At 67.9% G+C, this 55147-nt stretch carries 56 protein-coding genes, 1 other RNA gene and 2 pseudogenes (2 of these 59 only partly in view); 44 read left to right on the forward strand and 15 right to left on the reverse strand.

What is annotated here, in order from left to right; translation table 11 throughout:
• The 12 genes from AC1RNC_RS17860 to AC1RNC_RS17915 all read left to right on the forward strand — a co-directional run.
• Window positions 1-4, forward strand: the 3' end of a protein-coding gene (locus AC1RNC_RS17860) for an FMN-binding negative transcriptional regulator (protein ID WP_492887681.1). It extends 596 nt beyond the left edge of the window; 4 of the gene's 600 nt are visible here — the last part of the coding sequence; its start codon lies off the left edge, out of view; it ends in the stop codon at window positions 2-4.
• A gap of 49 nt (window positions 5-53) precedes the next feature.
• Window positions 54-436, forward strand: an RNA gene (gene rnpB, locus AC1RNC_RS17865) — RNase P RNA component class A.
• Window positions 437-766: 330 nt separating this feature from the next.
• Complete coding sequence (locus AC1RNC_RS17870) at window positions 767-1234, forward strand: division/cell wall cluster transcriptional repressor MraZ (protein WP_492887682.1); 468 nt, start codon at window positions 767-769, stop codon at window positions 1232-1234.
• Window positions 1231-2166: a 16S rRNA (cytosine(1402)-N(4))-methyltransferase RsmH gene (gene rsmH / locus AC1RNC_RS17875; RefSeq protein WP_492887683.1), complete on the forward strand. Its 936-nt coding sequence runs from the start codon at window positions 1231-1233 to the stop codon at window positions 2164-2166. The genes AC1RNC_RS17870 and rsmH overlap by 4 nt, the downstream gene beginning before the upstream one ends.
• Window positions 2163-2603, forward strand: coding sequence for a cell division protein FtsL (gene ftsL / locus AC1RNC_RS17880; RefSeq protein ID WP_492887684.1), 441 nt, complete (start codon window positions 2163-2165; stop codon window positions 2601-2603). Before rsmH ends, ftsL begins: the two co-directional genes overlap by 4 nt.
• Window positions 2600-4369: a peptidoglycan D,D-transpeptidase FtsI family protein gene (locus AC1RNC_RS17885; RefSeq protein WP_492887686.1), complete on the forward strand. Its 1770-nt coding sequence runs from the start codon at window positions 2600-2602 to the stop codon at window positions 4367-4369. Before ftsL ends, AC1RNC_RS17885 begins: the two co-directional genes overlap by 4 nt.
• Window positions 4366-5826, forward strand: a complete 1461-nt coding sequence (locus tag AC1RNC_RS17890; protein WP_492887688.1) for a UDP-N-acetylmuramoyl-L-alanyl-D-glutamate--2,6-diaminopimelate ligase — start codon at window positions 4366-4368, stop codon at window positions 5824-5826. The genes AC1RNC_RS17885 and AC1RNC_RS17890 overlap by 4 nt, the downstream gene beginning before the upstream one ends.
• Window positions 5819-7279: a UDP-N-acetylmuramoyl-tripeptide--D-alanyl-D-alanine ligase gene (locus AC1RNC_RS17895; RefSeq protein WP_492887689.1), complete on the forward strand. Its 1461-nt coding sequence runs from the start codon at window positions 5819-5821 to the stop codon at window positions 7277-7279. Before AC1RNC_RS17890 ends, AC1RNC_RS17895 begins: the two co-directional genes overlap by 8 nt.
• Complete coding sequence (gene mraY / locus AC1RNC_RS17900; protein ID WP_492887690.1) at window positions 7279-8391, forward strand: phospho-N-acetylmuramoyl-pentapeptide-transferase; 1113 nt, start codon at window positions 7279-7281, stop codon at window positions 8389-8391. The genes AC1RNC_RS17895 and mraY overlap by 1 nt, the downstream gene beginning before the upstream one ends.
• An 11-nt stretch (window positions 8392-8402) precedes the next feature.
• Entirely contained in the window at window positions 8403-9818 is a 1416-nt protein-coding gene (gene murD / locus AC1RNC_RS17905) for a UDP-N-acetylmuramoyl-L-alanine--D-glutamate ligase (protein ID WP_492887691.1), read from the forward strand.
• 196 nt (window positions 9819-10014) lie between these two features.
• Window positions 10015-11526 carry an ATPase domain-containing protein gene (locus tag AC1RNC_RS17910; RefSeq protein WP_492887692.1) on the forward strand — a complete coding sequence of 504 codons (1512 nt, stop codon included), beginning with the start codon at window positions 10015-10017 and terminating at the stop codon, window positions 11524-11526.
• Window positions 11519-13558 (forward strand): hybrid sensor histidine kinase/response regulator, encoded by a 2040-nt coding sequence (locus AC1RNC_RS17915; RefSeq protein ID WP_492887693.1) that lies wholly within the window; start codon window positions 11519-11521, stop codon window positions 13556-13558. Before AC1RNC_RS17910 ends, AC1RNC_RS17915 begins: the two co-directional genes overlap by 8 nt.
• A 13-nt stretch (window positions 13559-13571) precedes the next feature.
• On the opposite strand, the gene AC1RNC_RS17920 is transcribed toward AC1RNC_RS17915, so the two are convergent.
• Entirely contained in the window at window positions 13572-14588 is a 1017-nt protein-coding gene (locus tag AC1RNC_RS17920) for a sensor histidine kinase (protein ID WP_492887694.1), read from the reverse strand.
• A gap of 192 nt (window positions 14589-14780) precedes the next feature.
• Between AC1RNC_RS17920 and AC1RNC_RS17925 the strand changes: the two genes are divergently transcribed.
• Complete coding sequence (locus AC1RNC_RS17925; RefSeq protein ID WP_492887695.1) at window positions 14781-15212, forward strand: thioredoxin domain-containing protein; 432 nt, start codon at window positions 14781-14783, stop codon at window positions 15210-15212.
• On the opposite strand, the gene AC1RNC_RS17930 is transcribed toward AC1RNC_RS17925, so the two are convergent.
• From AC1RNC_RS17930 to AC1RNC_RS17940, 3 genes are all read right to left on the reverse strand, one after another.
• On the reverse strand, window positions 15209-15337 hold the full coding sequence (locus AC1RNC_RS17930; protein WP_492837889.1) for a hypothetical protein: 129 nt from the start codon (window positions 15335-15337) through the stop codon (window positions 15209-15211). The two genes, AC1RNC_RS17925 and AC1RNC_RS17930, sit on opposite strands and share 4 nt — an antisense overlap.
• Window positions 15338-15342: 5 nt before the next feature.
• A complete protein-coding gene (locus AC1RNC_RS17935; RefSeq protein ID WP_492837890.1) occupies window positions 15343-15699 on the reverse strand; it encodes a DUF6481 family protein in 357 nt (118 codons plus the stop codon).
• A 92-nt stretch (window positions 15700-15791) separates the two neighbouring features.
• Window positions 15792-16001: a cold-shock protein gene (locus AC1RNC_RS17940; RefSeq protein ID WP_125159448.1), complete on the reverse strand. Its 210-nt coding sequence runs from the start codon at window positions 15999-16001 to the stop codon at window positions 15792-15794.
• Window positions 16002-16304: 303 nt separating this feature from the next.
• Here AC1RNC_RS17940 and AC1RNC_RS17945 point away from each other — a divergent pair, with 303 nt between their 5' ends.
• From AC1RNC_RS17945 to AC1RNC_RS17960, 4 genes are all read left to right on the forward strand, one after another.
• On the forward strand, window positions 16305-16535 hold the full coding sequence (locus tag AC1RNC_RS17945) for a hypothetical protein (protein ID WP_492837891.1): 231 nt from the start codon (window positions 16305-16307) through the stop codon (window positions 16533-16535).
• Between the two features lie 97 nt (window positions 16536-16632).
• On the forward strand, window positions 16633-17805 hold the full coding sequence (ftsW, locus tag AC1RNC_RS17950) for a putative lipid II flippase FtsW (protein WP_492837892.1): 1173 nt from the start codon (window positions 16633-16635) through the stop codon (window positions 17803-17805).
• A 1-nt stretch (window position 17806) separates the two neighbouring features.
• Entirely contained in the window at window positions 17807-18895 is a 1089-nt protein-coding gene (gene murG / locus AC1RNC_RS17955; RefSeq protein ID WP_492887697.1) for an undecaprenyldiphospho-muramoylpentapeptide beta-N-acetylglucosaminyltransferase, read from the forward strand.
• Between the two features lie 87 nt (window positions 18896-18982).
• Complete coding sequence (locus AC1RNC_RS17960) at window positions 18983-19426, forward strand: pseudoazurin (protein ID WP_492837894.1); 444 nt, start codon at window positions 18983-18985, stop codon at window positions 19424-19426.
• 13 nt (window positions 19427-19439) lie between these two features.
• Here the strand turns inward: AC1RNC_RS17960 and AC1RNC_RS17965 are convergent, their stop codons facing one another.
• The gene (locus AC1RNC_RS17965) at window positions 19440-19949 is read right to left on the reverse strand and encodes a hypothetical protein (RefSeq protein ID WP_492887698.1); all 510 of its coding nucleotides are present in this window, start codon (window positions 19947-19949) and stop codon (window positions 19440-19442) included.
• Between AC1RNC_RS17965 and murC the strand changes: the two genes are divergently transcribed.
• The 18 genes and pseudogenes from murC (at window position 19948) to AC1RNC_RS18055 (ending at window position 36166) form a co-directional block, all read left to right on the forward strand.
• Complete coding sequence (murC, locus tag AC1RNC_RS17970; RefSeq protein ID WP_492887700.1) at window positions 19948-21366, forward strand: UDP-N-acetylmuramate--L-alanine ligase; 1419 nt, start codon at window positions 19948-19950, stop codon at window positions 21364-21366. The genes AC1RNC_RS17965 and murC overlap by 2 nt on opposite strands.
• Window positions 21363-21638, forward strand: a complete 276-nt coding sequence (locus AC1RNC_RS17975; protein ID WP_492887701.1) for a hypothetical protein — start codon at window positions 21363-21365, stop codon at window positions 21636-21638. Before murC ends, AC1RNC_RS17975 begins: the two co-directional genes overlap by 4 nt.
• 9 nt (window positions 21639-21647) lie before the next feature.
• Complete coding sequence (gene murB / locus AC1RNC_RS17980) at window positions 21648-22553, forward strand: UDP-N-acetylmuramate dehydrogenase (RefSeq protein WP_492887703.1); 906 nt, start codon at window positions 21648-21650, stop codon at window positions 22551-22553.
• 92 nt (window positions 22554-22645) lie between these two features.
• Window positions 22646-24094, forward strand: a complete 1449-nt coding sequence (locus AC1RNC_RS17985; protein ID WP_492887704.1) for a M28 family peptidase — start codon at window positions 22646-22648, stop codon at window positions 24092-24094.
• 204 nt (window positions 24095-24298) lie between these two features.
• Window positions 24299-25255 (forward strand): D-alanine--D-alanine ligase, encoded by a 957-nt coding sequence (locus AC1RNC_RS17990; RefSeq protein WP_492887705.1) that lies wholly within the window; start codon window positions 24299-24301, stop codon window positions 25253-25255.
• Window positions 25224-26132 carry a cell division protein FtsQ gene (gene ftsQ / locus AC1RNC_RS17995; protein ID WP_492837901.1) on the forward strand — a complete coding sequence of 303 codons (909 nt, stop codon included), beginning with the start codon at window positions 25224-25226 and terminating at the stop codon, window positions 26130-26132. The genes AC1RNC_RS17990 and ftsQ overlap by 32 nt, the downstream gene beginning before the upstream one ends.
• Before the next feature lie 27 nt (window positions 26133-26159).
• On the forward strand, window positions 26160-27485 hold the full coding sequence (ftsA, locus tag AC1RNC_RS18000; RefSeq protein ID WP_492837903.1) for a cell division protein FtsA: 1326 nt from the start codon (window positions 26160-26162) through the stop codon (window positions 27483-27485).
• Between the two features lie 275 nt (window positions 27486-27760).
• Window positions 27761-27827: pseudogene (locus tag AC1RNC_RS18005) on the forward strand (hypothetical protein).
• A 35-nt stretch (window positions 27828-27862) separates the two neighbouring features.
• Entirely contained in the window at window positions 27863-29401 is a 1539-nt protein-coding gene (gene ftsZ, locus AC1RNC_RS18010) for a cell division protein FtsZ (protein ID WP_492887706.1), read from the forward strand.
• 120 nt (window positions 29402-29521) lie between these two features.
• The gene (locus AC1RNC_RS18015) at window positions 29522-30118 is read left to right on the forward strand and encodes a hypothetical protein (protein WP_492887707.1); all 597 of its coding nucleotides are present in this window, start codon (window positions 29522-29524) and stop codon (window positions 30116-30118) included.
• A gap of 76 nt (window positions 30119-30194) precedes the next feature.
• Window positions 30195-30662, forward strand: coding sequence for an Lrp/AsnC family transcriptional regulator (locus AC1RNC_RS18020; RefSeq protein WP_492837907.1), 468 nt, complete (start codon window positions 30195-30197; stop codon window positions 30660-30662).
• 130 nt (window positions 30663-30792) lie between these two features.
• Complete coding sequence (locus AC1RNC_RS18025; RefSeq protein WP_492887708.1) at window positions 30793-31980, forward strand: amino acid aminotransferase; 1188 nt, start codon at window positions 30793-30795, stop codon at window positions 31978-31980.
• On the forward strand, window positions 31977-33041 hold the full coding sequence (gene hppD, locus AC1RNC_RS18030) for a 4-hydroxyphenylpyruvate dioxygenase (protein WP_492887709.1): 1065 nt from the start codon (window positions 31977-31979) through the stop codon (window positions 33039-33041). Before AC1RNC_RS18025 ends, hppD begins: the two co-directional genes overlap by 4 nt.
• Window positions 33038-33169, forward strand: a pseudogene (locus AC1RNC_RS18035) (hypothetical protein); the annotation flags it as partial. The gene hppD and the pseudogene AC1RNC_RS18035, both read left to right, overlap by 4 nt.
• A 24-nt stretch (window positions 33170-33193) precedes the next feature.
• Entirely contained in the window at window positions 33194-34471 is a 1278-nt protein-coding gene (hmgA, locus tag AC1RNC_RS18040; RefSeq protein ID WP_492887949.1) for a homogentisate 1,2-dioxygenase, read from the forward strand.
• A 41-nt stretch (window positions 34472-34512) separates the two neighbouring features.
• Window positions 34513-35520, forward strand: coding sequence for a fumarylacetoacetate hydrolase family protein (locus AC1RNC_RS18045; RefSeq protein ID WP_492887710.1), 1008 nt, complete (start codon window positions 34513-34515; stop codon window positions 35518-35520).
• Window positions 35517-35897 (forward strand): Rieske (2Fe-2S) protein, encoded by a 381-nt coding sequence (locus AC1RNC_RS18050; RefSeq protein ID WP_492887711.1) that lies wholly within the window; start codon window positions 35517-35519, stop codon window positions 35895-35897. Before AC1RNC_RS18045 ends, AC1RNC_RS18050 begins: the two co-directional genes overlap by 4 nt.
• Window positions 35898-35971: 74 nt before the next feature.
• Window positions 35972-36166 carry a hypothetical protein gene (locus tag AC1RNC_RS18055; RefSeq protein WP_492887712.1) on the forward strand — a complete coding sequence of 65 codons (195 nt, stop codon included), beginning with the start codon at window positions 35972-35974 and terminating at the stop codon, window positions 36164-36166.
• A 171-nt stretch (window positions 36167-36337) separates the two neighbouring features.
• On the opposite strand, the gene AC1RNC_RS18060 is transcribed toward AC1RNC_RS18055, so the two are convergent.
• The 3 genes from AC1RNC_RS18060 to AC1RNC_RS18070 form a co-directional block, all read right to left on the reverse strand.
• Window positions 36338-36820, reverse strand: a complete 483-nt coding sequence (locus AC1RNC_RS18060) for a RidA family protein (protein ID WP_492887713.1) — start codon at window positions 36818-36820, stop codon at window positions 36338-36340.
• 81 nt (window positions 36821-36901) lie between these two features.
• Complete coding sequence (locus AC1RNC_RS18065) at window positions 36902-37297, reverse strand: c-type cytochrome (protein WP_492887714.1); 396 nt, start codon at window positions 37295-37297, stop codon at window positions 36902-36904.
• Window positions 37298-37311: 14 nt separating this feature from the next.
• Entirely contained in the window at window positions 37312-38913 is a 1602-nt protein-coding gene (locus AC1RNC_RS18070) for a flavin monoamine oxidase family protein (protein WP_492887715.1), read from the reverse strand.
• Window positions 38914-39185: 272 nt separating this feature from the next.
• On the opposite strand from AC1RNC_RS18070, the gene AC1RNC_RS18075 reads away from it, so the two are divergent.
• Window positions 39186-39731 (forward strand): GNAT family N-acetyltransferase, encoded by a 546-nt coding sequence (locus AC1RNC_RS18075; protein ID WP_492887716.1) that lies wholly within the window; start codon window positions 39186-39188, stop codon window positions 39729-39731.
• A 78-nt stretch (window positions 39732-39809) separates the two neighbouring features.
• On the opposite strand, the gene AC1RNC_RS18080 is transcribed toward AC1RNC_RS18075, so the two are convergent.
• Together AC1RNC_RS18080 and AC1RNC_RS18085 are read right to left on the reverse strand one after the other, a co-directional pair.
• On the reverse strand, window positions 39810-42278 hold the full coding sequence (locus AC1RNC_RS18080) for a TonB-dependent receptor plug domain-containing protein (RefSeq protein ID WP_492887717.1): 2469 nt from the start codon (window positions 42276-42278) through the stop codon (window positions 39810-39812).
• A 353-nt stretch (window positions 42279-42631) separates the two neighbouring features.
• The gene (locus tag AC1RNC_RS18085; protein WP_492837922.1) at window positions 42632-42982 is read right to left on the reverse strand and encodes a hypothetical protein; all 351 of its coding nucleotides are present in this window, start codon (window positions 42980-42982) and stop codon (window positions 42632-42634) included.
• An 84-nt stretch (window positions 42983-43066) separates the two neighbouring features.
• Between AC1RNC_RS18085 and AC1RNC_RS18090 the strand changes: the two genes are divergently transcribed.
• From AC1RNC_RS18090 to phaH, 4 genes are all read left to right on the forward strand, one after another.
• Window positions 43067-44050, forward strand: a complete 984-nt coding sequence (locus AC1RNC_RS18090; protein WP_492837923.1) for a helix-turn-helix transcriptional regulator — start codon at window positions 43067-43069, stop codon at window positions 44048-44050.
• Between the two features lie 10 nt (window positions 44051-44060).
• On the forward strand, window positions 44061-44882 hold the full coding sequence (gene rlmJ, locus AC1RNC_RS18095; RefSeq protein ID WP_492887718.1) for a 23S rRNA (adenine(2030)-N(6))-methyltransferase RlmJ: 822 nt from the start codon (window positions 44061-44063) through the stop codon (window positions 44880-44882).
• Window positions 44879-46162: a chromate efflux transporter gene (gene chrA / locus AC1RNC_RS18100; protein WP_492887719.1), complete on the forward strand. Its 1284-nt coding sequence runs from the start codon at window positions 44879-44881 to the stop codon at window positions 46160-46162. Before rlmJ ends, chrA begins: the two co-directional genes overlap by 4 nt.
• Before the next feature lie 91 nt (window positions 46163-46253).
• On the forward strand, window positions 46254-46961 hold the full coding sequence (gene phaH, locus AC1RNC_RS18105) for a phasin PhaH (protein ID WP_492887720.1): 708 nt from the start codon (window positions 46254-46256) through the stop codon (window positions 46959-46961).
• Here the strand turns inward: phaH and meaB are convergent.
• Complete coding sequence (gene meaB, locus AC1RNC_RS18110; RefSeq protein WP_492887721.1) at window positions 46958-47938, reverse strand: methylmalonyl Co-A mutase-associated GTPase MeaB; 981 nt, start codon at window positions 47936-47938, stop codon at window positions 46958-46960. The genes phaH and meaB overlap by 4 nt on opposite strands.
• 9 nt (window positions 47939-47947) lie before the next feature.
• On the reverse strand, window positions 47948-48265 hold the full coding sequence (locus AC1RNC_RS18115; protein WP_492103672.1) for a heavy metal-binding domain-containing protein: 318 nt from the start codon (window positions 48263-48265) through the stop codon (window positions 47948-47950).
• A 182-nt stretch (window positions 48266-48447) separates the two neighbouring features.
• Here AC1RNC_RS18115 and AC1RNC_RS18120 point away from each other — a divergent pair, with 182 nt between their 5' ends.
• Both AC1RNC_RS18120 and AC1RNC_RS18125 read left to right on the forward strand, forming a co-directional pair.
• Complete coding sequence (locus AC1RNC_RS18120; RefSeq protein ID WP_492838075.1) at window positions 48448-48912, forward strand: DUF4112 domain-containing protein; 465 nt, start codon at window positions 48448-48450, stop codon at window positions 48910-48912.
• A 43-nt stretch (window positions 48913-48955) separates the two neighbouring features.
• Window positions 48956-49417: a DUF4112 domain-containing protein gene (locus AC1RNC_RS18125; RefSeq protein ID WP_492887722.1), complete on the forward strand. Its 462-nt coding sequence runs from the start codon at window positions 48956-48958 to the stop codon at window positions 49415-49417.
• On the opposite strand, the gene AC1RNC_RS18130 is transcribed toward AC1RNC_RS18125, so the two are convergent.
• From AC1RNC_RS18130 to AC1RNC_RS18140, 3 genes are read right to left on the reverse strand one after another with little or no spacing between them, the layout of a single operon-like run.
• The gene (locus AC1RNC_RS18130) at window positions 49414-49989 is read right to left on the reverse strand and encodes a Uma2 family endonuclease (protein ID WP_492887723.1); all 576 of its coding nucleotides are present in this window, start codon (window positions 49987-49989) and stop codon (window positions 49414-49416) included. The two genes, AC1RNC_RS18125 and AC1RNC_RS18130, sit on opposite strands and share 4 nt — an antisense overlap.
• A gap of 44 nt (window positions 49990-50033) precedes the next feature.
• Window positions 50034-52184: a methylmalonyl-CoA mutase gene (gene scpA / locus AC1RNC_RS18135; RefSeq protein WP_492887724.1), complete on the reverse strand. Its 2151-nt coding sequence runs from the start codon at window positions 52182-52184 to the stop codon at window positions 50034-50036.
• Window positions 52185-52187: 3 nt separating this feature from the next.
• The gene (locus AC1RNC_RS18140) at window positions 52188-53579 is read right to left on the reverse strand and encodes a methylmalonyl-CoA mutase family protein (protein WP_492887950.1); all 1392 of its coding nucleotides are present in this window, start codon (window positions 53577-53579) and stop codon (window positions 52188-52190) included.
• A gap of 255 nt (window positions 53580-53834) precedes the next feature.
• On the opposite strand from AC1RNC_RS18140, the gene AC1RNC_RS18145 reads away from it, so the two are divergent.
• Entirely contained in the window at window positions 53835-54842 is a 1008-nt protein-coding gene (locus AC1RNC_RS18145; RefSeq protein WP_492837931.1) for an NAD(P)H-dependent flavin oxidoreductase, read from the forward strand.
• A 94-nt stretch (window positions 54843-54936) separates the two neighbouring features.
• Window positions 54937-55147: the 5' end (the start) of a DUF2793 domain-containing protein gene (locus tag AC1RNC_RS18150; protein WP_492887725.1), read on the forward strand. 542 nt of this gene lie beyond the right edge of the window; 211 of the gene's 753 nt are visible here — the first part of the coding sequence; it begins with the start codon at window positions 54937-54939; the stop codon falls past the right edge of the window.

Here is a 55147-nt window from a genome sequence, read left to right on the forward strand (position 1 = left end):
TTGACGCTGGAGCGTTGACGTTTGGGCTCCGCCCCGTCAAACACCGTCCCGGACCAGATGATCGGGCGGTCGCGTCGTCTTCGGACGCCGAGGAAAGTCCGGGCTCCACGGTGACAAGGCGGTGGGTAACGCCCACCGGGAGCGATCCCAGGGATAGCGCCACAGAAAGCAAACCTCCTCCCTACGGGGCGGGAAGGGTGAAAGGGTGGGGTAAGAGCCCACCGCGGACCTGGCGACAGGGACGGCATGGCAAGCCCCGCCTGGAGCAAGACCGAATAGGGACCCCGCGCCGGCCTCGCGTCGGATAGGCCGTCACTGGCCGAGAGGGTCCGGGTAGGTCGCGAGAGCCGTCCAGCAATGGCCGGCCTAGAGGAATGATCGTCGCCGTCGCTTTCGAGCGGCGGAACAGAACCCGGCTTACAGATCATCTGGTCCCCATCCTCCCCGTCTGGCGGGGAGGCGACAGAGCGCGTTCACGCGCGGCGCATCCGAGTCTTCCTACGCGCGGGGAAAGGCCACGGCGCCTGAAGTTCACATCCAATGGGACGAACTGCGACGGCCCAAGGCGTTCGCGCGGTGAGTTCTGTGTATGTTCTGTGGATTAACTTCCGTGCACCGTGAAGAAGGCGTGCGACATCTTTGAATTGTCGATGAAATGGCAGTTGGTGTCATTGTCTCCCAGTTCATCCCATGTTAACCCAATTCGCGTCGGGGCGAGGTGGTGGCAGCTCGCCGACCGGCTTGGGCTTGGGCGGGGTTGGCTTCAGTGTTTCTCTCGACGTTCGAGAAACAGCTCGACAGCAAGCGGCGCATCGTTGTGCCGCAGGAATTCCGCGCGGCCGTCTCCGGCCCGTTCGACGGCATCTTCTGCTTCCCCTCGATCGAGGCCGATTGCCTGGAAGCTGGCGGAAAAGCCTTGTTCGATCGTTACTTGGCGGTGATCGAGGAGATGCCGTTCGGAGATCCGACCCGCACGGCGCTGGAGACCAGCGTCCTGGGCGGCATGGCCAAACTGTCTTTTGATACAGCTGGTCGCATTACGCTTCCCGACCAGCTGTGCGAAATGTGCGGCCTCACGGATTGGGTAGCCGTCGTCGGTATGGGTGAGCGTTTTCAGATCTGGTCGCGCGAGGCCTTCCAGGCCCATCGCGCGACGCAGCGTGACCTGGCCAAGGAAGGTCTGGCGGCCCTGCGCGCCCAGCAGCGCGTCGCCAAGTTCGGGGCTGCGTCGTGAGCGAAGCGCCGCACATTTCGGTCCTGCTGAACGAAGTGGTCGAGGCCCTGGGCGCTGGGCCGGGCGAGACCATCATCGACGGCACCTTCGGGGCCGGCGGCTATACCCGCGCGATCCTGGCCACGGGCGCGACCGTCGTCGGCTTTGACCGCGACCCGACCGTGCGGAAGTTCGCCGAAGGCCTGCCGGCGGACCGCTTCCGCCTGATCCAGGACCGCTTTTCCCAGATGGGCGAGCATTTCGAGCCCCAGTCGGTCGACGGCGTGGTGCTGGATATCGGCGTGTCGTCCATGCAGCTGGACGAGGCCGAGCGCGGCTTTTCGTTCATGCGCGACGGCCCGCTGGACATGCGGATGAGCGATACGGGTCCGACGGCCGCGGACCTCGTCAACGAGCTCGACCACACCGAGCTGGCCCGCATCCTCTACGTCTATGGCGAGGAGCACGCCTCGCGCCGCATCGCCAGCTTCATCGTCAAGCGCCGCGAGGAGCGTCCGTTCGAGCGCACCCTGGACCTGGCGCACGTCATCGAACGCGCCCTGGGCGGCCGCAAGGGCGCCAAGGTCCACCCGGCCACGCGCTCGTTCCAGGGGCTGCGCATCGCGGTCAACGAGGAGCTGGCCGAGCTGGAGGCGGGGCTCGCCGCCGCCGAGCGGATTCTGAAGCCGGGCGGCCGGCTGGCGGTGGTGACCTTCCACTCGCTGGAAGACCGCATCGTCAAGAATTACCTGGCCGAGCGGGCCGGGCGCACGCCGGGCGGCTCGCGCCACCTGCCGCAGGCGCCGACCGGCGCGCCGGCCAGCTTCCAGCTGATCGCCAACAAGGCCATCGCGCCTGGCGAGGCCGAGCTGGCCGTCAATCCGCGCGCGCGCTCGTCGAAGCTGCGCGCCGCCGTGCGCACGGCGGCTCCCGTCTGGGAGGCCACCGCGTGACTAGCGTCGGCCTGTTCGATCGCCGCATCCGGGGCTTCCGCATCGTCGAGGTCGCGGGCATGGGCGTCCTGCTGACCCTGGTGACCAGCGTCTATCTGGCCAAGACCTTCGCGGGTCGCGAGCGCCAGGAGATCAGCCGCATCGAGCAGGAGATCGTCGACGAGGGCGTCCGCAAGCGTCTGCTGGAGGCCGAGGTCGCCCATCTGGAGCAGCCCCGTCGCATCGAGCAACTGGCGCAGATGATGCAGTTGAAGCCGATCGCGCCGGACCACGAGATCACCGAGGACGCCCTGATCGACGTCGCGCGCCGCCGCGAGCTGCCGCGCGCGCCGATTTCGGCCGCGCCGGTCGCACCCGAGGCCCTGGCCGCCGACGCGCCGGAAGCCGTGCCCGACGACGTCCCGCCGCCCCCTCAAGTTGAAGGGGGCCAGCGATGAGCCTCTCCAATCTTGGCCCCGGCGGCTTCCAGTCGCCGCTGTGGCGGTGGCTGATCGAGCGCGTCTGGCGGCTGGAGCACGCCTTCGAGCGCTCGCGCGCCGCGGCCAAGCCCGAAGACGATACGCGCATCCGCATCTTCCTGGTCATGGGCTTCTTCAGCCTGTGCTTCGTCGGCGTCGGCCTGGGCGCCGGCTGGGCGGCGCTGTTCTCGCGCGCGGGGCAGGGTAACGGTTACGCCCAGGGCGCCGACGGTGCGCGCGGCGATGTGGTCGACCGCAACGGCAAGCTGCTGGCCGTCGACCTGGCCCACTACGCGCTTTATGTCGATCCGCGCGAGGTCTGGGACGCCAAGGAAGTGCGGCGCGCCCTGGGCAAGGCCCTGCCGCAGGTTCCGGCCAAGCGCCTGGACAAGGCCGTGTTCGGCGACCACCGCGCTTTCGTGCTGGGCGGCCTGACGCCCGACGAAAAGGACGCCATCTTCAATCTGGGCCTGCCCGGAATCTCGTTCGAGGAGCAGGAGCGGCGGATGTATCCTCTGGGTCCGACGGCCGCGCACCTGGTCGGCTTCGTCGACAGCGGGGGCAAGGGTCTGGCCGGGGCCGAGCGCGCCCTGGACGATCCGATCCGCAAGGCCGCGGGCGGGCAGGGCGGCCCGACCCAGCTGTCGATCGACGTGCGCGTGCAGGCGGCCCTGGAGGACGAGCTGCGCAAGGGCGTCGCCGAGTTCACGCCGAAAGGCGCGGTGGGCCTGGTCACCAACGTCCACACCGGTGAGATCCTGGGCCTGGCCAGCTGGCCAGACTATGACGCCAACAAGGCCGGCGACGCCGCCGACGAGCAGAAGCTGAACCGCGCCGCCGCCTCGGTTTACGAGATGGGATCGACCTTCAAGGCGTTCACGGTGGCCATCGGTCTCGACACTGGCGTGGCGACGCCGCAGTCGACTTTCGACGCGCGCGAGCCCTTCAAGCTGGGCTATCGCACGATCCACGACTATCACGCGGCCAAGGCCATCCTGAACCTCGTTGAGGTGTTCCAGCACTCATCGAACATCGGCACGGCCATGCTGGCCGAAAAGATCGGCGGCGAACGGCTGTCGCGCTACTTCTCGGCCCTGGGCCTGACCAAGCCGGCCAAGGTCGAGTTAATGGAGTCGGCGCGGCCGCTGACCCCGCGCAAGTGGGACATGGATGCGGTGGCCTCCACCTCGTTCGGCCACGGCATCAACGTGAGTCCCCTGGCCTTGGCCCAGGCGATGGGCGCCTTGCTGAACGGCGGCAAGATGCTGCCCCTGACAATCAAGAAGATACCCGACGGCGTGCGCCCGGAAGGAACCCGGGTGATCTCCGAGGCGACCTCGGCCGAGATGCTGAAGATCATGCGGGCCAACGTCATCCCCGGCGAGGGCGGCAGCGGCGGCAAGGCCGACGTGCCGGGCCTGTCCGTCGGCGGCAAGACCGGCACCGGCGAGAAATACGACCCCTCGATCCGCGGCTACAACCACCAGCGCCAGGTCTCGTCGTTCGCGGCTGTGTTCCCGACCGACGGCCCGCTGGAAGCCGACCGCTACTTCGTGCTGATCCTGATGGACGAGCCGCACGGCACCGCCAAGTCGTTCGGTTTCTCGACCGGCGGCTGGGTCGGGGCGCCGCCCGCCGGCAAGGTGATCGAACGCATCGCGCCGTTCCTGGGCGTGCAACGCAAGACCGAGCTGGTGACCATCGCCAGCCCCCAGAAGAGCGCCACACCGGAGGCGGGGCTATGACCAGACATCTGTCGGAACTGTTCAACCGTCCGTTCGCCAGTGACCCGGTGATCGCCGGCGTCACCGCCGACAGCCGCAAGGTCACGGCCGGCTGGCTGTTCGCCGCCCTGCCGGGGACCAAGGTCGATGGCCGCGACTTCGCGCCGGGCGCGGTGTCCAAGGGCGCCGCCGCCATCCTGGCGCCCGAAGACGGGCTGGAAGGCCTGGGCGTGCCGGTGGTCCGTTCGGAGGACGCCCGCCGCGCCTACGCCCTGGCCTCGTCGGCCTTCTGGGGCAAGCAGCCGGCCATGTGCGTGGCCGTCACCGGCACCAACGGCAAGACTTCGGTCGCCGGCTTCTGTCGCCAGATCTTCGCCAAGCTGGGCCACAAGGCCGCCAGCATGGGCACCCTGGGCGTCGTGGTAAGCGAAGCAGGCCAACCGGATCAGCAACTGACCCCGCCGGGCCTGACCACGCCGGACGCCGGCGACGTCGCCGAGATGGTCGCGCGTCTGGCCGAGATGGGCGTCACCCACCTGGCCCTGGAGGCCAGCTCGCACGGCGTCGACCAGCGCCGCGTCGACGGCGTCAAGCTGAAGGCCGCCGGCTTCACCAACTTCACCCAGGACCACCTCGACTATCACGGCTCGATGGAAGCCTATCGCGCCGCCAAGCTGCGCCTGTTCGACACGCTTACCCCCGGCGGGGCCATGGCGGTGCTGAACGCCGACAGCGAGGCCTTCCCGAACTTCGCCGCCGCCGCCGTCACCTCGGGCCAGAGCATTTTCTCGGTGGGTGAGGACGGCCAGGGTCTGCGCCTGATCTCGCGCACTCCGACCCCTGCCGGCCAGGACCTGGTGATCGAGGCAGACGACGTCGTCCACCACATCAAGCTGCCGCTGGCCGGCGCCTTCCAGGCCTCGAACGTGCTGGTCGCCGCCGGCCTGTGCGTCGCCGCGGGCGAGGACGTCGCCAAGGTGCTGAAGGCCCTGGAGAGCCTGGAAGGCGCGGCCGGGCGCCTGCAGCGTGTCGGGCGTGGTCCCAAGGGCGGCGAGGCCTATGTCGACTACGCTCACACGCCGGACGGTCTGCGGACCGTGCTGGAAGCCCTGCGCCCGCACACGCGCGGCAAGCTGATCGCCGTGTTCGGCGCGGGCGGCGACCGTGATCGCGGCAAGCGTCCGCTGATGGGCGCGATCGGCGCCAGACTGGCCGACATCGCCATCGTCACCGATGACAATCCGCGCTCGGAAGACCCGGCCTCGATCCGCGCCGCTATCCTGGAAGCCGCGCCGGGCGCCCGCGAGATCGGCGACCGTCGCGCCGCCATCCGCGCCGCCGTGGACCTGATGGGCGAGGGTGACGTGCTGGTCATCGCCGGCAAGGGGCACGAGCAGGGCCAGATCGTCGCTGGCGTCGTCCACCCGTTCGACGACGTGGCCGAGGCCCTGGAAGCGCTGGAGGGCGTCGATGCCTGAAGCGCTCTGGACGGCTGAGGAAATCGCGAAAGCGGTCGGCGGTACGGTCGCCGGCGACTTCGCCGTGACCGGCGTCTCGATCGACACCCGCACCGTCGAGGCGGGCGACCTGTTCGTGCCGCTGGTCGGCGCGCGCGACGGCCACGACTTCGTCGCGCAGGCGGTCGCCAACGGCGCGACCGGCGTCCTGGCCGCCAAGGCCGTCGACGCGCCGGCCGTAATGGTCGAAGACACTTTCAAGGCGCTGGAGCGGCTGGGCGTCGCCGCCCGCGAGCGCGCGCCCCAGTGCAAGCGTGGGGCGGTGACCGGCTCGGTCGGCAAGACCAGCGTCACCCGCGCGGTCGAGGCCGGTCTTCGCCTGGCGGGCAAGGCCCACGCGTCGGTGAAGAGCTACAACAACCACATCGGCGTGCCGCTGACCCTGGCCCGGATGCCGCGCGACAGCGAGCGCGCCGTGTTCGAGATCGGCATGAACCACGCCGACGAGATCACGCCCCTGTCGGGCTTCGTCCAGCCGCACGCGGTGGCGATCACCACGGTCGGCCCGGTCCATCTGGAGAACTTCCCCGACGGCGAGCAGGGCGTGGCCCGCGCCAAGGCCGAGATCTTCGCCGGCCTGCGGCCGGGCGGGATCGCGGTTCTGAACGCCGACAACCGCTGGTTCGACTTCCTGAAGGCCGAGGCCGAGAAGGCCGGCGCGACCGTCTGGAGCTTCGGGTCTTCACCGGACTGCACAGCTCAGCTCGTCTCTTTCTCGTCCGATCTGCCCGGCCAAAGCCGGGGCCCAGATGACAAGGCGACGGGCGCTCCGGATGAATCTGGGTCCCGGCTTTCGCCGGGAAGATCGGTGGTTAAGGCGGTCTTGCGTGGCGAACCCATCGAGATTTCCCTGCTGCAGACCGGCGTCCACTGGGGCCCCAACAGCCTGTGCGTCCTGCTGATGCTGGAAGCGCTGGACGTGCCGCGCGAAACGGCGCTGGCGGCGCTGGCGGCTTTCGCGCCGATCGAGGGCCGCGGGGCGGAGAAGACCATCCGCATCGACGGCGGTCCCTTCACCCTCGTCGACGAGAGCTACAACGCCAATCCGGTCTCGATGCAGGCCGCTCTGAAGACCCTGGGCGCGCGCAAGGTCGCCGGTCGCCGGGTCGTGGCGCTGACCGACATGCTCGAACTGGGCGAGGACAGCGACCGGTTTCACGCCGAGCTTGCAGGCCCGATCGACCATGCAAACGTTGACGTCGTTTTTGTCGCAGGCGTCCACATGAAATCGCTGTGGGAGGCGCTTCCGCCGACTCGGCGAGGCGGCTACGCGGAAGTTACTGAAAAGTTAACGGCGCAGCTGGCGGGGGCGATCCGGCCTGGCGACGTGGTGATGGTGAAGGGGTCGAACGGCTCCAAGGCCGGGGTTCTCGCCCGGGCCCTGGCGGCGCTCGACCTTGGGGAACAGGGCTGATGCTGTACTTCCTGTACGAATGGCTGGCGCGCTCGCAAGAGCATGTCCCGGCGCTGAACCTGTTGAAATACCTGACCTTCCGGTCCGGCATGGCGATGCTGACCGCCTATATCGTCGCCGTGGCCATGGGCTCGCGCTTCATTCGCTGGATGAAGGCCAAGCAGGGCAGGGGCCAGCCGATCCGCACCGATGGCATCGCCCGTCACGTCACCGAGAAGGCCGGCACGCCCACCATGGGCGGCTTCATGATCCTGGCCGGCCTGTTCGTCGGCGCCCTGCTGTGGGCCGACCTGCGCAACATCCACGTCTGGGTCGTGCTGCTGATCACCGGCAGCTACGGCCTGCTGGGCTTCATGGACGACTACGCCAAGGTCACCAAGCAGACTACCGCCGGCCTCTCCAGCGTCCAGAAGCTGATCGCCCAGTTCGCCGTGGCCATCGTCGCCGCCGTGATCCTGATCCTGTGGGCGCCCAAGTCGCCGATGACACCGGGCATGGAGACCAGCGTGGTCTTCCCGATCTTCAAGGCGCTGGTGATCAATCTGGGCTGGTTCTACGTGGTGTTCGCCGCGGTCACGATCGCCGGCTTCTCCAACGCGGTGAACCTGACCGATGGCCTGGACGGCCTGGCCATCGTGCCGGTGATGTTCGCCGCCTCGACCTTCGGCCTGATCGCCTATCTCGTCGGCAACTACAAGTTCGCGGACTATCTGAACCTGCACTTCGCGCCAGGCGTCGGCGAGCTGGCGGTGCTGTGCGGCGCGATCATCGGCGGGGGCATGGGCTTCCTCTGGTACAACGCCCCGCCGGCCAAGATCTTCATGGGCGACACCGGCTCGCTGGCCCTGGGCGGCGCGCTGGGCGCGATCGCTGTCTGCGCCAAGCACGAACTGGTCCTGGGCATTGTCGGCGGCCTGTTCGTGGCCGAGGCGCTGAGCGTCATGATCCAGGTCGCCTACTTCAAGAAGACCGGCAAGCGCGTCTTCCTGATGGCGCCGATCCACCACCATTTCGAGAAGCTGGGCTGGGCTGAATCCACCGTCGTGATCCGGTTCTGGATCGTGGCGATGATGCTGTCCTTCGTCGGCCTCGCCACGCTGAAACTGCGTTAGGGAGCCCGAGTATGATCCCCGTCCGCGGATTCGAGGACAAGACCGTCGCGGTGTTCGGCCTGGGCCGAACCGGACTGACGGCCGCGCGCGCCTTGATCGCGGGGGGGGCGAAGGTCGCCCTCTGGGACGAGAAGCCGGAGAGCCGCGAAGCCGCGGCCGCCGAGGGCTTCCCCGTCGTCGACCTGCAAGCGGCCGACTGGAGCCAGTTCGCCGCCCTGATGCTGTCGCCGGGCGTGCCGCTGACCCATCCCAAGCCGCACTGGACCGTCGGAAAGGCCAAGGCGGCCGGAGTCGAGATCCTGGGCGACGTCGAGCTGTTCGCCCGGACGGTCAACGCCGCGCCGGCGCATAAGCGCCCGAAGATCATCGCCATCACCGGCACCAACGGCAAGTCGACCACGACCGCGCTGATCGGCCACCTCTGCGCCTCGGCCGGCCGCGACACGCGGGTCGGCGGCAATATCGGCCTGGGGGTCCTAGGCCTGGAAGACATGCACGGCGGCGCGGTCTACGTGCTGGAGCTGTCGTCCTATCAGCTGGACCTGACCTCGAGCCTGAAGCCCGACGCGGTGGTGCTGCTGAACATCTCGCCCGACCACCTGGATCGCCACGGCGGCATGGACGGCTATATCGCCGCCAAGCGCCGGATCTTCCTGAACCAGGGCAAGGGCGACACGGCGATCATCGGCGTCGACGATCCCTGGTGCCAGCAGATCTGCACCGAGATCACCGCCGCCAACCGCCGCACCATCTGGCCGATCAGCGCCGGCAAGGCGATGGGCCGGGGCGTCTATGCCCTGCAGGGCGTGCTCTACGACGCCACCGGCGAGCGGGTCGTCGAGATGGCCGACCTGCTTCGCGCCCGCAGCCTGCCGGGCCGCCACAACTGGCAGAACGCCGCCGCCGCCTACGCCGCCGCCCGCGCCATCGGCATCCCGGCCCACGACGCGGTCGAGGGCCTGATGACCTTCCCGGGCCTGGCGCACCGGATGGAGACGGTCGGCAAGATCGGCAAGGTCCGCTTCGTCAACGACAGCAAGGCCACCAACGCCGACGCCGCCCGCCAGGCGATGTCCAGCTATCCGAAGTTCTACTGGATCGCCGGCGGCGTCGCGAAGGCCGGCGGCATCGACGACCTGAAGGACCTCTTCCCGCGCATCGCCAAGGCCTATCTGATCGGCGAGGCGGCCAATGTCTTCGCCGTGACCCTGGCCGGCAAGGCCGACGTGAAGATGAGCGGCACGCTGGAGAAGGCGGTTCAGCAAGCCTATGCCGACGCTGCGGCGAGCGGGGAGGACGCCGTCGTCCTGCTCTCGCCGGCCTGCGCCTCGTTCGACCAGTTCAGCGACTTCGAGGCTCGGGGCGAAGCGTTCCGCGCCGCGGTCAACGGCCTGACGGCCAGCGGCGGCAAGTCGGCGGTGGCGTGAAGGCCATCTGGCCGCAACGCCGCGACTGACGCTCCACGATCTTCAAGAGCCGCTCCCAATTCCATCGGACTTGCTTGCCAACGTCCCTCGCCGCCGTCCGCGTATCGGGCGCGGCGCGGCTGAACTTAGCCGTGCGTTCGGCGTTGAACCGTTCATGCGCCGCTAAGGGAGGTGGCGCGTCGTCCACGGAGCGAGCATGTCTGAAGCCAGGGTCGAGAGAGAAGGCGCCCGTGTCAGCACGGGGGTGTCTGGGCTCGACGACATCCTGGGCGGCGGTCTGACGCGCGATCGCATCTACCTGGTCGAGGGCACGCCTGGTTCCGGCAAGACCACCCTGGCGTTGCAGTTCCTGCTGAAGGGGCGCGAACTGGGGGAGACCGGGCTCTACATCACGCTCTCGGAAACCGAGCAGGAACTCAAGGCGGCCGCCGCCAGCCATGGCTGGTCTCTGGACGGAATAGACCTGTTCGAGCTGGTCAGCGAAGAGGGGCTGGACCCCGACAGCGAGCAGTCGGTGCTGCATCCGTCCGATGTCGAGCTTGGCGAGACCACGCGCGGGGTGATGAGGCAGGTCGAGCAGACCAAGCCGCTCCGCGTGGTCTTCGACAGCCTGTCGGAGATGCGGCTGCTGGCCCAGAATCCGCTGCGCCATCGCCGCCAGATCCTGGCGCTGAAGCACTTCTTCGCCACCCGTCGGTGCACGGTCCTGCTGCTGGACGACCAGACCGCCGAGGATGGCGACCTGCAACTGCACAGCATCGCCCACGGGGTGATCAGCCTGCGGCGGATGACCCAGGAATACGGCGCGCAGCGTCGACAACTCGAGGTCGTCAAGATGCGGGGCATCAAGTTCCGAGGCGGCTTTCACGACTTCTCGCTCGACACCGGCGGCATCCGGGTCTTCGAGCGCCTGGTCGCCGCCGACCATCCCGCCACCTTCGTCCAGGAGATGGTGTCCACGGGCTCGCCGGGCCTCGACGCGCTGATGGGCGGCGGGCTGACGCGCGGCGCCAACACTCTGATCAGCGGTCCCTCGGGCGTGGGTAAGACCACGACTTCGGTGCGCTGCGCCCTGACCGCGCTCGAGCGGGGCGAGACGGTCGCCTACTACCTGTTCGACGAGGGCCTGCCGACCCTGCTGACGCGCTCAAAGGCGCTCGGCATGGATCTGAAGCCCTATATCGACAACAACCAACTGCTCGTCCGCGCCATCGACCCGGCTGAACTTTCGCCCGGAGAGTTCGCGTTCCTCGTCCGTGACGCAGTGGAGCGTCTGGGCGCGCGGACCGTCGTCATCGACAGTCTGAACGCCTATCTGCAGGCCATGCCGGGGCAGAAGTTCCTGCTGCTGCAGATGCACGAACTGCTGACCTATCTGAACCAGCAAGGCGTGGTGACACTGTTGATCCTGGGCCAGCACGGTTTCATCGGCGAGGTCCGAAGCGACATCGATCTCAGCTACCTCAGCGACGGCATCCTGCTGTTCCGTTTCTTCGAGGCCGCCGGTTCGGTGCTGACGGCGGTCTCGGCGGTCAAGAGCCGCACGGCCGCGCACGAGAAAACCATCCGCGAGATCCGTCTGACCGGGCGCGGCATCGAGGTGGGCCAAGCGCTGACCGACTTCCAGGGCGTGATGTCGGGCCTTCCCTCGTACCAGGGCAAGATCGAGATGCTGGGCGAGGAGAAAAGTCGGTCGGCGGATGCCTAAACCGATCCTCATCCTGGCGCCGCGAGGGCGGGACGCGGCGGTCATCGCCGAAACCCTGCGCAATGTCGGTCACGCCTCGCAGATCTGTGGCGACCTGGGCGAGCTGAGCCAGGCGCTGGGCGACGAGGCTGGCGCGGCGATCCTGACCGAGGAGGCGCTGGCCCAGGGGGGCTTGGACGCCCTTACGGACTGGCTGGCCCATCAGCCGACCTGGTCGGACTTTCCGTTCATCGTGCTGGTCACCAAACAGCCGGGCAAACGGACGCAGGTGGACGCCGAGCGCCTCAAGGGCATTGGCAACATCGTGCTGCTGGAGCGGCCGATCAACGCCGAGACGCTGATCAGCGCGGCCCATTCGGCGATCCGCGCCCGCCATCGCCAGTATCTCGCCCGCGATCATCTGCACGCCCAGACCAGGGCCGAGGAGCAGCTTCGCTTCGCCCTTGAGGCCGGCAAGCTGGGCGCCTGGGACCTGAATCTGGACAGCGGCGCGCTGACCACGTCCGCCGCGACGCGCGGGCACTTCGGCCATGACGCTGACCAGCCGCTGACGCTGGCCGGCGTCGAGGCGGCCGTCCACCCGGAGGACGAGGCGCTGCGCGCCGCCGCGCTGAACGCCTCGATCGCGTGCGCCGAGGACTACGACGTCGAGTACCGGATCTTCTGGCCGGACGGCTCCCTGCACTGGGTGCAGGTGCGCGGGCGGCTCAACCGGATCCGGCCCGGCGAGCCGCGAAGGATGTCGGGGATCAGCCTCGACATCACCGGGCGCAAGACGGCCGAGGCGGAACTGCGCCTGCTCAACGAGACGCTTGAACAGCGCATCGCCGACGGCGTCCGCGAGCTGCAGCGCGCCAACGAACGTCTGCTGGCCGAGATCAGCGAGCGCGAGCAGGCCCAGGCCGCCCTGGTCCAGGCTCAGAAGATGGACGCCATCGGCCAGCTGACCGGCGGCATCGCTCACGACTTCAACAACCTGCTGACCGCCATCGTCGGCAATATCGACATGATCGAGCGGCGCAGCGACGACGAGCGCGTCAAGCGCATGGCCGCCAACGCCCGCGAGGGCGTCGAGCGCGCCACCAAGCTGACCGCTCAGCTTCTGGCCTTCTCGCGCAGCCAGCAGCTGGATCTGCAGCCCGTGGAGGTCGACGCGTTGATCACCGGCATGGACGACCTGCTGACCCGGACCCTGGGTCACACGGTCGAGGTCCGCATGGCGCTGGCCGCCGGCGCGGCGCGGGCCAAGGCCGACGCCAACCAGTTGGAACTGGCGATGCTGAACCTGGCCATCAACGCCCGCGACGCCATGGGCGATGGCGGCGTGGTGACCATCTCGAGCCGGATTTCCGACGAGTGGCATGAAGGCCTGCAGCCCGGCGACCACGTCGTGATCGCGGTTAGCGATACCGGCCACGGGATTCCCAAGGATCTGCTGCAAAAGGTGTTCGACCCCTTCTTCACGACCAAGAGCGTGGGCAAGGGGACGGGGCTGGGCCTCAGTCAGGTCTATGGCATCGCTACCCAGTCGGGCGGCACGGTGCGGATCGACAGCACCGTCGGCGTCGGGACGACGATCGAGATCTGGCTGCCGATCACCGAGGCCGGCGATCGCATCCGGCCCAGCGACATTCCGCCGAACGAAACTCCGCTCAGCGAGGGCGAACGCGTCCTGGTGATCGACGACGACCCCAGCGTCCGCCGGTTTCTGGTCCAGTGCCTGCGCTCGCTGGGTTACCGCGTCACCGAGGCGTCGGGAGGGCAGGAAGGGCTGTCGCGCCTGGCCGAGGACCGCCCCGACCTGATGGTCGTCGACTTCGCCATGCCGGGCATGGACGGCGCCCAGGTCGCCAGGCGAGCGCGGCAAGTCATCCCGACCCTCGGCATGTTGCTGATCACTGGCTATGCCGACGCTGGCGCGATCCGGGAACTGGTCAATTCCGAGGCCGTCCTGCGCAAGCCGTTCAAGGTCAGCGACCTGGCCGTCGCCGTCCGCAAGGCGTTGGGCGAGCGCGCCGCGGCCGTCGGATAGGGAGCGTCGCCGCTCACTCCAGCGGCATGAAGGCGTCCACCTTGTCCAGCGCCGCCAGTGGCGAGCGGATCGAGCAGCGCAGGCCGTCGGCGCGGTAGTCCAGCGCCACCAGGCCGCCCAGTTCGTTGGGCAAGGCCGTTTCGACGATGCGAGAGCCGAAACCCCGCCGCTCCGGCGGTCGCACCGTGGGGCCGCCGCGTTCGGCCCATTCGATGATCAGCTGGTCATCCGGCTCGACCGACCACCGGACGTCCACATGGCCGTCGGGGGTGGAGAGGGCGCCGTATTTCAGCGCGTTGATCGCCAATTCGTGGAAGGCCAGGGCCATGACCACGGCCGGTTTTGGCGAAACCTTCAGGTCCTGGCCGGTGATGGTCAGCTGGCCGGGTCTGGCGCTGTAGGGCGTCACCGAGCCGTCGACGATCTGGCGCAGATTGGCCGCCGACCAGTTCTGGTCGGTCAGTACGTTGTGGGTGGCGGCGATGGCCATCAGCCGGCCTTCCAGGGCGTCGCGCACCGTGGCCTCGACGCCGGCGTTGCGCAGCGACTGGTTGGTGATCGATTGGATCGTGGCGAGGGTGTTCTTGACCCGGTGGTTAAGCTCGTTGACCAGCAGCTGGCGGTGCGCCTCCGCCGTCCGCTCGCTGGTGACGTCGCGTGAGGTGGCCAGCACACGGATCACCCGGCCGTGCTCAAGGATGGGCGAGACGGTGGTGTCCCACCAGCGCGGCGCGCCCCGCGCCGTGGGGCAGAAGGCGCGGAAGGCGACGGCGTGGCCGCCGAGGGCGGCGCGCAGAGACTGCTCGACGGTTTCGCGGCTTTCCGGCGGCCACAGGTCGGGCCAGTAGCGCTGGCGATTGCGACCGTCGAAATCGTCAATCTCGAACAGCGACTGACCCTGGGCGTTCATGTACTCGACACGGCCGTCGGCGCTGATCACGCGGATGCAGTCCGGGCTGGCCTCGACCACGCTGAGGAAATAAGCCCCGGCGCCTTCCAGAACGGCCTTATCGGATCCTTCGTCGGCCACGCGTCGCCCCTGCCATGCGGTCCATGATCACTGGCTGACGGGCGAATTCAAGCAAAGCCTGTGCGACTCGGCGGACCTTCGCGCGTCTTGCGCACAGCGGAGCGCCCAACCATCTGAATTGACTTGAGTGCGCCCGGATGGAACGGCCCGCTTTTCGTGGCTGTTCCGACGTCAGGGCTTGAAGGAGTTTCGATGTCTCAGGTCGTCTGCGTCGCCTGCGGAGCCGGCAATCGCCTTCCGGAGGATCGCGATCCGCTCTCGGCCAAGTGCGGTCGCTGCAAGTCGTTGTTGTTCACCGGCGGTCCGACGGCCGTGACCGGCGCGGAACTGGATCGTCATCGCCGCATGACGAAAGGGACGGCCCTGCTGCTGGATGTCTGGGCGCCTTGGTGCGGGCCGTGCCGGAGCATGGCGCCGGCCTTCGCGGCCGCCGCGCGCCAGCTGGAGCCGGCCGTAAGGTTGCTGAAGCTCGATTCCGAAGCCGAACCTGCCGCCGCGGGCGCGCTGAACGTCAACAGCATCCCGACCCTGGTGCTCTACAGGGACGGTCAGGTCGTCGCCCGTCAGGCCGGAGCCATGACCGCGCCGCAGATCGTGGACTGGACGCGGCGCGCTTTGGTCTAGACTTCGTTCGACGGAGACGGGTCGTCCGAAGCGGGGCGCTTGGCGGCGGCTTTCTCGGCGGCCTTGGCCGCCTTCTGGCGCTCGCGTTCCTTGCGCTCGAAATCGTAGTTGGGTTTGCGGGCCACCGGGTCTAGTTCCGGGCCTTGCGGGCCGCGTAGCGCTGGTCGCGCTTGGCCTTGGCGTCGGCGGCGGACAGCGCCTTGCGTTCCTTGCGCTCACCGCGCTTGGCGGTCAGGGCCTCGGCGTCCAGAGCGGCTTGCGCCTCGATCCGCGCGGCTTCGGCGTCGGCGGTGGCTTGCTTGACGGCGGCCTTGGCGTCGGCGCGCAGCTTGCGAACCTGGGTCAGTTCCTGGGCGCGCAGCGTTTCACGCTGGGCGAACAACGGGTCGATGCTGGCGGCGCGCGGCTTGAACTTGGCCAGCAGCGCGGCCTTGGCGTCGGCGGCCGTCTTGAGGCGGTCCGAATGGCGGATGTCTAATGGATTCATGGTCGCTTTCGTATTCGGACGCGAGTTCGCGAGCCGGCGGGAAGATGAACGGACGACAGGCCCGGATGATCCATCCGGGCCTGTCTGAATCCTTAGGCGGCGGTCAGCTGACCAGCCGACATCTTGCCGCTGCGCTGGTCGCGTTCGAGTTCGAAGTTGACCTTCTGGCCTTCGTCGAGCGAGCCGAGGCCCGAGCGTTCGACGGCCGAGATGTGGACGAACACGTCAGCGCCGCCGTCGTTGGGTTGAATGAAGCCAAAGCCCTTGGTGGAGTTGAACCACTTCACGGTGCCGGTGGTCATGGATGTATTCCTTGCATGATAGGTCGCGCGCGACTCGAGACGAGCCATGCGATCAAATTTTCGGAGAGGATTTGGAGAGGCTCGGGGCTCGATCCGAAGAGCAAGCATGGAGAGCGGCCGAACCAGTTCGATATTCGATGAAATATACCATGCGCCGACAGGCGAAATTCCGCAAGCGGTTTCTGAATATTATTCTACATCAGTCGGTTTCATTCTGTAATAATAGGGCATGTTTTTCAGTCTCATGCTTCGTATTCGATGCCAGTAACCAAGCTCCAGAAGCTTCCTCGCACCGGAAACGGCGTGCTGACGGTCACCCGCCAGGACAGCGCCGTGGCCTTCTCCCTGCTCGTCGCCAGCGGGCCTGCCGGGCGCAAGAGCGGCAAGGGCAGCCTCACGGGCGAGCCTGACATCCTGCGGCAGGCTTTCCGGGCTGGCGAGTGCCGCCTGACCCTCGACGACGGCGAGGCGCTGAACATCGCCGTGGTCGCCCATACCGAGGGCGGCGAGGTGGCGTACTTCGAACTGCGCTGATCGCGACCAGCGGTTCGCACGCGCTTTTCGACGCATGTCCACCGGCGTAGAACGGCGCGGCAAGATTTGATTAACCCTGCGGTCCGACTCTCCGGCCATGGCCTCCAACGCGACACATGCCTTCGCCCGCACCGACCGCACCGCGATCGGCATCTGGTGGTGGACGACCGACCGCTGGCTGCTGGGCGCGACGGCCCTGCTGGCCACGCTCGGCATGCTGCTGTCGTTCGCGTCCAGCCCGGCCGCGGCCCAGCGGATCGGCATCGAAGACCAGTTCCATTTCGCCATCCGCATGTGCTTCTTCGCCAGCGCCTCGTCGGTGCTGATGCTGGCCGTATCGATGCTGTCGCCCAAGGGGATCCGGCGGGCGGCCTTCTTCATCTATATCGGCGCCATCGCGATCATGATCGCCCTGCCGTTTATCGGCCACAACGCCAAGGGCGCCACGCGCTGGCTGCAGTTCGGCGGTTTCACGCTCCAGCCCTCCGAGTTCATGAAACCGGCCCTCATCGTGCTGGTCTCGTGGATGTTCGCCGAGGGCCAGAAGGGCGAAGGGGTGCCGGGTGTTTCGATCGCCTTCTTGCTCTACTTCATCGCCGTGGCCCTGTTGCTGATCCAGCCGGACGTCGGCCAGACGGTGCTGATCACCATTGCCTTCGGAGCCGCCTTCTGGATGGCCGGGGTGCCGATCTCGTGGATCATGGGCCTGGGCGTGGTCGCCTTGGCGGGTCTTGCCTCGACCTACTTCCTGTTCGACCACGTGCACGCCCGGGTGCAAAAGTTCCTCAGTCCCGATCAGGCCGACACCCACCAGATCACCCGCGCCGCCGAGGCCATTCGCGCCGGCGGCTTCTTCGGGCGCGGCCCGGGCGAGGGCGTCATGAAGCGCCACGTGCCCGACCTGCACACCGACTTCATCTATTCGGTGGCCGCCGAGGAGTACGGGCTGATCTTCTCCTGGGCCCTGATCGCGATCTTCGCCTTCCTGGTGGTGCGCGGGCTGTACAAGGCCATGAAGCTGAACGACCCGTTCGAGCAGGTCGCGGCCGCCGGTTTGTTCGTGCTGGTGGGGCAACAGGCCATCATCAATATCGCCGTGAACTTGAACATGATCCCGACCAAGGGCATGACGCTTCCGTTCATCAGTTACGGGGGCTCCTCGATGCTCGCGATGGGTTTGACTCTGGGCATGGCCCTGGCCTTGGTGCGCAAGCGCCCCGGCGCCTATGGGGCGAGCGGCGAGTTTGGCCACGACGGCGCTTTCGCCTGAGATGAGCAAGCTGGCTGTCGTCGCCGCCGGAGGAACCGGCGGCCACATGTTCCCCGCCCAGGCGCTCGCCGAGGCCCTGACCGCGCGCGGCTGGCGTGTCGTGCTGGCCACGGACGATCGCGGCGCGCTGTACGCCGACAAGTTTCCGGCCGAAGAGCGGCTGGCGCTGTCGGCCGCCACGGCCAAGTCCAACGACCCGCTGGGCATGATCAAGGCCGGCTTTACGGTCATGCAGGGCGTGCTGCAGGCCCGCGCGGCCTTCAAGCGCCTGGATCCGGCTGTGGTCGTCGGCTTTGGCGGCTATCCCGCCCTGCCGGCCCTGCTGGGCGCGCTGAGCCAGAAGCGCCCGACGGTGATCCACGAACAGAACGCGGTCCTGGGCCGCGTGAACCGCTTCCTGGCCCCGCGCGTCGACGAGGTCGCCTGCGCCTTCCCGACGCTGCAGATGGCCAAGCCGGCCGTGAAGGCTCGGGCCCACGTCGTCGGCAATCCCGTGCGCCCGCCGGTGCGCGCGCTCTACGACGTGCCCTACATCGCCCCCGAGGTGCAGCTGCGGATCCTGGTGACCGGCGGCAGCCAGGGCGCGCGCCTGCTGTCCGAGCTGATCCCCGAGGCGGTGGCCAAGCTGCCCGAGGACATGCGCTCGCGCCTCAAGGTCTTCCAGCAGGCCCGCGCCGAGAGCATGGAAAACGCCCGCAAGATCTATCGCAACGCCATGGTCGACTGCGAGGTCGCGCCGTTCTTCCGCGACATGGCCGGCTATCTGCGCCAGGCGCACCTGGTGATCGGCCGCTCGGGCGCCTCGACCTGCACCGAGCTGGCGGTCGCCGGCCGGCCGTCGATCCTGATCCCGCTGAAGATCGCCGCCGACGACCATCAGCGCTTCAACGCCAAGCTCCTGGAAGAGGCGGGCGGCGCGGCTGTGTGCCTGGAGGACGAGCTGACGGTCGACGCCATGGCCGGGGCCCTCAACGCCCTACTGAAGAACCCGGAGCGTCTGGCGCGGATGGCCGAGGGCGCGCGCTCGGTGGCCAAGCCGAACGCGGCTGAGGAACTGGCGGATCTTGTGGAGCGCACGGCGCGGCGCTGACTTGAGCTTGCGCAAAGCTGTCCCGCGCGGACCGGCCTAAGGCGAACGCGCAGCGGCTGTGACCGCTCGCGCAGAGAAGGTTCGCCCATGTTCAGGACGTTGATTTTCGCCGGCGCCGTCGCGGTCGTCGCGCATGCTGGCTTCGCCTCGGCCGCCGAGCTCACGGTCAAGATGCGCAACCAGGGCGCCGAGGGGCCGATGGTGTTCGAACCCTCGACCGCCAGGCTGAAGGTGGGCGACACCATCCGCTTCATTCCCACCGATCCGGGCCACAACGCCGAGTCGATCCCGGAGCTGCTGCCGGCCGGCGTCGCGCCGGTGAGGGGCGTGATGGGCAAGGAAGTGGTGCTGAAGCTCACCAAGCCGGGCGTTTACGGCGTTAAATGCCTGCCGCACTGGAGCATGGGCATGGTGTTCGTCGCCAAGGTGGGCGACGCCAAGCTCGATCCGGCGACATCGAACAAGGTTCTGGCCTCCGCGCCGCCGCTGACCAAGCGCCGTCTCACCGCGGCGTTCAACGCGATCCGGTAGAGGCCGCGCGGCCCTAGGGCTCGGCCCCCGTCTCGATCAGGGGGCGGCCGATCGCGACGGCCGCCTCGACGCTGCTCGCCACCGGAACCTTAGCGAAGGGTTTCCAGCCGTCGCAGACCACCTTGGCCACGGCCTCGTCCGTGCTGCCCGCGGGCAGGGGGGCGGCGGAGCGCAGATCGCCGGTCACCGGACCCTCGCGGCCGCCCGCCCGGATGCTGCCGAACCCGGCGTGGGCGATGGTCCGCGCCGTGCAGTCGATGACCTCGTGACGCCAGCCGCCCCAGAACTCTTCCGCACCGGCCTTGAAGCCGCCCTCGGTGACCTGCAGCACGCGCAGCTTCGCCGTGCGGCCGTTCCACTGGACGCCGCCCATGTCGACGAAGCTCGCGAACTGACCGACATCGGCCAGGCGCAGTTCAAGCGGAGCGGGCGAGGGCGGCTGAGCGAGCGCGGGCGCTATCCACACTAAGAGGATCAGGAGGGCGTTTCGCGGCGCGCGGAATTGGTCTAATCGGCTTTTCATGATCCAGCGTCGACGCCCCGTCCCCTTCGAACTCGGCCCCGTGCACTTCATCGGCATCGGCGGCATTGGCATGTCCGGCATCGCCGAAATCATGCTGCGTATCGGCTACACCGTTCAGGGCAGCGACGCCAAGGCCAGCGCCAATACCGAGCGGCTGGAAAAGCTTGGCGCGCGCATCTTCATCGGCCACGAGGCCAGCCACGTCGAAGGCGCCTCGGCCATCGTCTATTCCACGGCCGTGAAGGCCGACAATCCCGAGATGGTCGCCGGCCGCGACAAGCGCCTGCCGCTGGTTCGCCGCGCCGAGATGCTGGCCGAGCTGATGCGCCTGCAGTTCTCGGTCGCCGTCGGCGGCACGCACGGCAAGACCACGACGACCTCCATGGTCGCGGCCCTGCTGGACGCCGGCGGTCTGGACCCGACCGTGGTCAACGGCGGCATCATCAACGCCTATGGCACCAACGCCAAGGTCGGCGAGGGCGACTGGATCGTCGTCGAGGCCGACGAGAGCGACGGCTCGTTCCTGCGCCTGAAGTCCACCGTGGCCATCGTCACCAATATCGACGCCGAGCACCTGGACCACTGGGGCGACTTCGAGGCGGTGAAGAAGGGTTTCCAGGACTTCATCCAGAATATCCCGTTCTACGGCTTCGCCGCCGTCTGCACCGACCATCCGGAAGTCCAGGCCCTGACCTCGCGGATCGAGAACCGCCGGCTCGTCACCTATGGGACCAATCCCCAGGCCGAGGTGCGGGTCTCCAACATCGAGATGGGGCCGGAAGGCGCGACCTTCGACATCATCGTCTCGCCGCGCGACGGCGAGGTCGTCCGCTATGACGGCCTGAAGATGCCGATGGCCGGCCACCACAACGTGCTGAACGCCACCGCCGCCGTGGCCGTGGCCCGCGAGCTCAGCGTCGACGCCGAGTCGATCCGCAAGGGTCTGGCCGGCTTCGGCGGGGTCAAGCGCCGCTTCACCACCACGGGCGTCGCCAACGGCGTCCGCGTCGTCGACGACTACGGCCACCATCCGGTCGAGATCGCCGCCGTGCTGAAGGCCGCCCGCGCGGTCTCGACGGGCAAGGTCATCGCCGTGGTCCAGCCGCACCGCTACACTCGCCTGCGCGACCTGATGACCGAGTTCAGCAGCTGTTTCAACGACGCCGATACGGTGATCGTCGCCGACGTCTACTCGGCCGGCGAGCAGCCGATCGAGGGCGTCGACCGCGACCATCTGGTCGAGGGGCTCAAGAAGTTCGGCCATCGCCGCGCCCTGCCGCTGGAGAGCCCCGCGGCCCTTCCGGCCCTGATCGCCGCCGAGGCGACCAGCGGCGACCTTGTCGTCCTGCTGGGCGCGGGCGACATCACCAGCTGGTCCTACGCTCTTCCGGGGCAGCTGGAAGCCCTCGCCAAATGAAACTGAACCGCTGGATCGCGACCAAGGCCGCGATCGTCGTCGCGGTGATCGCGTACCTGGCTGGAAGCTGGTGGTTCACCAGGCTGTTGACGACCCAGCGCCCCAAGGCGCCCGACGGTCCATTCGTCGTGGCGCTGAAGCAGCCCGGCGGCGTCACCTATGTCACGCCGTTCGAGCACGGGGCGCACATCGGCCTGATCGTCGTCGGCATCCTGCTGGTCCTGGCTTGGTGGACGGTCGAGCACTTTGAGAAACGGTCCAGGACGCGCTAGAGCCCCCGCATGAGCTGGAAAACCAATCTCCCGACCGTCCGCGGCAAGCTGCTGATCAATGAGCCCCTGGCGCCGTTCACCTGGTTCCGGGTCGGCGGTCCGGCCGACGTGGTGTTCCTGCCGGCCGATGAGCAGGACCTGTCCGATTTCCTCAAGGCCCTGGACCCGGCCGCGCCCGTGCTGGCGATTGGCGTGGGCTCGAACCTCCTGGTCCGCGACGGCGGCGTCGAGGGCGTCATCATCCGGCTGGGCAAGGGCTTCAACGGCGTCGAGCCGCTGGGCGGCAACCGCATCAGGGCCGGCTCGGCCGTGCCGGACGCCATCCTGGCCCGCAAGGCGGCCGAGGCGGGGATCGCTGGGCTGGAGTTCTATGCCGGCATCCCCGGCACGATCGGCGGCGCGGTGATCATGAACGCCGGCTGCTATGGCTCCGAGACCGTCAATGTCGTCAAGTCCGTCCGGGTGATGGATCGCGCGGGCGTGGCGCGGGAGCTGGCCGTCGAGGACTTGCGCTACACCTATCGCCATAGCGCCCTGCAGGATGGCGAGACCGTGATCGTGCTGGACGCCGTGTTCGAAGGGACCGCCGACGAGCCCGAGGCGATCAAGGCCCGCATGGCCGAGATCACCAGCCGCCGCGAGACCACCCAGCCGATCCGCGAGAAGACCGGCGGCTCGACCTTCAAGAACCCTCCGGGCCACTCGTCGTGGAAGCTGGTCGACGAGGCCGGCTGGCGCGGCAAGCCGTTCGGCGGGGCGATGTTCTCGCCGCTGCACAGCAACTTCCTGATCAACACCGGCGAGGCTACCGCCGCCGACCTGGAAGGCCTGGGCGAGGCCGTTCGCGCCGACGTCAAGGAAAAGACCGGCGTGCAGCTGGACTGGGAGATCAAGCGGATCGGGCGCCCGGCTTAGCGGCGCCCCCCGGCTGCGTGACAGTTCAGCGCAATGCTGACTTCCCCCGGCGTGGAGCGGTGCTATGACTCCCGCGCCTTTGGGGAGAATCCTTGCTCATGTATCGTCGCTTACTGGCCGCCACCGCGGCGCTCGCCCTGCTTTCGGGCGCCGCCCAAGCTGAATCTTCCAAGTCGGCCAAGGCCGCCGCCGTCGCGCCGAAGCCCGCCGATCCCGTCGCCACGGCCGAGGCCCTGCGCGATAAGGCGCTGCTGGACCGCACCGCCTGGGACGTCACCGAAGACCTGACCACCACCATCGGCCCGCGCCTCGTCGGCTCGCCGGCCATGGAGCGCGCCAAGGACTGGGGCGTGGCCAAGCTGAAGGCGCTGGGCTTCACCGACGTGAAGGTCGAGCCGTTCGCCAAGCCGTCGTGGACGCGCGGCGAGGAAAGCGCCGAGCTGGTCGGCCCGTATCCGATGAAGCTGTCGATCGTCGGCCTGGGCCGCACGGTCCCGACCCCCCCTGAAGGCATCGAGGCCGATGTCGCCCTGTTCCGCACCTTCGCCGAGCTGATGGCCGCGCCGGAAAGCGCCGTGAAGGGCAAGATCGTTGTCATCACCCAGCCGATGGTCCGCACCCAGGACGCCTCGGGCTATGGCGTGGCGGGCGTCTCGCGCCGCGCGGGCCCGACCGAAGCCGCCAAGCGCGGCGCCGTCGCCGTGCTGATCCGCTCGATCTCGACCTCGGACTCGACCGTGCCGCACACGGGCGTCACCGCCTTCGGCGACGGCGTCTCGACCGTCCCGTCGGCGGCCCTGGGCGTGCCGGAAGCCGAGCAACTGGAGCGCCTGGCCAAGAAGGGCCCGCTGCGTATCAAGCTGAAGCTGGCCTCGACCACCAACCCGAACGCCGTGGCCTGGAACATCTCGGGCGAGATCAAGGGCTCGGAGAAGCCGGACGAGGTCATCGTCATCGGCGGCCACTTGGACAGCTGGGACGTCGGCACGGGCGCGCTCGACGACGCCACGGGCATCGGCATCACCACGGCCGTCGGCAAGCTGATCGGCGACCTGCCCAAGCATCCCAAGCGCACCATCCGCGTCGTGATGTGGGGCTCGGAAGAGAGCGGCGGTTCGTCGGAGGCCTACCTGGCCGCGCACAAGGACGAGGTCGCCAAGATCGTCCTGGCCGGCGAGAGCGACGAGGGCGCGGACAACATCTTCTCGCTGAAGCTGCCGGCCGGCGCCCAAGCCACGCCGTTCGCGACCACGGTCGCCAACGTGCTGATGCCGCTGAAGATCATCGTCGCGCGCGAGCCCGCCCGCGGCGGCGGCGCCGACATCTCTGGCCTGGAGTCCGCCGGCGTGCCGTCGGTCGAGATGCGCCAGGACGCCAGTCGCTACTTCGACTACCACCACACGGCCGACGACACCCTGAACAAGGTGCGTCCGAACGAGCTGGCGCAGAACGTCGCCGCCTGGGTCAGCCTCATCTACCTGGTGGCCGAGACGGACGTGGATTTCCGCGCCCTGAAGGCCGCCGCGCCGGCCGCGAAGTAGCGGCTACCCAGCTTGTCATCCCGGAAGCCTCGCGGAGGCTGTCCGGGACCCAGGGGGGACCGCATTGCGCCGGTCCCTGGGTCCCGGCTCTCCGCTTCGCTGCGGCCGGGATGACATGCTTTGTTTGGCTGGAGAGTTGGCAGCGTCATCGGCGCTGACTAGGACTGGCTGACCATCCAGCCTTCCTAAGAGTCTCAGCCTGCCATGACCCAGCCCCTCTCCGGCCGCCATATCGCCGTCCTGCTCGGCGGCCCTTCGTCGGAACGCGAGGTCAGCCTGGTGTCGGGCCGCGAATGCGCCGACGCGCTGGAGCGGCTGGGGGCCAAGGTCTCGCGCATTGACCCGGGCGTCGACATCGCCCAGGTGCTGACAGCCACAAAGCCCGACATGGTCTTCAACGCCCTGCACGGCGAATGGGGCGAGGACGGCTGCGTCCAGGGCGTGCTGGAAACCCTGAAGCTGCCCTACACCCACTCGGGTGTTCTGGCCTCCGCGCTGGCCATGGACAAGGCCAAGGCCAAGGCCGTGCTGGCGGCCGCCGGGGTGATCGTTCCGGGTGGCGGCCTCTACAACCGACACGATGTCGCGCGCGACCATGTGTTGCAGCCCCCCTATGTCGTTAAGCCCAATGCCGAGGGTTCATCGGTCGGGGTGTTCCTGGTGTTCGAAGGCGCGAACCGTCCGCCGGAAGAACTTGCCTCTCCTGCGTGGACTTTCGGCGAGGAAGTCATGGTTGAACCCTACATCCAGGGGTTGGAATTGGCCGTCGCGGTGCTCGGTGAGTCAAAAGGTCCCAGGGCGCTGGCGGTGACGGATATCCGTGCATCCACAGGTTTCTACGACTATGAGGCCAAGTACTCCGAAGGCGGTTCAATTCACGTTCTACCGGCCCCAATCCCTGATGGCGTAAGGGATCGCGCGATGCGGATGGCCGAGCTGGCCCATACCGCTCTTGGTTGCCAAGGGGTGACCCGGTCCGACTTCCGTTATGACGACATTAACGACATTCTGGTCCTTCTAGAGGTCAACACGCAGCCCGGCATGACGCCGACCTCGCTCGCTCCCGAGCAGGCCGCCCACGTCGGGATCCCGTTTGATCAGTTAGTTCTATGGATCGTGGAGGACGCTTATGCCCGCTGTAGTGCGGGGGGGACCGCCTAAGCCTAGGCGACCCCGGGCCGAAGCGCCCGCAAGTCCGAGCAAAGGCAAGCCGGCGCCCCGGGGGGCGCAGCCGGCCGCGAAGTTGCACGCCGCCAAGGGCGTGGGTTTATCGCCCACGGTGGCCCTGAGCGTGGCGGGCGCGGCCTTGGGTCTCGGCCTTGTGATCATGTTGGCGACCGGCCATCGGGCCGAGCGCATTGGCGCGTCCATGGTTCATGGCGTCGACAACAGCTTCGCCTCGGCGGGCTTCAAGCTGAAGACGGTTCATATCCGCGGCGCCTCGGCGACCGCGCAAGGCGATATTCTGGCGGCCTCGGGCCTCTACCTGAACCAGCCGACGCTGGGCATGGATCTGAACGATGTCCGCGCCCGAGTGCAGGGCGTCGGCTGGGTCAAGGACGCGAAGGTCGTGCGCATGCTGCCCGACACCGTGCTGATCGCGGTGGAAGAGCGGCCGGCCCTCGCCGTCTGGCAGAACCAGGGCCGCATGAAGGTGATCGACGGCGAGGGCCGGGTGATCAGCGAGGCCGATCCGGCCCGCTTCCCCGCGCTGCCGCTGGTGGTGGGGCAGGGCGCCGACCAGGCGGCCGGCCTGATCCTGCCGGCGGTGGCCTCGCGACCGCGCCTGCGGGATCGTCTCGAAGCGCTGGTGCGCGTCGACGATCGCCGCTGGGACCTGAGACTGAAGGACGGTTCGCTGATCCAGCTGCCGGCCATTGACGAAGAATCCGCGCTGATTCAATTGGATCAGCTCGACCAACGACAGCGAATCCTCGACATGGGTTTTGCGCGGATCGATCTGCGCGACCCCGAAATGGTGGCTGTGAGACCTCGCGACGCGGCGCTGCCTGGGCAGCCCGTGGCCGGCGGGGCGTAACGAGTGATGACTGAGGTGACGATAGCGATGTCGCGATTGGAGGAACGGAAGCAGGCGCGTGAGGGCCTGAAGGCCACGCTCGTGCGCCAGCCCGCCATCGCGGCCGTCGACCTGGGCGCCTCCAAGGTCACCTGCTTCATCATGAAGGCCGACGGCGTTCACCGCGACAACCGCACCCTGACGACCGCGGGCGTGGGCTACGTCCAGTCGCGCGGCGTGCGCGGCGGCGCGATCGTCAATCTGGACGAGGCCGCCCAGGCGATCGCCCAGGCCGTGGAGCGCGCCGAGACCGTGGCCGGCGTCAACGTCCAGGGCGTGTCTGTCTGCACGGCCGGCGGCCAGCTGGGCAGCAACCGCGTCCACACACAGGTTTCGCTGGGCGCCCGTCCGATCGGCGACGCCGACCTGTCGCGCGCCATCGCCGCGGCCCTGGCTCAGGTCCGTATTCCCGGCCGCAAGCCGATCCACCTTCTGCCGATCGCCTGGTCGGTCGACGGTCAGCGCGGCATCCGCGATCCGCGCGCCATGTTCGGCCGCTCGCTTGGCCTGGAGCTGCTGGTGGTCTCGGTCAACGAGAACATCTTCCACACCCTGGCCCACTGCGTCGAACGCGCTCACCTGTCCTTCGAGGGCGTGGTCGCCGCGCCGTTCGCCTCGGCCCTGGCGGCTCTGGAAGAGGACGAGATGGACCTGGGCGCGGTCTGCATCGACATGGGCGGCGGCTCGACCTCGGTGGCTGTGTTCAACAACGGCGCCCTGTGCCACGTCGATAGCCTGGCCGTCGGCGGCGGACACGTGACGCAGGACATCGCCCGCGGCCTGCAGACCTCGGTGGTCGGCGCCGAGCGCATCAAGACCCTGCACGGTTCGGCGATCGCCTCGGCCAACGAGGACCGCGAGATGATCGAGGCCCCGCCGCGGGGCGACGATCCGGGCGCGGGTCCGGTGATCGCCCCGCGCAGCCTGCTCAAGGGCATCATCCAGCCGCGTGTCGAAGAGACCCTGGAGCTGCTGCGCGAGCGCCTGAAGGCCTCTGGCGCGCCGGTCGAGCCGGGCGCGGGCATCGTCCTGACGGGCGGCGCCAGCCAACTGGCCGGCGTTCGCGAAGTCGCCGTGCGCGTGTTCGACCGTCCGGTCCGCCTGGGTCGTCCGCGCCGGGTGCCGCACCTGGCCGACGCCGCTTCGGGCCCCGCCTTCTGCGCCGCGGCCGGCACGCTGCATCGCACCGCCTTCGGCCCGCGCGAAGCGGTGTCCAGCAAGGCCCTGGCCGGCAACGTGTCGCGCAAGCGCCCCCTGGACCCCAACGCCAGCCCGATGGCCAAGGCGGCCGCCTGGCTGAGGGACAACCTCTAACGGCGCCGCTGTTCCGGCGCTCGAAGTTTAAAGCGTGAGTAACTCTACAGTTTAACTCTTTGGGCCCGGTCGAATGTCTCGACCGGGCCTTTTGCTTCCCGGCCGCGCCTATATTCGCCAGAATTGGCGTTCAGCGTCGTTCGGTCGCACGCGCCTGTGGATCCCCGGCGGAACCCTTGGTTCGCCAAGAGATTCTGTTGATAGACCACAATTTATCCCACGGTCGCGCTCGACCAGATCACGACTCAGATTATGCAGTTAACTGCCGATTAACGATGGTGGTTGTTCTGTTAACACGATCGTCGAGGCAATCCTGGGCGATCGGGTGTCGCCGAGGTCTAGTTCGACGATTTCGGCGTTAAGGACGCGAGGGTCCCATGGCTATTTCTCTTTCCGCGCCGCGTACGACTGAGCTGAAGCCGCGTATCGTGGTGTTTGGTGTCGGCGGCGCTGGCGGCAACGCTGTGAACAACATGATCGAGGCGGGCCTCGAAGGTGTCGAGTTCGTGGTGGCCAACACCGACGCGCAGCAACTGCAGTTCGCCAAGACGGACCGCCGCATCCAGCTGGGCGTGCAGATCACCCAGGGCCTGGGCGCCGGCGCGCATCCAGAAGTCGGCATGAGCGCCGCCGAAGAGAGCTTCCCGGAAATCGGCGAGCACCTCGACGGCGCCCACATGGTGTTCATCACCGCCGGCATGGGCGGCGGCACCGGCACCGGCGCGGCGCCGATCATCGCCAAGTGCGCCCGTGAGCGCGGCATCCTGACCGTCGGCGTCGTGACCAAGCCCTTCCACTTCGAAGGTCGTCACCGCATGCGCCTGGCCGACAGCGGCATCCAGGAGCTGCAGCGCTACGTCGACACCCTGATCGTCATTCCGAACCAGAACCTGTTCCGCGTCGCCAACGAACGCACGACCTTCGCCGAAGCCTTCGGCATGGCTGACCAGGTGCTGCACTCGGGCGTGCGCTCGATCACCGACCTGATGGTTCTGCCGGGCCTGATCAACCTCGACTTCGCCGACGTCCGCACGGTCATGACCGAGATGGGCAAGGCGATGATGGGCACCGGCGAGGGCGCTGGCGAAGACCGCGCCCTGATGGCCGCTCAGAACGCCATCGCCAACCCGCTGCTGGACGAAGTCTCGCTGAAGGGCGCCAAGGCCGTGCTGGTCAACGTGACCGGCGGCATGGACATGACCCTGCTGGAAGTCGACGAGGCCGCCAACGCGATCTCGGACCAGGTCGATCCTGAAGCCAATATCATCTTTGGCGCGGCCTTCGATCCGTCGCTGGAAGGCGTGATCCGCGTGTCGGTGGTCGCCACCGGCATGGACGGCGCCTCGATCGCCCAGATCGAGCCCAAGCCGGTCTCGCGCAACACCACGACCCAGCCGCTGATCGCCGACACCGCGCGCGCCCCGGCGCCGCAACCGGAACCGGCTCGTCCGACCGCCCGCTACGAAGCCGCCCGCCCGGTCGAGCGTCCGTCGTCGGCCTTCGCGCCCGAGCCCGCTCAGGAGCCTGAGGTCGTGATGTCCTCGCCTCAGGAGCCGGAAGCCGAGCTCTACTATGACGAACCCCGTGTAGCTGAAGAACCGCGTATCGCCGCGCCCGCGGCCCGGACGGTGACCCGCATCGTCGACCCCATGGTCGATGACGTGGCCGCCGAGGAGCCGCTGTTCCCGGAGAACAACTACTACGAAGAGCGTCGCCCCCAGAAGCAGGGCGGCGGGTTCTTCTCGATGTTCGGCGGTGGCCGTCAGCGCTATGAGCAGCAGGCTTCGTCGGCTCCGCAGCCGCAGGCCCGTTCGGCCCAGAGCGCCCGCCCGCAGCTGCAGCCGATCGAGGCGCCGCAGGTTGACGACGGCGAGGACCTGGAAATCCCGTCCTTCCTGCGCCGACTGGCGAACTGAAAGACGGCCCCAACAGGGGGACGCAAGACGTGATCAAGAGACGCCCCGGGTCGCCCCCGGGGCGTTTTGCTTTAGGAATATTGGCCCACAGCGCCCGCACGCCATTCCAGAAGGCCGTCAATGACCCAGCGTATGAAGGAAATCGCCGATCAGATCGTCGGCCTCCAGGCGGAACTCGACCGGGAGATCGAGCGACGTCGCAAGGCGCTGGGCTGGACGCTCACCAGTAAGATCGGCGAGTTTGAAATGGGCGTTGCGGCCGAGCATCGTCGGCTGCGACTGAACCTGGTCAAGTTCTTCGGTCGCACGTCGCCGGCTGTCATCCTGACCGCGCCGGTGATCTATTCGCTGATCATCCCGCTGGTGATCGTCGACGCCTGGGTGAGCGCCTATCAGGCGATCTGCTTTCGGGCTTACGGCATTCCGCGGGTCCAGCGTCGCGACTACATCGCGTTCGACCGCGGTCGGCTGGGCTATCTCAATGTCATCGAACGTCTCAACTGCGCCTTTTGCGGCTACGCCAACGGGCTGGTCGCCTATGTGCGCGAGGTCTCCAGCAGAACCGAGCAATACTGGTGCCCGATCAAACACGCCGTGAAGGTCTCCGACCCGCACCGGCGCTACTACGAGTTCCTGGAATTCGGCGACGCCGAAGGCTATCGCGCTCGACTGGACGAATTCCGCGCGCGACTGCGCTCGGACCCTCCGACCACCTAGCGTCGAGGGCTGCTCCGCGCCGTGAAATTCAGCTATATTGGCGCCATCTGCCAGTCTGAAGCTCGATCAGGTCACGATGAAGCTCACCCGCGCCGATCGGAAGATCCTGCAGATCCTGCAGGAAGACGGCAAGATCTCGAACGTCGATCTGGCTGAACGGGTGGGGCTGTCGCCCAGTCCGTGCCTGCGGCGGGTCAAGCAGCTGGAGGCGTCGGGGCTGATCAGCGGCTATGTCGCGCTGCTGGACAGGCGCAAGGCCCAGCTGGGCGTGCTGGCCTATGTCGAGGTGCAGGTCGACCACACCGAAGGCGCGGCCGAAGCGTTCAAGCAGGCGGTGCTGCGCGAGCCCGAGGTCGTCGGCTGCTACGTGATGACCGGCAGCTACGACTATCTGTTGCGGGTGGTGGCGCCGAACCTCGACGCCTATGGCGATCTGATGATGCAACGCCTGCTGAAGATGCCGGCGGTGAAGGACGTGCGCTCGGCGTTCGTTCTGGACACGGTCAAGGATTCCACGGCCCTGCCGTTGGACTATCTGGGCTGATCACATCTGGCCCGGTAGGGCGATTGGTTGGCATGATGTGACCGAATTGATGTTCATCAAGGTCATCATCGCCACGTTCTGACTTCAACCCCGCGATAAGCTGCTTTCCGTCGTCCATCCGGAAAGCGCCATGACCTCCTCCGTATTCACCGGCCTGACGCCCCAGGCCCCGGACTCCCTGCTGTCGCTGATCGGCCTGTATCGCCGCGACCCGCGCCCGGGGAAGATCGATCTGGGCGTCGGCGTATTCCGCGACGACCACGGCGCGACGCCGGTGCTGGAGGCGGTGAAGGCCGCCGAGCGGATCCTGCTGAACACGCAAACCACCAAGTCCTACCTTGGTCCGGAGGGCGACATCGGTTTCCTGGACCTGCTGAAGCCGATCATCTTCGGTGATGCGGTCGACCACGAGGTGTTCGGCGTGCAGACGCCCGGCGGCACCGGCGCGGTGCGCCTGGCCTGCGAGCTGCTGAAGGCCGCCAAGCCGGACATCCGCATGTTCATCGGCGCGGCGACCTGGCCCAACCACACCCAGATCCTGGACCAGCTGGGCATCGAGACCGTCACCTTCCGCCACTACGACCAGCGCGCCCAGCGCATCGGCTTCGACGACATGATGGCGGCGCTGGAGACGGCGAGGGCCGGCGACGCGGTGCTGCTGCACGCCTGCTGTCACAACCCGTCGGGCGCCGACTACAGCCTGGAGCAATGGGCGGCGGTCGCCGCGCTGGTGGCCCGCAAGGGGATCATGCCGCTGATAGACCTGGCCTATCAGGGCCTGGGCCTTGGGCTCGAGGAGGACGCGGCGGGCATGCGCCTCGTTCTGGCCGCGGCCGAGGATGGCCTGCTGGCCTATTCCTGCGACAAGAATTTCGGCCTCTATCGCGAGCGGGTCGGTGCGCTCTACACCCTGACCCGCGATGCGGCGACCCTGGATCTGGCGGCCAGCAACATCCGGGCCCTGGCGCGCACGAACTGGTCGATGCCGCCGGATCATGGCGCCGCCACGGTGCGTATCATCCTGGAATCCGAAGCCCTGACCACGCTCTGGAGGTCCGAACTGGACGCCATGCGCGCCCGCGTGGCCGACCTGCGCCAGCGTCTGGCGACGGCGGTTCCGCTGCTGGCGCCGCTGGCCGGACAGCACGGCCTGTTCGCCCTGCTGCCGCTGTCGCCGGTCCAGGTGGCGAAGCTGCGTGAAGATCACGCGATCTACATGGCGGGATCCGGCCGCATCAATCTGGCCGGCCTGACCGTTGAGACCAACGACACATTCGCGCGGGCGCTGAACGCCTGCCTGCAGGGAGAGCCCGCATGACTCAAGTCACTCAAGAGAACCCCCTGGGCCTCGACGGCTTCGTCTTCGTCGAGTTCACCAGCCCCGAACCGGCCGCCATGAAGGCGCTGTTCGAGCAGATGGGCTTCGTCGCCGCCTCGACCCACCCGACCAAGGCCGTGACCCGCTACAAGCAGGGCCGCGTCAACCTGCTGGTCAATGACGAGGCGACCGGCCAGGTGGCCGCGTTCCGCGCCGCCCACGGCCCGTCGGCCAACGGCATGGCGTTCGGCGTCGCCGACGTGGAGCAGGCCTATGCCGAGGCCCTGAAGCGCGGCGCCGTGGCGGCCGACGCCTCGGCCACGGTGCTGGGCGAGGGCTCGCGGGTGCTGGAAGGCATCGGCGGCTCGATGCTCTATCTGGTCGAAGGCGCGGACGCGGTGTTCGCCGGCTGGACCCCGGTGGCCGGCGCGGCGGAGGCCGAAGCGGCCAATAATGTCGGCCTCGACCTGCTCGACCACCTGACCCACAACGTCAAGCGCGGCCAGATGCGCACTTGGTCGACCTTCTATCGCGACGTGTTCGGCTTCGAGGAGCAGAAGTATTTCGACATCAAGGGCCAGGCGACGGGCCTGTTCAGCCAGGCGATGATCGCGCCCGACAAGGCCATCCGCATCCCGCTGAACGAGAGCCAGGACGACAAGAGCCAGATCGAGGAGTTCATCCGCCAGTACAACGGCGAGGGCATCCAGCACCTGGCCCTGACCACGGACAATATCTACGACACCGTCGAGAAGCTGCGCGCCCGGGGCGTCAAGCTGCAGGACACCATCGAGACCTATTACGAACTGGTCGACAAGCGCGTGCCCGGCCACGGCGAGGATCTGGAGCGCCTGAAGAAGAATCGCATTCTGCTGGACGGCAATGTCGGCGAGGAAGGCTTGCTGCTGCAGATCTTCACCGAGAACCTGTTCGGCCCGATCTTCTTCGAGATCATCCAGCGCAAGGGCAACCAGGGCTTCGGCAACGGCAACTTCCAGGCCCTGTTCGAGAGCATCGAGCTGGACCAGATCCGCCGTGGGGTGATCACGGTGGAGGCTTGAGCCTAGGGCTCGAAATTACCCTTCGTTGTCGTCCCGGCCGAAGCGTAGCGTAGAGCCGGGACCCAGGGGCGACCGCAGTGCGCCGGCCCCTGGGTCCCGGATCGCCCTTTCAGGGCGTCCGGGATGACAAGAAAATTGGGTTCGGAACGCACATGGACCTCCGCTACCAAACCGGCTTCGGCGCCCACTTCGCGACCGAGGCCGTGGCCGGCGCGCTGCCGGTAGGCCAGAACTCGCCGCAGCGCGTGCCGTTCGGTCTCTATGCCGAGCAGCTGTCCGGCACGGCCTTCACCGCGCCGCGCCACGAGAACAAGCGCAGCTGGCTCTACCGCCTGCGGCCCAGCGCCGGGCATGGGCCGTACGCGCCCTACGCTCAGGAAAAGCTGGTCTCGGTCTTCCACGGCCCGGTGACGCCGAACCGTCTGCGCTGGAGCCCGCTGGAGATCCCCGCCGCCTCGACCGACTTCGTCGATGGCCTGGTCACCCTGGCCGGCAACGCCGACGCGGCGACGCTGAACGGCATCGGCGTGCACCTCTATCTCGCCAATACGTCGATGAAGAACCGCGTGTTCTACGACGCCGACGGCGAGCTCTTGATCGTGCCGCAGCAGGGCGTGCTGACCCTGGTCACCGAGATGGGCGTGCTGACGGTTGGCCCCGGCCAGATCGCGGTGATCCCGCGCGGCGTGCGGTTCCGCGTCGAGGTCGACGGCCCCTCGCGCGGCTATGTCTGCGAGAACTACGGCGCGGCGTTCAAGCTGCCGGACCTGGGGCCGATCGGCTCCAACGGCCTGGCCAATCCACGCGACTTCGAGACGCCCGTGGCGGCGTTCGAGGACGTCGACGAACCGACTTTGGTGATCCAGAAGTTCCAGGGATCGCTGTGGGCCGCCGAGTGGGGCCACAGCCCGCTGGACGTCGTGGCCTGGCACGGCAATCTCGCGCCTTACCGCTACGACCTGTCGCGCTTCAACACGATCAACACCGTCAGCTTCGACCATCCCGATCCGTCGATCTTCACGGTCCTGACCTCGCCTAGCGACACGGCGGGGACGGCCAATTGCGACTTCGTGATCTTCCCGCCGCGCTGGATGGTGGCCGAGCACACGTTCCGCCCGCCCTGGTTCCACCGCAACGTGATGAGCGAGTTCATGGGCCTGGTCCACGGCGCCTATGACGCCAAGGAGGGCGGCTTCTCGCCGGGCGGGTCGAGCCTGCACAACTGCATGAGCGATCACGGGCCCGACGTCGCCAGCCACAGCAAGGCGACCGAGGCCGAGCTGGGGCCCCACAAGATCGACGGAACCATGGCCTTCATGTTCGAAAGCCGCTGGGTGATCCGGCCGACGAAGTTCGCTCTGGAGACTTCCGCGCTTCAGGGTGACTATGACGCCTGCTGGACGGGCTTCCCCAAGGCCAAGCTGCCTTAGGAACGATGCCTGTCGTAACTAGAAGAAACAAGGAAGCGCCCATGAAGCTCGCGTCTCTCAAGGGCGGCCGTGACGGCCGGCTTGTGGTGGTCTCCAACGACCTGGCCTGGTTCACTGACGCCGGGACCATCGCGCCGACGCTGCAGGCCGCGCTGGACGACTGGGCGCGTTGCGGGCCGATGCTGCAAGGGCTGGCCGACAGCCTCGAGCACGGTTCGGTGCCGAAGGAGCGCTTCCACGAACACGACGCCCTGAGCCCGCTGCCGCGCGCGTTCCAGTGGGTCGACGGCTCGGCCTATGTGAACCACGTGCAGCTGGTGCGGCAGGCGCGCGGCGCCGAAATGCCCGAGAGCTTCTGGACCGATCCCCTGATGTACCAGGGCGCGTCGGACGGCTTCCTGGCCCCGCGCGACACCATCCCCCTGGCCGACGCCAGCTGGGGCTGCGACCTGGAAGGCGAGATCGCGGTGATCGTCGATGACGTGCCGCTGGGCGCGACCCGCGAGGAGGCCCTGGCCGCCATCCGCCTGGTCATGCTCTGCAACGACGTCTCGCTGCGCAACCTGATCCCGGCCGAACTGGCCAAGGGTTTCGGCTTCGTCCAGTCCAAGCCCGCCAGCGCCTTCTCGCCGGTGGCGGTGTCGCCTGACGCGCTGGGCGAGGCCTGGAAGGACGGCAAGCTGCATGGCGCCCTGCTGGTCGAGTTGGACGGCAAGGACTTTGGCCGCGCCGACGCCGGCGTCGACATGACCTTCGACTTCGGGACCCTGGTCGCCCACGCCGCCAAGACCCGGTCGTTGAGCGCCGGCACGATCATAGGCTCGGGCACCGTGTCGAACCGTGGCGAGGACGGCGGTCCCGGCAAGCCGATCAGCGAGGGCGGCCTGGGCTATTCGTGCCTCGCCGAACTGCGCACGGTCGAGACCATCCTGACCGGCGCGCCGAAGACGCCATTCCTGCTGGGCGACGACACCATCCGCATCGAGATGAAGGACGCCAAGGGCCACTCGATCTTCGGCGCCATCGAGCAGACGGTCGAGCGGGTTTGAACGAAGAGACGGCCGCCGCGCCCGTAGGCCGCATCTGGGAAACGCGGGCCGGGATCAATCTCGGCCCGCTGGACCTGATCGCCGATGGGGCGGCGCGAAACTATGTGCTGCAGATCGGCGACAGGCGCTTCCACGGCTTCGTGGTGCGCCGGGGCGAGGCGGTGTTCGGCTATGTCGACCACTGCCCCCACGCCGGCCTGCCGTTGGCTCAGAAACTGGACCAGTACCTCACGCTGGACGGCGGCCTGATCGCCTGCTCCTGGCACGGGGCGGTGTTCACGGTGGAAGAGGGGGCCTGCGTCGGCGGCCCGTGCGTCGGCGCCAGGCTGTCGCCCTGGCCGGTCGAAGCGCGCGAGGGGCGGATCGTCACGGCCTGAGGGTTAACCCTGTTTGGTCAGGTCCGCTTAAGGCTTGCCGACCAGATTGCCTTCGATCCCGAGAGGAACTCGACGTGCAGGTTTCCGCCGCCAACGCCGCCCAATATACGCCACGTCCGGCGGCTTCGAGCCAAGCCGCCGCAGCGATCGTCGACCTGACCCAGCTGGCGGTGGCCCAGACCAACGCCAAGGCGACCGCCGCGGCCGGCGCGGCGCTGAGCCAGGCCACCGGCGAACTGACGGGCGTGCTGGTCAATATCTCGGCCTAAACCGAGCTCCAGACAAAAGAACGGCCGCCTTCCAGGAGAAGAAGGCGGCCGAGTCATTGGGAGGAAACGCCCGAAAGGGCTGATTTCCATATAGCCGTTTGAAACGCGCTTGACAACGTTGTCACGAAATTAATTTCGCGTAGCGATGAAATTGAAGCGCTCGGGCTGGCCCTACTTCTTCTTGGCCGCCTGGACCTCGATCTCGACCAGCATGCCGTCGGCCACCAGCGAGGTGATCTGGCTGGTGATGCGCGAGGGCTTGTTGGGCTGGGTCGCGGTGCCGAAGTAGGTCTTGTAGCCCTCCATCATGCCGGCGAAGTCCATCTTGCCGCCCTTGGCCGGATCGCCGACCAGCAGGACGCGCATCATCACGACGTCGGCCATGGTCGCGCCCTGCGTCTTCAGGGCGGTCTCGATGCGGCCCAGCACGCCCAGGGTCTGGGTCTTGGTGTCGCCGTACTTGGCCACGCCCGTGGCCTTCTCGTCGATGACCGGCGGGGTCATGCCGCTGACATAGATGGTGTCATAGCCGGCCGGCACGGTGACGACACTGGCGATGGCCGACTTGGAATCGCCGCCTCGGACGATCTCCTGAGCATGGGCGGCGCCGGCGAGCGCGGCGATGCCGGCGGCGAGGGCGATGAGGCGTTTCATGAGGTCTCTCCCTGTGGAATTGAAACATTGGCGCGTGACGGGCGCCGAAACCGGTATCCACTTTCGGCTGTCACGCTTCGGTTAGTGAGCCTGCAGGCCGCGCGCCTTGGCGGCGGCCTTGGCGGCGTTGCGGGCGGCCGCGACGTCGACGGGCTTGATGGCCGAGGCCTTGTTGCCCCACGACGAGCGGACATAGGTCAGGATAGCCGCCAGGTCGGCGTCGGTCAGGTCGTCCTTGAAGGCCGGCATGCCCGCGCGGCCATTCAACACCGTGGTCATGACGATCTTCGGATCGCCCTGCACCAGCGGCGAGCCGGCCAGGGGCGGAAAGGCGCCCTTGACGCCCTTGCCGGTGGCCTGGTGACAGGCCGAGCAGTTGTCCATGAACTGCGATTGCGGCGTGGCGGCCGAGGCGAGCGCCGGCGCGGCGATCGCCGCGAACAGCGCCGGGGCGGCGAAACGGAGAGCTTTGATCATCATCTTTTCTGGTCTCAGGCTTGCGACACGCGGGCGTGGATCTTGCCGATCTGCTGCCAGGCGGATTCGATGGCCCCGGCCTGCCAACCGCCCAGATAGCTGAGGTGCTCGCCGGCCAGGTACAGGCGTCCGTCCGGCTCGCACAGCGTCGGATAGCTGTTCTTGCGGCCGCCTTCGCCCCATTCGGCCCAGCCACCCAGATTGTACTCGGCCAGGTGCCAGCTGAAGGAGAAGGCGTTGTCGAAGTTCTCGGCGTATTCCGGGAAGATCTTCTGGCCGGCCGCCACGGCGAAGGCGGCGCGCTCGGCCGGTGTCTTGGCGCTGATCCTCGCCGCCTCGCCGCCAAACGCATAGTAGCCCAGCAGCACGCCCTTCTGCCCCTGCCAGCCGTAGGAGGGCAGGGTGATCGAGTTGATCCCGGCGATGTCGTTGTAGATGTGACCGCCGTAGATGTGGTGGTTGTCCTCCCAGAAGCGGCTCTTCATCTGGAGGCCGATCTTGTTGACCGGCGCATAGGCCACGCCCTCCATCGCCGCCTTGAACGGGGCCGAGGCGTCTAGGTCGATCTGCTTCAGCACGCTGAGCGGGATGGTGCACAGGCAGTAGTCGGCGGTGACCTCGGCCTTCTTGCCGTCGGCGCCCTTGTACGAGACCGTGACGCCGGTGGGCGACTGCTTGATCTTCTCGACAACCGCCCCGTAGCGGATCATCGACCCGACCTGCTTCTCGAAGGCCTTGGCGATCTGGTCCATGCCGCCGATCGGCTGCAGCATGGTGCGCTGCTGCTCGTAGCCGGTGACCGAGCTCAGCACCCGCCAGGCGTTGCTGTCGAGCACATCCTTGAAGGCGAAGGGCGGCAATTCCTTGCCAGGGCCGGGATCGACGCCGGCGCCGGGATGGACGGAGAAGCCGCGCCCTTCGGTGCCCTTGTAGGCGAGGTCCTTGGACAGCCGGCCTTCGGTGACGAGGTAGGAGACGAACTTCTCGCGATCGATGCCGGTCAGCGGCGCGTCGAGCTGGCCCTGGCTTGCGGCCTTGGCGACCAGTTCGGCGGTGTAGCCGCGGATGTCGGCGGCGATCTCGCCCTTGCGCACGGGCTTGCCGGCCAGCGGTCCCGTCGCCTTCTCGAAATAGACGTAGGAGGCGTCGTTGTCGTTGACGAAGCTTTCCAGCGGCACGCCGAACTTCTTGGTGTAGTGCAGGGTCGAGCGGTGGTGGTACGGGATCCGCCACGGGCCGTGGTTGATGTACTGGCCCTCGTCGAACTCGCAGGTCTGCTCATGGCCGATCAGGTCGGTGTGCTTGAAGCCCTTACGGGCGGTCTGGCAGCGGCCGCCGGCGAAGGAGCGGGCCTCAAGCACCTGCACCTGGTAGCCGGCCTTGCTCAGTTCGTAGGCGGCGGTCATGCCCGCCAGGCCCGCGCCCAGGATGACGATCTTGGTGTTCTTGGCCCCGCCGGTCAGTTCGGGCGGCAGCTCGGTGGCCGAGGCCATGCCGTAGCCCAGCGCCTCCATGCCCGATAAAACCAGCGACATGCCGCCGACCGCGGCCAGGCTTTCGAAGAACCGACGACGTGTAAGCACGCCACCCGACAAAGACGCGTCCAATCCACTCATAACCAACCCCGCCCGTTCGTTGTCGGTCGGCGCCCTGGGGCGTCGAACTCGAGGCCGGCGGGCCCTGCCGCGCCGGAACGCCGCCATCTCGAAATTACGGCCTCGCTGGCGCAATCCGTTTTCAGTCGAGACGGAGACTGACATGTTAGTCGCCTCGCCATTGGGCGCCTGAGGCGGTCGATGAGCGATCGGTGGGCGAGGGAACAACATTGTCCGACGTCATGCCGAATCCCTATTTTCCGAGACCCCGGCCGCGCCGTGATGGAGACGTGATGAATTCGTCCAAACCTAGCCTTCGCCTGCGTCTGGCGCGTCCCGAGGACATGCCGGTGATGTCCGCCCTGATGGACCGCGCGATCGGCGAACTGTTGGGGGCGTTCCTGCCGCCAGAGGGTGTGAAAGCCTCGTTCGAGATCATGGGCCTGGACACCCAGCTGATCGCCGACGGCACATATTTTGTCGTGGAGGATGGCGACGCGATCGCCGGTTGCGGCGGCTGGAGCCGGCGCGCCACCCTGTTCGGCGGCGACCACTCGGCGGGGCGCGACGCGGCCTTTCTGGATCCGAAGACCGACGCGGCGCGGGTGCGGGCGATGTACACCCACCCTGACCATACGCGCAAAGGCGTCGGTCGGCTGATCCTTGACGCCTGCGAGGCCGCGGCCCGCGCCGAGGGCTTCAGCCGTGTGGAGATGGCCGCCACCATGGGCGGCGCGCCCCTGTACCGTGCGTGCGGCTACCATGAGATCGAGCCGTTCGAGGCCGTGACCTCGACGGGCTATCGCGTGCCGCTGATCCGGATGGGCAAGGCGCTGTGAGGCGGCGCTAGGCTCGCCGCAAGCAAAAGGGGCGGACCTTTCGGCCCGCCCCCTCACGTTTCAGTCTCAGCCCCAGCCTTAGAAGGCGTAGGTCAGTCGGCCGTAGTAGTAGCCGCCGTTGATGCCGTACGGCGAGAAGCCGGGGTACTGGGTCACGCAGCCGCCGCCCGAGGCGACGCAGGCGGTCTGGAACGCGGCCGTGAGCTTGTCCGGATACTTGTTGAACAGGTTGTTGGCCCCGATCGCGGCGGTGACGCCGACCGGGAACTTGTACGAGAGCTCGGCGTCGGTGATCGCCGCGCTGCTGGCCACGGTGTTCAGCAGCGGACCGGTGCCCGGGTCGGACAGGGCCGAGGCCTTGCCATAGAAGGTCTCGGTCAGCGACAGCGACAGCTTGCCGAAGGTGTAGAGGCCGTTGAGGCCGATCTTGTACTTCGGCGCGGCCTTTTCGAGCAGCGAGGCGGCGTTGCCGGCGAACAGGACCTGACCCGACGGGAAGGCGGTGCTGGGGGTCGCCAGGGCGGTCGGCGCGGCCTTGACCTTGGTGATCTTGGTCTTGTTGAAGTTGCCCGACAGCGTCCAGTCGATGCGGCCCATGCCGCCCAGGTCGGTCGGATAGGCGACCACGAAGTCCAGGCCCCGGGTGCGGGTGTCCAGACCGTTCGAGAAGATGTTGATGCCGGTGCTGGCCACCGTGCTGTCCAGCACGTTGCCGTTGGCGGCGATCGCGGCGTTGACGTTGGCGTTGACCACGACGCCGTTGCGCAGGCCGTAGACCGAGCTGGAACCGAAGATGCGGTTCTTCAGGTTGATCTGGTAGGCGTCGATCGTCGCCGTCATCTTCGGGATCGGATGGGCCACGATGCCGAGGCTGTAGTTCTTCGACTTCTCGGGCTTCAGCGCGTCGATACCCAGCAGGCGCGCGGCCGCCGAGTTCGGCGCCAGTTGCACAAAGGCGCTGGTCGGCGAGACGTTGGTGGCCGAGTAGTAGGATTCCGCCAGGGTCGGGGCGCGGAAACCGGTCGAGGCCGTGCCGCGCAGGGCGAACATTTCGTTGAAGTCATAGCGGCTGGTCAGCTTGACGACGGTGGTGTCGCCGAAGTCGCTGAACTTCTCGTAGCGGACGGCCGCGTCAATCTTCCACTCCGGAACCGGCGTGGCGGCGACGTCGCCGTACAGCGCCCAACTGGTGCGGGCGTGGCCGCCGGCGTCGGTGCTCTGGAAGCCCGGATAGGACTGCGAGCCTTCCTTGTAGGTCGAGGCGGCGTCGCCTTGGCCGATGCGGTAGGTGTCGCGGCGCTGCTCGTAGCCGACGGCGACGTCCAGTGGGGCCGAGAAGCCGACGTCGAAGCCGCGGCGCAGGTCGATATTGTTGGTCCACTGGGTGGTGCGCCAGCTGCCGGCGTGGAACGAGGTCGGGGTGAAGCCCTTGGTCGTCAGGGTCGAGGTGTCGGCATAGAGGCTGGCGTTGGCCGAGTCCTCGACGCGAACCTCGATGTCGTCCTTGCCGTAGGTCGACGAGACGTCGAGATCCCAGCCCACCAGTTTGCCCGAGACGCCCAGAGTCATGGCGTAGTCGTCTTCGATGATGCGCTCGCGTGGGCTGAAGCCCAGCGGGAAGGGCCGGTCGGCCGCGCCCATCTTGCCCTGGATGCGGTTGTAGCGGCGATAGTTCTCGTAGGCCGAGGCGTCCTTGTGGCCCAAGGTGCCGAACGAATAGACCTCGAAGTCGGCCGGCAGTTCGACGCCGGCGTTGAAGACCAGGTTGTTCAGGCGGTACTCGGCGTCGCCCGAGATCAGGTTCAGGTTCGGATAGCCCGGGATCTTGCTTTCGACGGCGTTGTTGGCGGCCGAATAGCTGGGGCTGGCCGGGTTGAAGGCGCGCTGATCGGGCAGGCCGCGGTTGGAGAAGCCGTGGTATTTGCTCTCGACCGTCAGGTTCAGATAGCTGTTTTCGGTCGGCGCCATGCCGATATTGATCGAGCCGCCGGCAGTCTTGCCGCCGCCGTCGAAGTATTCGCCGCCCGTGGCCGAGATCGAGCCGCCCGACGGGTTCTTCTTCAGGATGATGTTGACGACGCCGGCGATGGCGTCGGTGCCGTACTGGGCGGCGGCGCCATCCGTCAGCACCTCGATGCGGCCGATGCCGGCCATTGGGATGAAGCCCAGGTCCGCCGCGGCGGCGCCTTGATAGACGCCCGACAGAACGGCGAGGTTGCCGGTGGTGTGGCGGCGCTTGCCGTTGACCAGCACCAGGGCCTGGTTAGGCGAAAGGCCACGCAGACGGGCCGAGAGGGTCAGGTTGGCGGTGTCGCCGCCGAACGCCTGGGCGTTGAACGACGGAACCAGATTGGCGAGGCCAAGGCGCAGGTCGACCGCGCCGGTGCGCTCCAGCGTGCTGGTGTCGACCACCTGGACGGGGGCGGGACTGTCGATGACGCGCAGGCCCGTCTGGCGCGTGCCGGTGACGATGATGGTGTCGACTTCAGTCTGGTCCGGCGCCTTGTCGGCGGCGTCAGCGGCATATGCCGTTAAAGAGTATCCCAAAGTAACCGATAGCGCAGAAATACCCGCCAACAAGGCAGGTTTGAAACGCCGAGTCATTAATAGCCCCCTCTTTGTCTTTATGGACGCGTGATGAATCCCTTCTCCACGACGTTTTTCTCCCCGTTTTTATGATTTTTGACGCGGGTACTAAAAATATATCGGGTACTATCCGATCTATTCATGGGGATCCAAGTTGACGATTTCGGCAATGGCGCGCCGAAATAAATCGGCAACACGAAGGCCGGCGCCCTGTGGGCGCCGTTTTGCGCGGCGGCGGATCACGGATTTTGAGCAGATAGGCGCCGCTTTTCCGCACGCGGAGGCGGTGGAGGGGGCGGACGGCGCGGTCTGGTTCAGGCGACGAGGCGCATCGGCTCGGCCATTTCGTCGGTCTCTTCGGTCTCGAACAGGTCGAAAGCCTCTTCCCAGGCGGACATCCGAGAATCGCGCAGCTCCGCGTCGTCGGTAATGCGGACGATCTGATCCTCGCGATCGTTCCACACCAGGCCGATGTCAGTGACCCGCTCGGCGTCGCGGCCCAGCAGCAGGAAGATGTCGGCCCGCGCCGCGCGCTCATGGCTGATCCGGCGCAGGGTGCGGCCGCCGCCCAGGTCGCGATGGATGTCGGCGAAGTCGAGCACGGCCGAGATCATGGCCTGGTTCACGGGCGCGACGGTCCAAGGGGAGCAAGTAAAGCGCGACATTAGCTTCTCCAGTCTCGACATCCGCAGAATGTGCGGGCGTTGCGACAGAAACGGTCGTAAGCTGTGCGTCTGTTCGAGGAACGCATGAGACACGAAAAAGCGACGCGCCTGCTGGACTTGGCCCGCATGTTGGCGGGCTCGGCCGAAGGCCTGACCCTGGATGAGATGGCCCAGGCGCTGGATGTCGGGCGCCGAACCGCCGAGCGGATGCGCGACGCCGTCTGGGCCGCCTTCCCGCAGATGGAGGCGATCGACGATCCGCCGACCAAGCGCTTTCGCATCCCCTCGGGCCTGGACAGCCTGTTCCAGACTCCGACCGCCGAGGAGTTGGCGGCCCTGCGCACGGCGGCGGACTCATTGCGCGCCTCGGGCGCCGACAGCCGCGCGGCCTCGCTCTACGCCTTGGAGGCCAAGCTGCTGTCGGCCCTGCGCGGCTCGGCCCGCCGGCGGGTGGCCCCCGATGTCGAGGCCCTTGTCCAGGCCGAGATGATCGCGGTCCACGCCGGCCCGCGTCCTTTCGAGGAAGGGTCGGTGCTGGCGACCATCCGCACGGCGATCAAGGGTCTGTCGGCCCTGTCGTTCCGCTACGAGGGCGGCAGCACGCCGGGGCGGACCCGGGAGGTGACGCCGCTGGGTGTCCTGTTCGGCCGCAGCAACTACTTGGTGGCGCTTGAGGGCAAGGGCGGCAAGCCGCGCTCGTGGCGTCTGGACCGGATGAGCGACCTGAAGGCGCTGGACAAGCCCGCCCCGCCGCCCGAGGGCTTCTCCCTGCAGGCCTTCGCCGACGAGAGCTTCGGCATCTATCACGACGAGATCCAGGACGTGGTCCTGCGCATCACGCCAAAGGGGGCCGAGGACGCCCTGCGCTGGCGCTTTCACCCAACGCAGAAGGTGAGCCAGGAGGCGGACGGCTCGGTGACGGTCACCTTCCGCGCCGGCGGCATGCGCGAGCTGGCCTGGCACCTCTTTACCTGGGGCGACACCGTGGAGATCGTCGCGCCGCAGGTGCTGAAGGATAAGATGCTCGAAGAGCTTCGCGAGGCTGGTCGCGCCCACGGGGCGTGGTAGGGACGGGGCCATGAACTACCGCCACGCCTTCCACGCCGGCAACTTCGCCGACCTGCACAAGCACGCGATCCTGCTGGCCATGCTCTCGGCCCTGCAGGGGGAGAGCGAGGCGCTGACGGTGATCGACACCCACGCCGGGGCGGGGGGCTACGACCTCGGCGGCGAGATGGCGCGCCGCTCGGGCGAGGCGCAGGCGGGGATCTTCCGGCTGAAGGCGGCGAGCGACGCCCCGGCGGTGTTCGGCTCCCTGCTGAAGGCGGTCGCGCACATGAACGGCGGACGCGATGGCGATCTCTATCCCGGCTCGCCGCTGCTGATGGCCCGCGCCCTGCGCAAGGCCGACCGCTATGTCGGCTGCGAGCTGCGGCCCGACGACGTGGCGCTACTGCGCGAGAGCTTGGCGCCCTATGCCAACGCCCAGGTCCTGGAGGCCGATGGCTACGCCGCCGCCGTGAACCAGACCGGCAGGGGCGGGCGCGCCTTCGTGGTCATCGATCCGCCGTTCGAGCGGCCGGACGACTACCAGCGGATCGTGGCGACGACGCGCGACGTCCTGGCTCGCGCCCCCGACGTGGCCCTGGCCATCTGGCTGCCGATCAAGGATTTGGAGACCTTTGACGCCTTCCTGCGCGGGATGGAAACTGTCACCAACGACCTGCTAGTGGCGGAACTCCGCCTACGGCCGCTGACGGATCCCATGAAGATGAACGGCTGCGCGATGGTGATGGTCGGCGCGCCAGTCAGTGTCGAGGGCGCGGCCGGCGAGGCCGGCGACTGGATCGCCGTGCGGCTGGGCGAGGCCGGCGGCCGTTCGCGCGTCTGGCGGACGTGACGCGTAGCCAACCCAGCTTCGCCGAGGCCGTCCGTGTCTGGCTGAAGGTCGGGCTGCTGGGCTTCGGCGGTCCCGCCGGCCAGATCGCTCTGCTGCATCGGGAAGTCGTCGAAACCCGCGACTGGATCGACGACGACGAGTTCGCGCGCGCCTTGAGCTTCTGCATGCTGCTGCCCGGCCCCGAGGCCCAGCAACTGGCCACCTGGCTGGGCTGGCGGATTCACGGCGTTCGCGGCGGCGTGGCGGCGGGCCTGCTGTTCGTGCTGCCCGGACTGGCGGTCATGCTGGGTCTTTCGGCGCTCTATGTCGTCCATGGCCGCTCGGACTGGGCCGGGCCGGTGCTGCTGGGCCTGAAGGCGGCGGTGGTCGCCCTCGTTCTGCAGGCCCTGCTGAAGATCGGCCGGCGCACGATCAAGGACCGCGCCGTCGCCGCCGTCGCCGTCGCGGCCTTCGCGATGATGGCCTTTACGACCCTGCCGTTCCCGCTGGTGATCATCTGCGCCGGCGCCCTGGGCTGGCTGACGGCCAAGGGCGGGGAGGGGGCGGTTCCGCCGCCCGCCGCGCCGCCGAAGGGCCAGGCGAGGACGGCGCTGGCATGCCTGGCGCTATGGCTGGCCCCAATCGCCCTGGCTTGGTTGATCGCGCCGGGCTCCGTGCTGGCCTGGATGGGGCTGACCTTTGGCGGCCTGGCGGCGATCAGCTTCGGCGGCGCCTATGCGGCCTTGGCGTATATTGGTCAGACGGCCTCTGCGCTGGGCTGGCTGTCGGCGCCGCAGATGCTGGACGGCCTGGGCCTGGCCGAGACCACGCCGGGACCGCTGATCCTGGTCTTCGTATTCGTCGGCTTCGTCGGCGCCTTCCAGACCGCGCCGGTCGAGTGGGCCTGGGTCCTGGCCGTGCTGGGTGGACTGATGGCCGCCTGGACCACCTTCGCGCCGTCGTTCCTTTGGATCTTCGCCGGCGGGCCCCTGTTCGAGCGCTGGGGTCGGCGGCCCAGGCCCGCCCGCGCGCTCGCCATGATCTCGGCCGCCGCCGTCGGCGTGATCGGCCAGCTGGCCCTGTGGTTCGCCATCCACCTGCTGTTCCGTGGCGGCCAGACCATGGAGGTCGCGGGCCTGCTCAGCGTGATGCTGCCTGATCTTGGGAGCCTGAACGTCGCGGCCCTGGGTCTGACCGTCCTGGCCCTGGCGCTGACCTTCGCCACGCGCCTGCCGATGCTGGCCATGATCGCGGTCATGATCGCGGCGGGCGTGCTCTTGAAGATGGTTGGAGCAAGTTGACCTAAGGTTAGCATTTTTGCGCTTGCGAACGAATTTTCCGTGTTATGCTGCATTGCAATAGATCGTGATTGCCAGCCCAGCGGAGCGCGCCATGGTTTCGATCTTCAATTTCCTTCCCGACTACACGGCCGACAAGGCCGCGCCCGAGACAGCGCCTCGCCTGATGGTCGGCGCGGCCTCGCCGCTCTGGCTGATGTTCGGAGGCGCGGCCGCGGCCGGCGCCACCTATTGGTGGTGGGCCAATCGCTGGCGCGAGGCGGTCAATCTCGAGTCGCTGATGGCCCTGGCGCCCGAGCCCGTCGCCCTGCCGCTTGAGGCCGCGCCTGACGCGCCGCCTGAACCGGTGCTGGAAGCCATCGCCGAACCCGTCATCGAGGCCGTCGCCCTGGTGGCCGAGACCGTCGAAACCGCTCTCGACGCCACACAGGAAATCGTCGAGGCTGCCGTCGAGCCGATCGTCGAGGCCACGGTCGCCGCCAACGAGGACACCGCCGAGGCGGTATCTGAGCCGGTCGCGGCGGTCGAACCGCTCGTGGCCGAAGCCGCGGACGCCGTCGCCGAAGCCGTGGAGGCGGCGCCCGACGCCATCGTGGCCCCTCTCGACGACCTGACCAAGCTTGTCGGGGTAGGGCCCAAGCTGGCGGCCTCCCTGGCCGACTTGGGGGTGACCAAGTTCAGCCAGATCGCGGCCTGGACGCCGGACGAACTGGCCTCGTACGACCAACTGCTGAACCTGAAGGGCCGCGCCGAGCGCGAGGCCTGGATCGCCCAGGCCAAGCGCTTCTCGACGGACGCCTAGAGCCCGAACGCGGCCAGCAGCCGGTCCGCCGCCGCCGAGGCCGGAACCTCGCCGGCGCGTACGGCTGTCTCGAGTTCGGGGGCCAGGGCCGCGACGGCCGGGTCGGTCTTGAAGGCGTCTTCCAGCCGGTCGCGGACCATGGCCCACATCCAGCGGGCGTCCTGGTCGGCCCGGCGAGCGGCCCGCGCGCCGTTCGCGGTCATGATATCGCGATGACGCTGGATCTGCCGCCAGAGCACGTCGAGCCCCAGGCCCGTCAGGCCGGAGGCCGTCAGCACGGGTGGCGTCCAGTCCTGGTGGGCGGGCGTAAGAATGTGCAGGGCGTTGCGATAGTCGCGCGCCGAGCGCTCGGCCCGTTCCGGATCGGCGTCGGCCTTGTTGATCAGCAGCAGGTCGGCCAACTCGATCAGGCCCTTCTTGATGCCCTGCAGTTCGTCGCCGCCGCCGGGGATCAGCACGGCCAGGAAGATGTCGACCATGTCGGCCACCACCGTCTCGGATTGTCCGACGCCGACGGTCTCGACAATGACGATATCGAAGCCGGCCGCCTCGCACAGCAGCATGGCTTCGCGGGTCTTGCGCGCCACGCCGCCCAGGGCGCCGCCGGACGGTGAGGGGCGGATATAGGCGTTGGGCTGGACGCTGAGCCGTTCCATCCGGGTCTTGTCGCCGAGGATCGAGCCGCCATGGCGCCCGGACGACGGATCGACCGCCAGCACCGCCACCTTATGTCCGGCCTCGACGAGGTCGCAGCCGAAGCGCTCGATGGTCGTCGACTTGCCCGCGCCCGGCACGCCCGTGACGCCGATCCGCTGGGCGCGGCCGGTCAGGGGCATCAGGCGCGAGAGCAGGGCGCGCGCGGCGGTCTGGTGGTCGGTCCGGCGGCTCTCCACCAGTGTGATGGCGCGCGCCAGGGTGGCGCGGTCACCGGCGACCAGGCGCTGTTCCAGCGTGTCGATGTCGAGCTTGGAGGTCACGTCCCCGGATTAGAGGACGACGGCCGTCCCGGAAACCGAAACCATCATCATCTGGGCGTTGGGGCCGACGGTATTGTAGTCGAGGTCCACCGCCAGGATGGCGTTGGCGCCCACCTTTTCGGCTTCCTTGACGAGGGCCTTCATGGCGTCCTCGCGGGCGCGGGCGAGCACGCGTTCGTACGACTTGGAGTGGCCGCCGATGAAGTCGCGGATGGCCGCCATCAGGTCGAGCACGACGTTCGCGCCCAGGATCGACTGGGCGTAGATCGCGCCCTTGTACTCCTGGACAGGGTGGCCCTCGATGAACGGCGTGGTCGTGATCAGCATCCGGGAATCCTGGCGCATCGTAGGGTTAACTTAGGCGCAAACGCCGCCGTTCGCGAGGGGCTCCCCCGAAAAGCGGTGCTTTCCATCACGCCGTTCGCCCGGTGGGGGAATCTGGCGGGTCAGCCCTTCCTGTGCGGCCGGGCTTCGGGCAGATTGCCCGCGTTTACCGCGTCCGGAGCCGCCTGGTGATCTTCGCGAAATCGCATGTCGAACTGCACAACATCCGCAACAACGTGGAGCGGGTGAGGAAGCTGTCCGACAACGTCGTGGGCGTCGGCCCCCTGGGGATCGGCCTGGACGGCCTGCTGACCTGGATCCCGGGGGCGGGCGAGCTGTACAGCCTGGGCGCCGGCGGCCTGATCGTCTTCGACGCCGTGCGGGCTCGCGCCGCGCCGATGATCGTCATCCAGATCTGCGCCATCATCCTGATCGACACGGTCGCCGGCTCGATCCCCGTGGCGGGCAAGGCGATCGACGTGCTGTTCACCGGCCACAAGTGGTCGGCCGACATGCTGACCAAACATATGGACGACACGATCTATTTCGAGGGCTCGCGCAAGGACGTGCAGGGCACTCAGGAGTACCGGGACCTGCTGGCCCGCATCCAGGCGGGCAAGGAAAAGCGCCGGGTCGTTTTCCTGGGTTAGAAACTCAACACAACCATTGGCGGGACGGAGCGTTCAGGGAAGCATGACCGACGACATCTCCGTCTCGTCCGCCTATGCGGACAGCCATGCGGGCCGCCGCGCCAAGGCCCATCGCGCCTGGCGATCGGCGGAGAGCATCAAGCGCATCTCCGACCGGCTGATCGGCATCGGCCCCATCGGCCTGGGCCTGGACGGCGTGTTGGCCTGGGTGCCGGGCGCGGGCCTGGTCTACGGCCTGGGCGCGGGCGGCCTGTTGATGTTCCACGCCATCCAGGGCGGCGCATCGGCGGGGACCTTGCTACGCATGGGCGCCTATCTGGCGATCGACAACGTCTCGGACACCGTGCCGGGTCTGGGCTGGGCGATCGACACCCTGTTCCCCGGCCACCTGATGGCCGCCAAGGCGCTCCAGAAAGACATCGAGGGCCGCCACGGCCTGCCCGAGGAGATCGCCTTCGAGCGCTCGCAGAAGCGGCGCGGGCTGTTCGGCCGCAAGAAGGGCTAGCGGATAGGCGGCAGGTCGGCCAGGCGCAGAGAGACGCTGGGCAGGACCAGGGAGGTCACCGTATCCTCGGCGACATGACGCGCGACGTCACGATAGGCGCCGTCGATCGGATCGCGATGGATGGTGATCGTGTCGGTGTTTACGTCCACGACCCAATAGTCCCGCACACCGTGTTCAGCATAGAGCTCGGCCTTGAACGCGAGATCGCTTCGGATCGACGACTGAGCAACCTCGATGACGAGGCCGACATTCGTTCCATCCACGGCCCGTAGCGGAAGATCAGCGTCGTAGAGATAGAGGTCGGGATCCGGTGCATTGGTTGGCGAAAGCCGCAGCGTTGATTCCACCATCACCTGCACGGCCTCTCCGGCCGACAGAATGAAGCGCCTGGCGATCTGCATTTTTACACGTGAATGCAGGTCACCTTCAAAAGCCATCTCGACCAGAGCTCCATCGATCAACTCGACGCGAGCGCTCTCATCGAGGATGCCGGCCTCCTGCATGCGCAGCACATCGTCCAGCGTGAAGCGGTGCTGTTGCGAGGTCTCCAACGCTCGGACGAGGGCGTTCATGAGAGCTAGCGTACCATGCGGGCGACTACCCGCACAGCACTTCGCTAAGCCGCCGCCTGCGTGTAGCCCAGCTGGCGGTTCAACTTGTCCAGCAGCTCGATCGCCGCCTCGGCGATGACGGTGCCGGGCGGGAAGATCGCCGCCGCTCCCGCGTCGCGGAGGGCCTGGAAGTCCTGAGGCGGGATGACGCCGCCCACGACCATCAGGATGTCGTCGCGGCCCTGCTTTGCCAACTCCGCCTTCAGCTCCGGCGCCAGGGTCAGGTGGCCGGCGGCGAGGGAGCTGGCGCCCACGACATGGACGTCGTTCTCCACCGCCTGGCGGGCGGCCTCGGCGGGCGTCTGGAACAGCGGGCCGATGTCGACGTCGAAGCCGAGATCGGCGAAGGCCGTGGCGATGACCTTCTGACCCCGGTCGTGGCCGTCCTGGCCCATCTTGGCGATCAGAATGCGCGGGCGGCGACCATCGGCCTGCTCGAAGGCCTCGACCATGGCCTTGGCGCGGGCCGTCGTCGGATCGTTTCCGGCCTCCTTCATATAGACCCCCTGGATCGACTTGATCTCGGCGCGATGGCGGCCGAACACCTTCTCCATCGCCAGGCTGATCTCGCCGACCGTGGCCTTGGCGCGGGCCGCGTCGACGGCCAGCGCCAGCAGGTTGCCGGTCCCGCGCGCGCCGTCCTCCAGCGCCTTCAGGGCCCGTTCGGTCTCGGCCGGATCGCGCTCGGCCTTCAGGCGGGCCAGCTTCTCCAGCTGCTGGGCGCGAACCGAGCCGTTGTCGACCTTCAGCATCGGGATGTCGTCGGCGACCTCGGGCTTGTAGCGGTTGACGCCGACCACGCTCTGGCGATTGGCGTCGATGCGGGCCTGGGTCTTGGCGGCGGCCTCCTCGATGCGCAGCTTGGGGATGCCTTGCTCGATGGCCTTGGCCATGCCGCCGGCGGCCTCGACTTCCTCGATATGGGCCAGCGCCTTCTGAGCCAGTTCGTAGGTCAGGCGTTCGACGTAGTAGCTGCCGCCCCACGGGTCGGCGACGCGGGTCGTGCCGCTTTCCATCTGCAAAAAGAGCTGGGTGTTGCGGGCGATGCGGGCCGAGAAGTCGGTCGGCAGGGCCAGGGCCTCGTCCAGGGCGTTGGTGTGCAGGCTCTGGGTCTGGCCGTTCACGGCGGCCATGGCCTCGACGCAGGTGCGCGAGACGTTGTTGAACACGTCCTGCGCCGCCAGCGACCAGCCGGAGGTCTGGCTGTGGGTGCGCAAGCTGAGCGAGCGGTCGTCCTTCGGCTCGAACTCGCGCTTCATCAGGCGGGCCCAGAGCAGGCGCGCGGCCCGCATCTTCGCGACCTCCATGAAGTAGTTCATGCCGATCGCCCAGAAGAACGACAGGCGCGGCGCGAAGGTGTCGATGCTCATGCCCGCGGCGACGCCGGCCCGGGCGTATTCGACGCCGTCGGCCAGGGTGTAGGCCAGTTCCAGGTCGGCCGTCGCGCCGGCTTCCTGCATGTGATAGCCGCTGATCGAGATCGAGTTGAACTTGGGCATGTTCGCCGAGGTGTAGGCGAAGATGTCCGAGATGATCCGCATCGAGGGCGCGGGCGGATAGATGTAGGTGTTCCGCACCATGAACTCTTTGAGGATGTCGTTCTGGATCGTCCCCGACAGCTTGTCGGGCGTGACGCCCTGCTCCTCGGCCGCGACGATGTAGAGCGCCAGGATCGGCAGCACCGCGCCGTTCATGGTCATCGACACGCTCATCTTGTCGAGCGGGATGCCGGAAAACAGCGTGCGCATGTCCAGGATCGAGTCGATGGCCACCCCGGCCATGCCGACATCGCCCTTCACCCGCTCGTGGTCGCTGTCATAGCCGCGGTGGGTGGCCAGGTCGAAAGCCACCGACAGGCCCATCTGACCGGCCGCCAGATTGCGGCGGTAGAAGGCGTTGCTGTCCTCGGCGGTCGAGAAGCCCGCGTACTGTCGCACCGTCCAGGGGTTGGTCACGTACATGGTCGGGTAGGGGCCGCGCACATAGGGCGCGACGCCCGGATAGCCGCCCAGGAAGTCGAGGCCCGCCACGTCGTCGGCGTCGAACGCCGGGGCGACCGCGACGCCCTCGGGCGTGTTCCAGGCCGCGCCTTCCGGAGGGGGCGCCGAAGCGACCTCGGCGAAGTCGATCGTGGTGAAGTCCGGGAACTTGCTCATGACTTACGCTCCCTCGAACGCGGCGGCGAAGCGCACCGGCTTCAGGGCCGGGCAGTGGCTGTCTGGGCCGGGCAGGAGGACGTCGGGGCCGGCGACGGCGAAGGCGGCCGGATCGGGCGTCTCGACCTCCGGGACCTTGTCGTCGGCGTTGGGGAAGACCGTGACGCCCAGGATCTTGCGGGACTTATCGGCGAAGGCGGCTTCCTGCGCCGCCCGGGTCTTGGCCACCGCTTCGGCGACGAGGCCGCTTTCCAGCGCCTTGATGACTCCGCCGGCGCCTTCGATGGCCTGGAAGTATTCCCAGGCGGCGCGGGCCAACTGGTCGGTCAGGCTGTCCAGGTACCACGCTCCCCCGGCCGGATCGGCGACGCGGCCCAGATTGCTCTCTTCCATCAGCACCAGCTGGGTGTTGCGGGCCTGGCGGCGGGCGAAGGCGGTGGGCAGGCCGATGGCGTCGGTGAAGGCGTCCAGCAGGATCGCGTCGGCCCCGCCGACGGCTCCCGCGAAACCGGCCGAGGTCAGGCGCAGCAGGTTGGTCCAGGCGTCGGCCTTGGCCAGCATCCGGCGCGAGGAGCGGGCCTCGATCCTTGGCGGGACGCTGACGCCGCAGGCCTGGGTTAGTCGCGCCCACATCGCCTTGGCGGCGCGGACCTTGGCGACGCCGGTGAAATATTCCCCGTCGAGGCTGACGCCCAGCACGATGCGACCGAAGGCGTCCTCCAGGGTCAGACCCGAGCGCACCAGGGCCTTGGCGTAGGCCAGGGCCGCGGCGATCATCACGGCCAGTTCCTCGGTGTTCGAGCCGCCAGCCTCATGCGCGGCGCGGCCGGTGGCCAGGAACAGGCTGGCCTTGGCGTAGGTCCCGGCCAGGCGCGAGGCGACCGTGGCGGCGTTGAAGACGTGGCTCTCGATCGGGCCGGGGCTGACGCCGGCGACCGCGAAGGCGGTCAGGGGATCCAGGTGAAAGGCCAGCGGCGCGTTGGGCGCCGCCTTGGCCAGAGCGCCCAGCCAGTCGGCCGCTTTCGGGCCCAGGAAGCCGGCGTCCAGGGCGACGGGGGCCAGGTCCAGCAGCACGCCCGACAGCGCCCTGGCCAGGTCGTCCGCCGAGCCGACGGCGACGCCGTCCACGCCCGCGGGATCAAGCCGCAGCAGCACCGAGGCCGCGCCGCCCTCAAGGTCGACCATGATGTCCTTGGCCACGCGGGCCGGGTCGGGGTGAGCGGCGCGGGTGCGCAGGTCCCAGGGGCGCTCGGGATCACGCGCGCGCAGGTCGCGGGCCACGGCGACGCCGTCCTCGGCGGTGTACAGCGGCTGGATCGTCAGGCCGTCGGGCGTGTTGACGGTCAGGGCGTCGTCGAAACTCTGACCTTTCAAGGTCTTTTCGACCAGGGCCATCCAGCGAGCGCGGGTCGCCGCGTCGCCTTGGGCGCCAAATTCCTCGGCCAGGGGCGTCGTCGCGACGGTCAAAGCGTCTGTCTCCTGCGGTGCAGCATTTCTTGTCTTTTGAACGGTGATGCGCTCCTGCCCTTAGGGCCGTCAAGCCATGCGCCAAGTCTTCTCTTCGCCTTGCATCCGAGCCAAACGCGCGTTTAATCTGATCGGTGATCACATATTCGGCGTCTCAAGCCGAACTCCAAAGGGGAGCCTTTCATGGCCTTGCCGCCTATCCTGCGTGACCGTCTGCGCCTGCCGGTCATCGCCTCGCCGCTGTTCATCATCAGCAATCCGGACCTGGTGATCGCCCAGTGCAAGGCCGGCATCGTGGGCTCGTTCCCGTCGCTGAACGCCCGTCCGATCTCGCAGCTGGACGAGTGGCTGCACCGCATCACCGAGGAGCTGGCCGCCCACGACAAGGCCCATCCTGAAGCGCCCAGCGCGCCGTTTGCGGTGAACCAGATCGTTCACAAGACCAACAACCGGCTCGAGGAGGACATCGAGCTGTGCGTGAAGCACAAGGTCCCGGTGGTCATCACCTCGCTGGGCGCGCGGGAGGATCTCAACGCGGCGATCCACTCGTACGGCGGTATCACTCTGCACGACGTCATCACCGATCGCTTCGCCCGCAAGGCCATCGAAAAGGGCGCCGACGGTCTGATCCCGGTCGCGGCCGGCGCGGGCGGCCATGCCGGCACGCTGTCGCCCTTCGCCCTGATCCAGGAAATCCGCCAGTGGTTCGACGGGCCGGTGGCGCTGTCGGGCTCCATCGCCTGCGGTCGCTCGATCCTGGCTGCTCAGGCCATGGGCGCGGACCTGGCCTATATCGGCTCGGCCTTCATCGCGACCGAAGAGGCCAACGCCATCGAGGGCTACAAGCAGGGCATCGTCGAGGGCCGCGCCGACGGCATCGTCTATTCGAACCTGTTCACCGGCGTGCATGGCAACTACCTGCGGGCGTCGATCGTCGCCGCGGGCCTGGATCCCGACAACCTGCCGGTCAGCGATCCGTCCAAGATGAGCTTCGGCTCGGGCGGCAACCAGGAAGCCAAGGCCTGGCGCGACATCTGGGGCTCGGGCCAGGGCATCGGCGCGATCGACAAGGTGCTGCCGGCCGCCGAACTCATCGCGCGCTTCGCCGAAGAGTACGAGCAGGCCAAGGCCGAACTGGCGGCCAAGACGGCGCTGACGTCCGGAATTCACTTGGCTTTCGCCGCCGAATAGGCGGGCGAAGGCCGGGGACGGAGCCGCTTCCGTCCCCGGCCTTCGCGACTAGGTGATGCTGGAAGCGACTTCAAATCGCTCTCGGAGCCGCCTCATGCCCGATCCTGTTTTCGACGACGTCACGCCTCGCCTGGGCCTGCCCTATGTGGTGGCCGCCCAGGCTCAGAAACACATCCCGATCAATGAGAGCCTGGCCCGGCTGGATGGCCTTGTGCAGTTGGCCGTCGAGAGCCGATCGGTTTCGGCCCAGCCAGCCAGTCCGGTCGCTGGCGGCGTCTGGATCCTGCCGGCCAGCGCGACGGGCG

The sequence above is a fragment of the Caulobacter sp. GW822-FHT01G02 genome, from assembly GCF_058802865.1.

What these genes read in the sequence shown, in the direction of transcription:
- AC1RNC_RS17885 (WP_492887686.1), top strand. Translation starts at nt 2,600, where the DNA reads ATGAGCCTCTCCAATCTTGGCCCCGGCGGCTTCCAGTCGCCGCTGTGG.
- AC1RNC_RS17890 (WP_492887688.1), top strand. Translation starts at nt 4,366, where the DNA reads ATGACCAGACATCTGTCGGAACTGTTCAACCGTCCGTTCGCCAGTGAC.
- AC1RNC_RS17895 (WP_492887689.1), top strand. Translation starts at nt 5,819, where the DNA reads ATGCCTGAAGCGCTCTGGACGGCTGAGGAAATCGCGAAAGCGGTCGGC.
- mraY (WP_492887690.1), top strand. Translation starts at nt 7,279, where the DNA reads ATGCTGTACTTCCTGTACGAATGGCTGGCGCGCTCGCAAGAGCATGTC.
- murD (WP_492887691.1), top strand. Translation starts at nt 8,403, where the DNA reads ATGATCCCCGTCCGCGGATTCGAGGACAAGACCGTCGCGGTGTTCGGC.
- AC1RNC_RS17910 (WP_492887692.1), top strand. Translation starts at nt 10,015, where the DNA reads ATGTCTGAAGCCAGGGTCGAGAGAGAAGGCGCCCGTGTCAGCACGGGG.
- AC1RNC_RS17915 (WP_492887693.1), top strand. Translation starts at nt 11,519, where the DNA reads ATGCCTAAACCGATCCTCATCCTGGCGCCGCGAGGGCGGGACGCGGCG.
- AC1RNC_RS17925 (WP_492887695.1), top strand. Translation starts at nt 14,781, where the DNA reads ATGTCTCAGGTCGTCTGCGTCGCCTGCGGAGCCGGCAATCGCCTTCCG.
- AC1RNC_RS17935 (WP_492837890.1), bottom strand. Translation starts at nt 15,699, where the DNA reads ATGAATCCATTAGACATCCGCCATTCGGACCGCCTCAAGACGGCCGCC.
- AC1RNC_RS17940 (WP_125159448.1), bottom strand. Translation starts at nt 16,001, where the DNA reads ATGACCACCGGCACCGTGAAGTGGTTCAACTCCACCAAGGGCTTTGGC.
- ftsW (WP_492837892.1), top strand. Translation starts at nt 16,633, where the DNA reads ATGGCCTCCAACGCGACACATGCCTTCGCCCGCACCGACCGCACCGCG.
- murG (WP_492887697.1), top strand. Translation starts at nt 17,807, where the DNA reads ATGAGCAAGCTGGCTGTCGTCGCCGCCGGAGGAACCGGCGGCCACATG.
- AC1RNC_RS17960 (WP_492837894.1), top strand. Translation starts at nt 18,983, where the DNA reads ATGTTCAGGACGTTGATTTTCGCCGGCGCCGTCGCGGTCGTCGCGCAT.
- murC (WP_492887700.1), top strand. Translation starts at nt 19,948, where the DNA reads ATGATCCAGCGTCGACGCCCCGTCCCCTTCGAACTCGGCCCCGTGCAC.
- AC1RNC_RS17965 (WP_492887698.1), bottom strand. Translation starts at nt 19,949, where the DNA reads ATGAAAAGCCGATTAGACCAATTCCGCGCGCCGCGAAACGCCCTCCTG.
- AC1RNC_RS17975 (WP_492887701.1), top strand. Translation starts at nt 21,363, where the DNA reads ATGAAACTGAACCGCTGGATCGCGACCAAGGCCGCGATCGTCGTCGCG.
- murB (WP_492887703.1), top strand. Translation starts at nt 21,648, where the DNA reads ATGAGCTGGAAAACCAATCTCCCGACCGTCCGCGGCAAGCTGCTGATC.
- AC1RNC_RS17990 (WP_492887705.1), top strand. Translation starts at nt 24,299, where the DNA reads ATGACCCAGCCCCTCTCCGGCCGCCATATCGCCGTCCTGCTCGGCGGC.
- ftsQ (WP_492837901.1), top strand. Translation starts at nt 25,224, where the DNA reads ATGCCCGCTGTAGTGCGGGGGGGACCGCCTAAGCCTAGGCGACCCCGG.
- ftsA (WP_492837903.1), top strand. Translation starts at nt 26,160, where the DNA reads ATGTCGCGATTGGAGGAACGGAAGCAGGCGCGTGAGGGCCTGAAGGCC.
- ftsZ (WP_492887706.1), top strand. Translation starts at nt 27,863, where the DNA reads ATGGCTATTTCTCTTTCCGCGCCGCGTACGACTGAGCTGAAGCCGCGT.
- AC1RNC_RS18015 (WP_492887707.1), top strand. Translation starts at nt 29,522, where the DNA reads ATGACCCAGCGTATGAAGGAAATCGCCGATCAGATCGTCGGCCTCCAG.
- AC1RNC_RS18020 (WP_492837907.1), top strand. Translation starts at nt 30,195, where the DNA reads ATGAAGCTCACCCGCGCCGATCGGAAGATCCTGCAGATCCTGCAGGAA.
- AC1RNC_RS18025 (WP_492887708.1), top strand. Translation starts at nt 30,793, where the DNA reads ATGACCTCCTCCGTATTCACCGGCCTGACGCCCCAGGCCCCGGACTCC.
- hppD (WP_492887709.1), top strand. Translation starts at nt 31,977, where the DNA reads ATGACTCAAGTCACTCAAGAGAACCCCCTGGGCCTCGACGGCTTCGTC.
- hmgA (WP_492887949.1), top strand. Translation starts at nt 33,194, where the DNA reads ATGGACCTCCGCTACCAAACCGGCTTCGGCGCCCACTTCGCGACCGAG.
- AC1RNC_RS18045 (WP_492887710.1), top strand. Translation starts at nt 34,513, where the DNA reads ATGAAGCTCGCGTCTCTCAAGGGCGGCCGTGACGGCCGGCTTGTGGTG.
- AC1RNC_RS18060 (WP_492887713.1), bottom strand. Translation starts at nt 36,820, where the DNA reads ATGAAACGCCTCATCGCCCTCGCCGCCGGCATCGCCGCGCTCGCCGGC.
- AC1RNC_RS18065 (WP_492887714.1), bottom strand. Translation starts at nt 37,297, where the DNA reads ATGATCAAAGCTCTCCGTTTCGCCGCCCCGGCGCTGTTCGCGGCGATC.
- AC1RNC_RS18070 (WP_492887715.1), bottom strand. Translation starts at nt 38,913, where the DNA reads ATGAGTGGATTGGACGCGTCTTTGTCGGGTGGCGTGCTTACACGTCGT.
- AC1RNC_RS18075 (WP_492887716.1), top strand. Translation starts at nt 39,186, where the DNA reads ATGAATTCGTCCAAACCTAGCCTTCGCCTGCGTCTGGCGCGTCCCGAG.
- AC1RNC_RS18085 (WP_492837922.1), bottom strand. Translation starts at nt 42,982, where the DNA reads ATGTCGCGCTTTACTTGCTCCCCTTGGACCGTCGCGCCCGTGAACCAG.
- AC1RNC_RS18090 (WP_492837923.1), top strand. Translation starts at nt 43,067, where the DNA reads ATGAGACACGAAAAAGCGACGCGCCTGCTGGACTTGGCCCGCATGTTG.
- rlmJ (WP_492887718.1), top strand. Translation starts at nt 44,061, where the DNA reads ATGAACTACCGCCACGCCTTCCACGCCGGCAACTTCGCCGACCTGCAC.
- phaH (WP_492887720.1), top strand. Translation starts at nt 46,254, where the DNA reads ATGGTTTCGATCTTCAATTTCCTTCCCGACTACACGGCCGACAAGGCC.
- AC1RNC_RS18115 (WP_492103672.1), bottom strand. Translation starts at nt 48,265, where the DNA reads ATGCTGATCACGACCACGCCGTTCATCGAGGGCCACCCTGTCCAGGAG.
- AC1RNC_RS18125 (WP_492887722.1), top strand. Translation starts at nt 48,956, where the DNA reads ATGACCGACGACATCTCCGTCTCGTCCGCCTATGCGGACAGCCATGCG.
- AC1RNC_RS18130 (WP_492887723.1), bottom strand. Translation starts at nt 49,989, where the DNA reads ATGAACGCCCTCGTCCGAGCGTTGGAGACCTCGCAACAGCACCGCTTC.
- scpA (WP_492887724.1), bottom strand. Translation starts at nt 52,184, where the DNA reads ATGAGCAAGTTCCCGGACTTCACCACGATCGACTTCGCCGAGGTCGCT.
- AC1RNC_RS18140 (WP_492887950.1), bottom strand. Translation starts at nt 53,579, where the DNA reads ATGGCCCTGGTCGAAAAGACCTTGAAAGGTCAGAGTTTCGACGACGCC.
- AC1RNC_RS18145 (WP_492837931.1), top strand. Translation starts at nt 53,835, where the DNA reads ATGGCCTTGCCGCCTATCCTGCGTGACCGTCTGCGCCTGCCGGTCATC.